The sequence below is a fragment of the Pararhizobium qamdonense genome (genome assembly GCF_029277445.1).
In the GTDB taxonomy this organism is placed as follows: Bacteria; Pseudomonadota; Alphaproteobacteria; order Rhizobiales; family Rhizobiaceae; genus Pararhizobium; species Pararhizobium qamdonense.
In genome coordinates this window covers 516672-574216 of sequence record NZ_CP119567.1, presented here as the reverse complement: position 1 = coordinate 574216, position 57545 = coordinate 516672, and the positions used below count along the sequence as shown (strand labels likewise).

Below are 57545 nucleotides of genomic sequence, written 5' to 3'. Positions count from 1 at the left end.
CTGCCTGCAGATCGATGCCGTCAGCTACAACGCCTTCATTCAGGAGCAGAGCCTCGGCATCCACTACAACAAGAGCAACGATATCCTCGATTACATCTCCAACAAGGACGTCTTCCAGTACGCCGACGGTTTCGTCAGTATCCCGCAGGGGCCAGGGCTTGGCATCGAGGTCGATGAGGCCTACGTGATCGAGCGCGCCAAGGAAGGCCATCGCTGGCGCAACCCGATCTGGCGTCATGAAGACGGCAGTTTTGCAGAGTGGTGAAACAGGAGACTTGACCATGACGGACCGTCTCAAGGGCAAGCGGATCATGATCACCGGTGCTGCGCAGGGCATCGGCCTTGCCATCGCCAAGGCGTGCGCGGCCGAAGGGGCGCGCCTGTTCCTGATTGATATGGATGAAGACCTCCTCGGGAAGGAAGCGTCCGCCCTGAAGTTCACTGGTGCCGTGCTCGGTTTTTTAGGCGCAAGCATTACCGATGCCGCCGCGATCGGCAATGCCGTCGAGCGTGCAGCCACAGACATCGGCCCGGTCAACGCGCTGATCAACAATGCGGGCGTCAATGTCTTTCATGAGCCGCTGGAAACCAGCGACGCGGAATGGCAGCGCTGTTTCGACATCAACCTTAAGGGCGCCTGGAATTGTACCAAGGCGGTGCTGCCCGGTATCATTGCGGCCGGCGGCGGGGTGGTGCTCAACATCGCGTCCACCCATGCCTTCACCATCATCCCGCACACGTTCCCCTATCCGCTTGCCAAGCACGCGCTGCTCGGCATGACCCGGTCGCTCGGTCTCGAATATGCCGATAAGGGCGTGCGCGTGAACGCGCTGGCACCGGGCTATGTTTCCACACAGAAGGTCATCGATTACTGGAACAGCTTTCCTGACCCGGTCGCGGCGAAGGCGCAGACGATGAAACTGCACCCCGGCGGCCGTATCGCGTCACCGGAGGAAATTGCGCTTGCCGCCGTTTTCATGATTTCCGACGAGTGCCCGTTCATGAATGCGACCTGCCTGACCATCGATGGCGGCCTGAGCGTCCAGCAGCACGGAGCCTGAGACCGGTGAAATTGGCGCGGGCCTATAATCGCTGATTGCGCCCGGCTGCACCGGACTAAGTGCCCGCTTACGCGGCATTACCGTCCGCCGTCATGCCGTCCTTCCGATTCCAGCAGAGTTCGCGCTATTTCCGCTGCCTCGGAAATATGCGCGCGGCAGGCGGCATCGGCGGCGTTGGGATCATTTCGTTCAATTGCATTAAAGATTTCCCGCATGCGCGCAGGACCCGATACGGTGCGGTTGGTTGTGGCCAGCGTCATCACGCGCAGACGGGAAATCCGGCTGTTGAGGCGCTTGACGATATCCCATGCGATTTCGTGGCCGCCCGACAGGAAGATCGTCTCATAGAATTGCGTGGTTGCAGCGAGGATCGTCAAAGGGTCGTTCTTGCGGGAGTTGCGGTCGAGATCTTTCAGCACCGCTTTCAGCTTTTCCTTGGTGGCGGATGTCGCGTTGCGGGCGCAGTCGGCAACGGCGGTCGTTTCCAGTGCAATGCGGACATCATAGATCTGCCGGGCCTGATGCCAATCGATGAGGGCGACAATGGGTCCCTGTTTCGGCGCCGTTTCGATAAGGCCCTCGGTTTCCAGATGGCGCAGCACTTCCCGGATGACCGAGCGCGATACGCCGAGCTGATCGCACAGGGTGCGCTCGACCAGGCGCTGCCCCGGGCTGAAAAGCCCGGCGATGATGGCGTTGCGCAACCGCTCAAGCGCCATTTCCCGCAGGGTGACCGGCGGCGTGTCGATCCGTAACGATTCCAGGTTTGGGGCAGGGGCGGCGGCTTGGGCAAACAGGTTCTGGCTCATGCTTTCCTTCATAGCCGCTGAAATGATTCAGAACAAGACTTGACACGTCGTCTTATGGTATACCATCATATGATATATCGACGCTTTGAAGGAAAATGGCCTTGACCATCGAAATTCGCAAGACCCTGTTACAGGTTGAAACCGTGCTGATCGAGGGAGGCAAGGTCGCCGCAACGCCACTTAAGCTATATACGGCCATCGCCGTGGTGAAGAACCCCTGGGCGGGCAAAGGCTTTGTGGAGGACCTGAAGCCGGAGATTCATAGAACGGCGCCGGTGCTCGGCGAACTCCTGACGCGGATGATCATCGATGCTGTCGGCTCGGGCGATGACGTCGAAGCCTATGGCAAGGCTGCGGTCGTCGGGCTCGATGGCGAGCTCGAACATGCCTCCGCCCTCATCCATACCCTGCGTTTCGGCAATCACTACCGCAGTGCCGTCGGCGCGAAATCCTATCTTGCCTTCTGCAACACGCGCGGCCCTGCCAATGCGCCGGTCATGATCCCGCTGATGGACAAGAACGACGAAGGGCGGCGCTCGCATTATCTCACCATCCAGACGTCGGTCGGCGATGCGCCGGCAGCCAATGAAATTCTCGTGGCCCTTGGCGCGTCGGTCGGTGGCCGCCCGCATCATCGTATCGGCGACCGCTACCAGGATCTGAAGGATCTCGGCAACGACGCCACCAATCCGGCAGCTGTCTGATATGGACACGGCCCGGCGATCCCATACGAAAAACGGCACGGCCTACGTGGAGCAGGGTTCCGGCGAGCCGCTGGTGCTGATCCATGGGGTCGGCATGCGGCTGGAAGCCTGGGCGCCGCAAATGGCTACGCTCAGGAGATCGCACCGGGTGATTTCAGTCGATATGCCGGGCCATGGCGAAAGCCGGGCCTTGCCGGAAGGGTCGGGCCTCCAAGCGTTTGTTGACTGGCTTGGCCTTTTCCTCGACGACCTCGCGCTTGATCGTGCCAATGTCGCAGGACATTCGATGGGCGCGCTGATTGCCGGCGGTGCTGCGGCGACATTCGGAAACAGGATCTCCCGTGTCGCTCTTTTGAACGCGGTCTATCGCCGGGATCCGCTAGCGCGCACCGCAGTCATGGAAAGAGCCGGCAAAATCCATGATGGAGAGGTTGATATCGATGGACCATTGCTGCGCTGGTTCGGTGCAGACGCTCAAGGGAGCGAGGTCTACCGGTTGACCCGCCGCTGGCTGTCCTCCGTCGATCGCGCCGCCTATGCCACGGCCTATGCAGCCTTTGCCGGTGGAGATGCCACCTATGCGGATGGCTGGCAAAAGGTGCGTTGCCCGGCGCTGTTTCTGACGGGCGCAGACGACCCCAACTCGACGCCGGCGATGGCGCAGGCAATGGCGGATGCAGCGCCTCATGGTTACGCTGTGCTGATTGCGGGCCACAGGCATATGGTCAATCTGACCGCACCCGATGAGGTCAACACGATCCTTGCGAACTGGCTGGCGAAACCGGAGGAAACACGATGAGCGAGACGAGTTTCGATGCACGCGCGTTGCGTGACGCGTTCGGCGCTTTTCCAACCGGCGTGACGGTGGTGACCACGCATGATGCGTCGGGCCTTCCGGTCGGCTTTACCGCCAATTCCTTTACCTCCGTTTCTCTCGATCCGCCGCTGCTGCTTGTCTGTCTGGCAAAAACGTCGCGGAATTTCGAGACGATGACGAAGGCGGGAAAATTTGCCGTGAACATCCTGTCGGAAACCCAGAAGGACGTTTCCAACACATTTGCACGTCCGGTCGAAGATCGCTTCGCTGCCGTCGAATGGAAACCCGGGCCAGAGGGATCGCCGATCTTTGCCGATGTCGCGGCCTGGTTCGATTGTTTAACGGAGCAGGTTCTGGACGCGGGCGATCACGTCATCATGACCGGCCGGGTTGGGGCCTTCGACAACAGCGGTAAAAACGGTCTTGGCTATGTTCGCGGCAGTTATTTCACCCCCGCATTGGCCGGCAAGGCCGTATCCGCAGCAGCGGAGGGGGAGGCACAGCTGAGCGCGGTGATCGAACGCGACGGTGATCTTCTTTTCCTTGGCAACGGCACGCTCAGCCTCCCGGCCTGCGCGATGGAAAGCGGCGAGCCTGTCCAGACCTTGCGCGCCCATCTTGAACGGCTGACGGGGCTGAACATTTCGATCGGATTTCTCTACTCCGTCTACGAGAGCCGCACCGACAACCGCCAGCACATTGTCTACCGTGCAACGGCAAGCGCCGGCGAACCTGCTACCGGCCAATTCATGGCGCCCGCCGCTGCGCTGCAGGGAAAATTCGACAGCGCCGCGACAGCGGATATCGTCCGGCGGTTTGATCTCGAAAACTCGATCGGGAACTTCGGCGTTTATTTCGGCAATGAGATAGCCGGCAAAGTTCACCCGGTTTCAAGGAAGGCCTGAGCGCGATGAAATTCTCCCTCTTCGTTCATATGGAACGGCTTGACGCTGAGCAGTATCACAAAACCCTCTATGAGGAATTCGTGGCGCTTTGCGAGATCGCCGACAAGGGCGGCATGCATGCGATCTGGACGGGCGAGCATCATGGGATGGATTTCACCATAGCGCCCAACCCTTTCATCACGATCGCCGATCTGGCGCGCCGCACCACCAATGTCAGGCTCGGCACGGGCACGGTGATCGCGCCGTTCTGGCACCCGATCAAGCTCGCCGGCGAAGCGGCGATGACCGATCTCATTTGCGATGGGCGGCTGGATATCGGCATCGCACGCGGCGCCTACTCTTTCGAATATGAGCGCCTGCTGCCGGGGCTCGACGCCTGGGGTGCCGGCCAGCGGATGCGCGAACTCATTCCCGCCGTCAAGAAACTGTGGGAGGGTGACTATGCCCATGATGGCGAGTTCTATCAGTTTCCATCCACCACATCGGCGCCGAAGCCGGTTCAGCAACACCCGCCGATCTGGGTCGCGGCGCGTGATCCGAATTCGCACGAATTCGCGGTTGCCAACGGCTGCAACGTGCAGGTGACGCCGCTCTGGCAGGGAGATGATGAAGTCGAAACGCTGATGGCGCGCTTCAACGAAGCGTGCGGCAAGAACGCTTCCGTCGAACGGCCGAAAATCATGCTGCTGCGGCACACCTATGTGGGGTCGGATGAGCCCGATATCGCGCAGGCCGCTCATGAAATGAGCGTTTATTACAATTATTTCTTTGCCTGGTTCAAGAATGAGAAGCCGATCCATCAGGGCCTGATCGAGCGTATTTCGGCCGAGGACATCGCCGCAAATGCCATGCTTTCGGGCGACGTCATGCGGCGCAACAATGTGGTCGGCAATGCCGATCATGTCATTGCGAGGCTGAAGGCCTATGAGGCACTGGGCTATGACGAATATTCCTTCTGGATTGACACGGGCATGAGCTTCGAGCGCAAGAAGGCGTCGCTCGAGCGTTTCATCGCCGATGTCATGCCGGCATTTGCGGAGTAGGATGATGCAGCAGTTCCAATGCTACATAGATGGCCGGTTCGGCAATGGCGAGGCGCGCTTTGAAAGCATCGATCCGGCAACGGGCGCTGCCTGGGCAGAAATGCCCGAAAGCAGGCAGGCAGATGTCGATCAGGCCGTCGAGGCGGCGCATCAGGCTCTTTATGGCGGCGGACGCTGGGCACGCATGACGGCGACACAGCGCGGCAAGCTCCTCTACCGGCTTGCCGATCTGATTGCCGCGAGCGTGCCGAGACTGGCGGAGCTTGAAACCCGCGACACCGGCAAGATCATCCGCGAAACCTCCTCGCAGATTGCCTATGTCGCAGACTATTACCGCTATTATGCCGGGCTTGCCGACAAGATCGAAGGTTCCTCGCTGCCGATCGACAAGGCCGACATGGATGTCTGGCTGCGGCGAGAGCCGGTTGGGGTCGTGGCTGCCATCGTCCCGTGGAACAGCCAGCTGTTTCTGGCTGCGGTCAAGATCGGTCCGGCCCTTGCAGCGGGATGCACGATCGTCGTCAAGGCATCCGAAGATGGCCCGGCGCCGCTGCTGGAATTTGCCCGCCTCGTGGACGAAGCAGGGTTCCCGCCCGGTGTCGTCAACGTGATCACCGGTTTTGGCGCCACCTGCGGCGCGGCGCTGACAGCGCATCCGAAAGTCGCCCATATTGCCTTTACCGGTGGCGCCGAGACCGCGCGCCATATTGTGCGCAGTTCTGCAGACAACCTTGCATCGACATCCCTGGAATTGGGCGGCAAGTCTCCGCTGCTGGTTTTCGCTGATGCCGATCTGGACAGTGCTGCGAATGCGCAGGTCGCGGGTATTTTCGCGGCAACCGGTCAAAGCTGCGTTGCGGCTTCCCGGCTGATTGTCGAGCGCAGTGTCAAGGACAGGTTTCTCGACATCTTGAAGACGAAAGCGGAAGCCATCCGCATCGGTTCGCCGCTGTCGATGGAGACCGAGGTCGGCCCACTTGCCACCGCGCGGCAGCGCCGCCACATCGAAACGCTGGTCGCAGCTTCGCTCGACAGCGGAGCAAGGCTCGTCACCGGCGGATCGGCGCCTGAAGGGGACGGCTATTTCTACCTGCCGACCATTCTCGATTGCGACGGAACGCGCTCGCCGTCCCTGGAACAGGAATTCTTTGGTCCGGTCCTCTCGGTCATGTCCTTTGAGACGGAGGCCGAGGCGGTCGCGTTGGCCAACAGCACGCCCTACGGATTGGCGTCCGGCATTTTTACGCAAAATCTGACGCGGGCGCATCGGCTGATGAAGTCGATCCGTGCCGGCATCGTCTGGGTCAACACCTATCGCGCGGTATCGCCGATCGCCCCGTTCGGCGGTTCCGGTCTTTCCGGCGACGGACGCGAAGGCGGAATGGCGGCGGCACTCGGTTACACCCGCACCAAGACCATATGGTTGCGCACGTCCGATGATCCGATCCCCGACCCCTTTGTGATGCGGTGATGGCCATGGTCTATGAGATGCGAACCTACCGGTTGAAGAATGGAGCCATCCCCGACTATCTCAAGGTGGTGGAGGACGAGGGTATCGCCATCCAGAAGCGGCACCTGGGCGACCTCGTCGGCTATTTCTTCTCGGAAATCGGCGTCATCAACGAGATCGTCCACATCTGGGGTTTCTCCAGCCTGGATGACCGGGAAACCCGACGCACTTCGCTGATGGCGGATCCGGCCTGGCAGGCATTCTTGCCGAAAATCCGTGACCTGATCGAAGTCGCTGAAAACAAGATTTTGAAACCTGCAGCCTTTTCACCGGTGGGAGGAACACGGCCGGTCTGACCTCCGGCGGAGAGCCACGGGCTCGATCTACACGAATTTCGGGATTTGCCACCTTCCAGGAGAACCCCGGACGGGCAGGTGCCGGCTGTCCAGAAGCCAAGAAAAACAGTCCAAACAAACGGAGCAAGGGAACATGAAAAACAGACTGACCATCGCGGCGATCGCTGCAACACTGAGCCTTTCCACGCAGGTGCGGGCCGAAGATATGGTCTTCACCAGCTGGGGCGGCACCACGCAGGACGTGCAGAAGGCCGCCTGGGCCGACAAGTTCACGGAAACATCCGGCGTCACCGTCCTGCAGGACGGCCCCACCGATTACGGCAAGATCAAAGCCATGGTCGAGGCGGCCGGCGTGACCTGGGACGTCGTCGATGTCGAAGGTGACTATGCCGTACAGGCCGGCAAGGCCGGGCTGTTGGAAAAGCTCGATTTTTCCGTCATCGATAAAAGCAAGCTCGATCCGCGCTTCGTTACCGATTACTCGGTCGGCAGCTTCTATTATTCCTTCGTGATCGGCTGCAACAAGGACGCTGTCTCGGCTTGCCCGAAAAGCTGGGCCGATGTGTTCGACACCGCGAAATTCCCCGGTAAGCGCGCCTTCTACAAATGGTCGGCACCGGGTGTCGTCGAGGCAGCCCTTCTGGCCGATGGCGTGGCACCGGATAAGCTCTATCCGCTCGACCTCGACCGCGCCTTCAAGAAGCTCGACACGATCAAGGCCGATATCATCTGGTGGACGGGTGGCGCGCAGTCGCAACAGCTTCTCGCATCTGCCGAGGCACCTTTCGGCTCGTTCTGGAACGGCCGTCTGACGGCGCTGGCTGCGACCGGTGTGACCGTTGAAACGTCCTGGGACCAGAACATCACGGCGGCCGACGCCCTCGTGGTTCCCAAAGGCGCCAAGAACAAGGATGCGGCGATGAAATTCATCGCGCTCGCGACCTCTGCGCAAGCACAGGCTGACATGGCAAAAGGCACCGGTTACGCGCCCGTCAATCTGGATTCGCCCAAGCTGATGGATCCGGAAGTCGCCAAGACCCTGCCCGACCAGCAGACGGCAGGACAGGTCAATGCCGACATGAACTACTGGGCCGAAAATCGCGATGCGATCGGCGAGCGCTGGTACGCCTGGCAGGCAAAATAACATCGTCGCGGGTACGGCATCGCCGTGCCCGCATGTCTCAACGGAACGGCGGAAGGGTTTTCGGCATGGCCTTGCTGACTGCGCAAGACAATCCACCATTGGCGGCAAAGCCACGGGGTCTGCGGCCTATGAACTTTGCCCTGACCCTGCCGGCGCTGTTGTTGCTGGTAGTCTTTTTCATTCTACCGGTGCTGTCGCTGTTGCTGCGCAGCGTGCTGGAACCGGAGCCGGGGCTTGGCAACTACGCGGCTCTGCTCGGTTCCACGACCTATCTGAAGATCTTCCTCAACACGTTCGTCGTGTCGGCGCTGGTCACGGCGGTGACGCTGGCGATCGGTTTTCCCGTCGCCTGGGCGCTGGCCATCATGCCGTCGCGCCTGTCGTCGATCGTCTTTGCGATCCTGCTTCTGTCGATGTGGACCAATCTGTTGACGCGGACCTATGCGTGGATGGTGCTGTTGCAGCGCACCGGCGTGATCAACAAGACCCTGATGGGAATGGGATTGATCAGCGAACCTTTGCCGCTGGTCAACAACCTGACCGGCGTGACGATCGGCATGACCTATATCATGCTGCCCTTCATCATCCTGCCGCTCTACGGCGTCATCCGTAAGATCGACCCCGCTATCCTCCAGGCCGCAGCCCTATGCGGCGCGACGCGCTGGCAGGCCCTGACCCGCGTTCTCATTCCGCTTGCCACGCCCGGCATGGTGTCGGGCGCCTTGATGGTGTTCGTGATGTCGCTCGGCTATTTCGTCACGCCGTCGCTGCTGGGCGGCACGGCCAACATGATGCTCGCCGAGTTGATCGCGCAGTTCGTGCAGTCGCTGGTAAACTGGGGCATGGGCGGCGCGGCGGCGCTGGTTCTCCTGGTCGTCACGCTGACGCTCTATGCCGTGCAGCTCCGGCTGTTCGGCACGGCCCGGATGGAGGGACGCTGAGATGCTGTTGAATTTCGATCGTCTTGGCGGCTGGAAATGGGTGCTTCTCGGCATCACGGCGCTGACGTCAGCCTTTCTCATCCTGCCGATCTTCTTCATCGCGGCCCTGTCGTTCGGCTCGTCGCAATGGCTGATCTTCCCGCCGCCGGGCTGGACGCTGAAATGGTATGCGATGTTCTTTGCCGATCCACGCTGGCTGGAGGCTGCCGGCACCAGCTTTTACATCGCGGTTATCGTCACCGTACTGTCGGTCCTGATCGGCCTTGTCGCCTCCTTCGGGCTGGTGCGCGGCCGCTTCATTGGCAAAGAGGGACTGCGCGCACTGTTTTTGACGCCGATGATCCTGCCGGTGGTGGTGCTGGCCGTGGCGCTCTACGCCTTCTTCCTGCGCGTCGGGCTGAACGGCACGGTGACCGGCTTCGTCGTCGCCCATCTGGTCGTGGCGCTGCCATTCTCGATCCTGTCGATCACCAATGCGCTGGAAGGGTTTGACAAATCGATCGAGGATGCGGCGGTGCTGTGTGGCGCCTCGCCGCTCGAAGCCAAGATCCGCGTCACCTTGCCGTCGATCAGCCACGGGCTTTTTTCGGCGGCGGTCTTTTCGTTCCTGACGTCCTGGGACGAGGTTGTCCTTGCCATTTTCATGGCCAGCCCGACGCTGCAGACGCTGCCGGTCAAGATCTGGGCGACGCTGCGCCAGGACCTGACACCTGTTATCGCCGCTGCCTCCACCCTTCTCATCGTCGTCACCATCGCCCTGATGCTGCTGGTTGCATTGCTGCGCAAAGGACTGAAATCATGAGCCAACCCTTCCTGCAGATCCAGGCCTTGCGAAAGGACTATGGCATCGTCACCGCCGTTCAGGAGGTCAATCTGACCGTCGAGCGCGGCGAGTTCATGACGTTCCTTGGACCGTCCGGGTCCGGCAAGAGCACGACGCTTTACATTCTTGCAGGCTTCGAAAACCCGACGGCCGGGGATATCCTGCTCGACGGCCAAAGCCTGATCTCGACCCCCTCGCACAAGCGCAATATCGGCATGGTCTTCCAGCGCTACACGCTGTTTCCGCATCTGTCGGTCGGTGAAAATATCGCGTTTCCGCTGAAGGTCCGCCGGCTTGGCAAGGCGGAAATCGATGCGAAGGTCGCAAGAATGCTGAAGCTCGTGCGGCTGGAAGGGTTCGAGGATCGCAAGCCCGCACAAATGTCGGGTGGTCAGCAGCAACGCGTGGCGCTTGCCAGGGCGCTGGCCTACGATCCGCCGGTGCTTTTGATGGACGAGCCTTTGTCGGCGCTGGACAAGAAGCTGCGCGAGGAGATCCAGCACGAGATCCGCCGCATCCACCAGGAAACCGAGGTCACCATCCTTTATGTCACGCACGACCAGGAGGAGGCGCTCAGGCTGTCCGACCGGATCGCGGTTTTCTCCAAGGGCGTCATCGATCAGATCGGAACGGGGCCGGAACTCTATGCAAATCCGGCCACACGTTTCGTTGCCGAATTTGTCGGCGACAGCGATTTCGTCAAATGCCGGATTCTTGAGGCAGCGGGTGGGCGCGCCGATATTGCCATCGGCTCCAGCGCCATCCAAGGCGTGCCGATGCATGGGCCGGGCAAGGCTGGGGGAGCTGCGGCGCTGATGCTGCGGCCGGAACGCCTTTCCCTGACGCGCGGACAAGGTGGTCTAGGCGGCGCCAATCTCGCCGCCACCGTCACCGATATCACCTTCCTTGGCAGCAACATCCATATAGCCGCTGCTGCAGAGACCGGCGAAGCGCTCTCTGTGCGCCTGCCGTTCGGCCACGAGGCCGCTTCCCGCATCAGCCGCGGCGATGCGGTCACGCTTGGCTTCGATCCCGCCAGCGCGCATGTTTTCGTTGCGGCGTAATCCCCGGCGCGGAAAAGGGCCTTGCCGAGGCGGGCAGATGCAGTTGAAGCTTCACAGACCCACGTAATTGACTATTTTATGCGGTGAACTGACCAAGGTTTGCTGGAGGCTGACGTGCGCAACGGCGTGACCGAATGGCTGCTGGATTCCGACCCCGCCATCCGCTGGCAGGTAATGCGGGATCTTTTAAACGCTCCTGACGCCGAGTGGCAAAAGGAACGGGCGAAGATAGAGGCTGAAGGGTGGGGCGCAAAGCTGTTTTCCGTCCAGGATGAGGACGGGCAATGGGCAGGCGGCGCATTCGTGCCTGCGGATTTTACCGAGCAGAAGTGGCGCGAGGAGGGGCAGGCCTGGACATCCACCTGCTGGACGCTTGCCCAATTGCGCCAGTTCGGCCTTCCCCCGGAATGCGCCTGCGCCCGGCGAACCGTCCGGCTGATCGGGGACAATTCGCGCTGGGATCATGCCGGCCAACGCTACTGGGACGGCGAGGTCGAAGAATGCATCAATGGCCGCACGGTCGCCGATGGTGCCTACTTCGGGGTCGATGTATCCCCCATCGTCGAGCGGCTCCTTGGCGAACGTCAGGAAGACGGCGGCTGGAACTGCGAGCGGGCCAATGGGTCCGAGGTTTCCTCCTTCCATACGACGATCAATGTTCTCGAAGGACTTTTGGAATATGAGCGGCATGGTGGCGCAACCCCGCAAACACAGGACGCACGCCGCAGCGGCGAGGATTATCTGCTGCGCCGCAATCTGTTTCGCCGCCTGAGCACGGGGGAGGTGGCGGACGAGGCGTTTCTGAAGCTGTCCTATCCCAACCGCTGGCGCTACGACGTCCTGCGTGCGCTCGATTATTTCCGGAATGCCTCGGCGTTTGACGGGACAAGCCCGGACCCACGTCTTGCCGAAGCCATCGGCTATGTGCGCAGCCGGCAATTGCCCGACGGCCGCTGGGTGCAGGATTGGTCCCCGCGCGGACGGATCTGGTTCGAGATCGGTGACGGCGATGGCCAGCCGTCGCGCTGGATTACCCTGCAGGCGCTTCGCGTGCTGGATTGGTGGGACAAGGCTCGCCCATAGCCCGCCTGTGCACCGCGCAGCGTTGAAAATTGCGCGAGTTTCCCAATAAATACCCTCACGAATCCGCCACCGCCCACTATATGCTACGGTTGCAGAGACTGCCGCGTTGGAGCAAAACTCCTGCGGCGGGCAGGCGAGGACATGATATGGTTTATGACGTCGCAGTCGTTGGGTCCGGGTTTTCGGCGATTGCCGAAACCGCCAATCTTTTGCGGCTCCTGCCGCCTTCGGCATCGATCGCTGTCGTTGGCGATGATCCGGGATTTGGACGGGGCACGGCCTACCGGACTGAACTCCACGTCCATCGTCTCAATGTTCCGGCCGGCCGCATGAGCATATTCGCCGATGAGCCCGATAATTTCGTCGACTGGCTGCGCGACCAGAAGCGCGGCGTGCCGCAGGACGGCTTTGCATCCCGCGATGATTTCGGCCGCTATCTCCGCGACCGGCTCGCATCGCTTCTGCGCAATCGCGACAACCGGCCGGCTTTGCATTTCATCAAGGCTAAGGCCACGGCCTGCGACCAGTGCAGTCCGGGCAGCGTTGTCTTCCAGCTGGACAATGGGTCGATCCTTCAGGCCAGCAACGTCGTGCTGTGCCTTGGCGTTGGCAATGCCAATGTGCCGGCCGATCTGTCCGGCGTGAAAGGGTCGATGCGGGAGCGTATCGTTGCCAATCCCTGGCGGCTCGGCTGGCTGTCGCATGTTGAGCCCTCCCAGACGGTGTGCATTTTAGGGTCGGGCCTCACCATGGTCGATCAGGTGCTGGCACTTCGGGCGCACGGGCATCGCGGCCCGATCCATGTTCTATCGCGCCGCGGGCGTGTTTCGCATGCCCATGCGACAGAGAAGGTTTCGCCGGTTGCGCCTGAGCTTCCTGCCGCGCGCGATATCAGCATTCTTCTGCGCTCGCTGCGCAAACAGGTGAGTGTCGGCGCGCCATGGCGTGGCGTCATGGATGGATTGCGCCCGATGACGCAGGGCCTCTGGCAGGACCTGTCGAAGGCGCAGCGAAGCCGCTTTCTGCGCCACGCTCTTGCCTGGTGGAACATCCATCGCCATCGCCTGGCGCCGGATGTCGCCAGCCAGCTTGGTACACTCATTGGTGATGGCACCGTGACCGTCCACAAAGGCTATTTGCAGACTGTCACGGAGACTGAAAACCGTCTGCATCTCTCCTTTCAGCCGCGCGATGGAAAAGGAATAAATCGGATTGAGGCCGATTGGGTGGTCAACTGCACCGGCATGGAACGGGCAGGGATCGCCCATTCGCCACTGCTTCGGCAGATGCGCAGGGACGGTCTCATCGCCGCAGACGAATTGGGACTGGGTATCAACGTTGACGGAAAATCACAGGTCGTCGATTGCAACGGCAATGTACAGGTTGGGCTTTATGCGGTGGGAGCGCTGACGGCCGGACGGTTCTGGGAGATCACGGCGGTCCCCGATATCCGTGTGCAGGCACGCGACGTGGCGTCATTGATCTCGGCGCATCTAAAGGGCTGATTACCCTTAAGCCGTGTCCGCATTTCGCGGCGTTCGTCCGCTCAGATGATATATTCCGGTTCCGGCAGGGCCTGATCCATTGTAACACCGGGGAGTACCGAGTGACGATGCCCGATCGGGCGGGCGGGTACGCCGACGACGGACGTATAGGGCAGGACCGGGGAGACGACGACGCTGCCGGCCCCGACCTTGGCGCCGATGCCGATCTCGATATTGCCAAGGATATTCGCCCCGGCCCCGATCAGCGCGCCGCGCCGGATCTTCGGGTGGCGGTCTCCGGTTTCCTTGCCGGTTCCGCCCAGCGTCACGTTCTGGAGGATGGAAACATCGTCTTCGACCACCGCCGTTTCACCAATCACCAGTCCGTTCCCGTGGTCGAGCATGATGCCCTTGCCCATCCTGGCGGCGGGATGAATATCGATGCCAAAAACTTCCGAGATGCGGCTTTGCATATGGCGGGCGAGATGCGGCCGGTCTCCCAGCCAAAGCCCGTGGGCGACGCGATGCGCCTGCAAAGCCAGAAATCCCTTGAAATAGAGAAACGGCGTCAGGATCTCGGTATTGCTGGGATCGCGATCCTTCACGGCCTCAAGATCAGCCGCAGCCGCGTTCAAAAGCTCCGGATCGGACAGGAAGGACTGATTGATCAACGCCAGCAGCTCTTCCTGGTCGAGATCGTGATTGGCAAGCTTGAGCGCCAGGCGGTGGGCCAATGCATAGGCAAAGCTCGAATGATAAAGAATGGCGGAGTTCATCGGCCGCACCAGCGCCGGATCCTTCTTTGCCGCCGCCGTTGCTTCCTCGCAGAGGGCCTCCCACAACCGGTGGACGGCCGGCCAGGGCGCAGTATCGGTTTTCAGCACCGTCAGATTGGTTGGCTGCTTGGCCATCTGTAAAAGGTCCTTCCCTGAGGGCGCGTGCGCCTATCCGATCGGTTGGTTGGCGGAAACTTAAGTCCTGCGCTGCGCGGCACTGCTCTCATCGAAAAAACGGTTTGCCGGCCGGGGCAGTCCGAGATGGTCGCGCAACGTCGTGCCCTCATAGTCGCGTCTGAACAGGCCACGCCGCTGCAGTTCCGGCACCAGCTTTTCGGCGACGTCGGTCAGTCCCTGTGGAAGGAACGGGAACGCGATGTTGAAGCCATCAGAACCATATTCAAAAAGCCAGGTCTCCATTTCGTCAGCGATCGTGGCGGGCGTGCCGACGAAGGACAGGCCCGAATAGCCGCCGTAGCGCTGCGCGAGTTGCCGCACCGTCAGGCCTTCCTGCTCCGCCAGCCGCAAAACCTGCGCGCGTCCGGTCTTACTGGCATTGGTATCGGGAATATCGCGCGGCAAAGGGGCGTCGGGATCGAACCCGGACGCATCGTGCCCGAGCGCTATGGACAGCGAAGCGATGGCGCTCTCGTAATAGACCAGACTGTCGAGATGGGCGCGTTTCGCCTTGGCCTCGTCAACGCTATCGCCGACGACAACGAAGGCGCCCGGCAGCACTTTCAGATGATCGCGGTTGCGCCCGATCTTTTCCATGCGGCTTTTGACATCGGCATAGAAACTCTTGCCGGATTCGAGATCCGGAGATGAGCCGAAGATCACCTCCGCCGTCTCGGCCGCCAGCTGGCGCCCCGGCTCGGATGCTCCGGCCTGGACGATGACGGGCCACCCCTGCGGCGGCCGCGCGATGTTGAGCGGACCCCGCACTGACAGATAATCGCCCTTGTGATCGAGGACATGCAGTTTTGCGGGGTCGAAATAAAGACCGGAAGCCGCATCGCGGATGAAGGCGTCATCGGCAAAACTGTCCCACAGGCCGGTGACGACATCGTAGAATTCGCGGGCGCGGCGGTAGCGTTCCGCATGATCGACATGGTCTTCCAGCCCGAAATTCAAGGCGGCATCCGGGTTTGACGTCGTGACGATGTTCCAGCCGGCACGGCCCTCGCTGATATGGTCGAGCGAAGCAAAGCGGCGCGCGATATGATAGGGCTCGTCGAATGTCGTGGAGGCCGTCGCCACGAGCCCGATGCGGCTGGTTGCGGTCGCCAAGGCCGATAACAGGGTGAAGGGCTCGAAAGACGTGACCGTATGGCTGCGCCGCAGCGCCTCGATCGGCATATTGAGCACGGCCAGGTGATCGGCCATGAAAAAGGCGTCGAACTTGGCCCGTTCAAGCGTTTCGGCAAAGGTCTTCAGATGTCGGAAATTGAAGTTTGCGTCCGGATAGGCGCCGTGATAGCGCCAGGCCGCTGTATGAAGACTGACCGGCCGCATGAAAGCACCGAGATGAAGCTGGCGGGTTGGCATGGACCTTATCTTTCGAATGAAAGTCTGTGCTTGGAGCACAAGGCTGAGGAGGCGAAGCTTTCATGGGAGTTCCGGCCCTGCTGGCGATCCAGCGGTGAGCTTGGGAACACAGACCGTTCGCGTCGCCGGGACAGGGGCAATACAAGCGCGGCGGGGGTGGCTGCCTTCACATCTTTGATCCGTCCAAGTATCGATTGCGTGCCGCCAGTTTGATGGTGTCCACAAACTTTGTAGAGTAATTTCGTTTCATAGATGCCGCATTCGGGAAACAATTATACCCGTGTGGAAGGGTGAGAGACGCAAAGTGCGGAATCGTGTACGTCACAATCGCCTGCAATCCGATTTAAAAAAGAAGGTTTTGATCGCGCCATCGGGCGGTATTGAATATTCTATAAAAATCATAGACATTCAAATCCGTTCCTCGAACTGATGAGACTGAGAGATGTCCTTATCCGCGCACCCGGCCCGCCTTCCCACTCTCGATTTTTCCCGTTTTCACGGCTCGCAATCCGAGCGGGATGCCTTCACCGGCGATCTGCGCCAGACATTGCATGACCATGGTTTCTTTTATCTCACGGGGCATGGGGTCGATCCCAAGCTGATCGCCGATGTCGTCGTGGTGGCAAAGCGCTTCTTTGCGCTTCCGCTAGAGCAGAAGATCGAGATCGAAATGGTGAAGTCGCCGCATTTTCGCGGTTACAACCGGGCAGGGCTTGAGCGGACCCGTGGAGAACAGGACTGGCGCGAGCAGCTCGACGTCAATACCGAGGGCAAGGCCGTGGTCATCGGCCCGGAAACACCGGCCTGGCATCGCCTTTTCGGCCCGAACCAGTGGCCCACGGCCCTTCCCGAATTAAAGCCGTTGCTGCTTGCCTATCAGGCGGAGGTCACGCGCATCGGCATCGACGTTCTAAAGGCCATCGCGATCGCACTTGGCCAACCGGCGGATGTCTTCGCGCCGATCTACGAGCCGCAGCCATCGCAGCTTTTGAAAATCATCCGCTATCCCGGCCGCGACGTGGCGGAGACCGATCAGGGGGTTGGCGCGCACAAGGATGGCGGCTTCGTCACGGTCCTGCTGCAGGATGTAACGCCAGGGCTACGGGTTCGAACCGAGGATGGCGTATGGATCGAGGCGCCGCCTGTCCCCGGCACGTTCATCATCAATACCGGCGAGCTGCTTGAGCTGGCCACAAACGGGTTCGTGCGGGCCGACGTCCATGATGTGGTTGCCCCTCCGGCCGGTACCGAGCGTTTCTCGGTCGCCTTCTTCCTCGGCGCCCGTTACGATGCCACCATCCCGGTCATTGATTTGCCGGAAGACCTGCGTGGATCGGAGCGTGGCATCACCGTCGATCCCCTCAACCCGATCTTCCGCGAAGTCGGTCAAAACCACCTGAAAAGCCGTCTGCGCTCCCATCCCGACGTTGCCCGCGCCCATCATACGGATCTGCTGCCGCCGGAGCAGCGCGAAGGCTAGACAGTTCGATGCAGTGGACTGAGGACGCGTTGCCGCTCGTCAGTCCGTGGCCCGGCGTTGCGAGATGATCATGCCAGCGATGATCAGCACGACGCCGAGGCTTGCCATCCAGAACGTCGATTCCGCCGATTTCAGCAGATTGATCGCCACGCTGCCGGTCATCTGCCCGCCGATGATCATGAGCGCGGTGTTCATGGCGCCAATCCGGGTGATCACCCAGCTGCCGGCGGCAACGAAGACAACGCCCACCGGGCCGCCAAGATAAGCGTACCAGGGGGCGTCCAATGCACCGGCGGGGATAAGCCCGCCGATGGCAAGCCCGACGGCCGTCAGCAGCCCGAAGCCGACCAAGTGGTTCCAGAAGGACGCAATCAGCGGCGATGTTGCAAAGCTCAAGCGGCCGTTGAGCTGACGGCTGAGGGACACCAGAATTCCGGCCAGACAGGCGGAAAGCACGAATATCGTCATTGTGAACCCGAAAGAATGATGAGGGTGCTGCCCGTGAGCACAAGCGCGAGCGCCACGAAATCCCGCGCGGTCAGGCTGCGTTTTTGCAAGCCGAACAACCCCCATTTATCCGCAGAGGCGCTGAAGGCCAGCTGTCCGGCAAGCCCGAGCGCCATGGTGCCGGGAAGACCGACCGGGGAGTTGACGGCAAACGAGGACAGAATAACCGTCGCAGCTCCCGATATGCCGCCCAGATAAGCCCAGAAGGGCGCCGGAGCCTTCCTCCCGGTTTTGCCTGCAAACCGGTAAAACAGGGCAAGAAGAACAAGCGCCGCAACGGTTCCGGTCCCATGCGCGGCCCAGGAGGCAAAAAGCGGCGTTCCGGCGCGGGCAAGCTCGCCGTTCAAATGCACCATCAGGCTCAAAAGGCCACCGGTCCCCAGCGCAATCGCAAAGATCAGCGGATTGGCCTGAACAGGCCGCGTCTCTTGGGTACTCATAGGCTTCCCGGGTTCTGGTCCGATATCTCTCTGTACTGCGATCTTTTCAGGCAGGCTTCAAGCCGCAGATCGATGCAGACCTGCGGGGAAAGTCCGTAAACCACAGATCCTGTGTAATGGATGGCCGGCTCAACGCTCGCCATCGGCCCGCCGTCCCTGCACGACGCGGTCGAGAACGATAGCGCAGAGAAGGATGGCGACGCAAAATAGGTCGATGACCTGGATCCGATACACGAAGCCGGCGTGGTCTACATGAAATTCCGCTACCGCATTTTAGGGGGTAAAATATGGGCAGTTGATGAATTATGGGCATCCGGCAAACAAGCGCTTGCATTCGGGAATCTATTTTCTATTCTTTTTGTAGAGTATGATGCGGTCGCCGATCCGATGGTGGCGGGCGGGCGCTCAGTGGCTGGATAAGGCCAGATGACATGCAGGAAGGAAGCGACCCATGACATTGCAGACTGCACCGTTCCCCAAGTCTTCGAATGCTACCGGCTCTCTTGCCCGTATCGCCATCATTGGCCGTGGATTTACCGGCATCATGAACGCCATTGCGTTGCTCAAGGGCTTTGACCGGCCGTTTCATCTGGTGATGTTTGATCCCAATCCCAGGATCAACGGCGGGGAGGGCGTCAGCCGTTCGGCCAAGACGGTGCTCAACAGCCGCGTCCGTGATCTTTCGGTCGATCCCACCATCCGCATGGATTTCAGGCATTGGCTTGAAGCGGATGAAGAATGGCGGCAGGAGGCGAGCCGCGAGGGCGTCGATCATTCCTTCGTGTCGGGCGAGACGTTCAGCGCCTATGTCTATCAGCGATTTTCCGAAGCGCTTCGGGACCGCACCGATGTCGTCGTCCGTATCCAGCCGGAGGCGGTCAGTGCCGTGCACCGCGCCTCGCATGGCGGGCTTCTGGTCGTTTCCGACGAGGGGCAGCAAACGCATTTCGATGCGGTATTTTTAGCCAGCGGTTATGGCGTCAGTGAAAGCGCCGAGGAGGCACCGGCCGTCGGGCAGCCACAAAACGTGATCGTCATCGGCGGCGGTGTCTATGCGGTCGATCGGGCGCTAAAACTGCTGGCCTCAAGCGCCGCATCGCATATCACCTTGATCTCCGCTTCGGGTTTCCTGCCGCAATCGCACACCAACGCCGCCGTCGGCCCTGTGACATCCAACCAGCCATTGCCCAGCACGCTGCGCGGCGCATTCCGCTCCTTGCGCGAGGCGGCAAACACGGCCGATCTGGAAGGCTCCGGCTGGCAGGGCATCATGAACGGGTTTCGCCTGCGCGCGGGCGAGCTTTGGAAGGGGCTGACCGCCGAGGAGCGCCGCCGGTTCAAGCGCCATGTGAAGCCGATCTATGACAGCCATCGCAACCGCCTGCCACCGGCGCATTACCAGCGCCTGCATCAGGCCATCGCCAGCGGCGCCATCACGATGACGAAGGGCAAGGTCGAGCGGATCGCCACCAATGGAATATTGCTCTCGACATCCGCGGGGCTGCAGGTGCTTGCGGCAGACCGGACGGTCGATTGCCGCATCCGGCCGATCGATATCGACGCGCCGCTGTTCCGGTCGGTGATTTCTGCGGGTCTTGCAAAACGCGATGAACTGGAACTCGGCATTCTCGTCGATCGGTGCGGCCGGGCTGTCACAGCGCCGGAGACGTTTGAGGGGCTGTTCGTGATGGGGCCGCTCGGGCTCGGCAGTCTTCCCGATATAGACCAGGTGCCCGAGATCGTGCTGCAGGCCTATGCCGCCACCGTTGCGGCGCGCCAATGGCTGCATGATGTGGGTGCAGCGGCCGATATCGAGCGTGTTGGCTAATCCGGGATGGCCGGAATGCATGTGGATGGCGGGCCGTAAACGGAGCTAGAGCTTAGGTACCACGTGTCTTGCGAATGAACCGTCAGGCGGCCAGCCATTTGCCGAGGAAATAGGACATTTGCTTGCGCCACCAGGGCCAGTCATGGCTGACATCACCGCCCCAATAATCGATGAGGGCGGGGATGGATTTGTGGCGGAGCACGCCTTCCAGCGCCCGGGTTTCCTCCAGCATTTCGTCTTCCCAGGCCCCTTGCCCGCAGCAGATGATCAGGCGCAGCCGGCGGATGTCGCGCAGCAGGTGTTCATCCTCGATGCCAGGGAGATAATCGATCGGTGAGTTGAAGTAGATGGCGCCGTCAAGCGCGGGGCCGAAGAAGTGCCTGGTCGAATAGACGCCACTGAGCGCGATCAGGCCGTCGCCCATCCAGGGAAAGCGGAACAGGAAATTGGCGGCGTGAAACGCGCCCATTGAACATCCCGTCAACAGCGGGCGGATTTCCGTTCCCACATTTGCCGCGCGGTTTGCCCGGAAAACCTCCGGCAGGAACTCCTCGCTTATATAGCGGAAATAGGCCTCGTGGCGTGAAATGCGGTGGTTGAAATCACCGTCCTTGCTGAAGAATGTCTCCCAGTCGATCCCGTCAACGGTGAAGATCTGCACCTGTCCGCTTTCGATGAAGCCCTGCAGTTCCTCGATCATGCCCGAATCTTCGTACTGGTAAAACCGGCCGTTCGATGTCGGGAAAACCACGACGGGTCGGCCACGATCGCCATAGACCTTGTATTCCATGGCGCGGCCAAGGTGCCGGCTCTCCCAGGCGTGATAGGAAACGTGCATGTATCAGACTCTCAATTCGTGAATGAAGGCCACGATTTCGCGTACCCGATCGAGGCTACCGGCGCGGAACTGATAGGCGAAGTCACCCATAGCACGCCGGAATACGGTTTCCACCTCCTGGTATTTGACGAGGTCGGCATGCCATGTCCCGACAATGTCCTGATGGCTGTACCGGTAGTCGAGACGGTGTTTGCGGCTGGCATAACCGGTGAAATATTTGCCCGGAAACGGCCCGCCGGTGCGATGATGGGCGACCATGTTCGCCCATTCCTCATAGATATCCATGTCATGCGTGTAATTGATCGCATCGGTCATCCAGGCGCCGGGCGGGCGCATATTGACCTCGAGCGCGATGATCTTGTTATCCCGGCGGCGTTGAAACAATTCGATGTGGAAGAAGCGCTCGCGGATATCCATTGCCTTGAGAATATTGCGCCCGGCCTCCTCGATCTCCGGATCAATCGCTGGCAGACAGAAATAGTAGAGATGGGAATCGGTATTCACGACCTCCATGATGCTTTGCTCGAAACGGTGGCTGGTGGCAAAGACCACATGGCCGTAACGATCAATCAGCCCATCATAGGTCAGGATGATGCCGTCGATATATTCTTCCAGGATGAACGGGATATCGGCCGGTTTGTTGCTGAAGAAACTGTCGAATTCGCGCGGTGTCGAGATCTTGTAGGTCATGCTGGCGCCGGAGCCGAGATCCGGCTTGACCACGATGGGGAATCCCACCTGGTCGATAAATTGAAGCGCGCTGGTCTTGTCGGAACTTTTCAGGTGGGCAACGGTGCTGACGCCGCTGCGGACGAAGTAATCCTTCATCTTCGATTTCTGCTTCAGATTGTCGATGAAATCCAGCTTGGTGCCATAGATATTGAAATCCGTCCGGATGCGGGCCTCAAGCTCCAGCCAGTGCTCATTGAGGGATTCGAAACGGTCGATCTTGCCGTAGCGGTGAATGAAATAGCCGACAGCCCGAATGACCTCGTCGTCATTCTCCATGTCGGCAATGCGATAATATTCGGTCAGAGACGCTTGGAGCTTGCCCGATAGCTCATCAAAGGGAGCATCGCCAATCCCAAGGACGCGCACGCCGTTCCGGTTCAGATGGTGGCAAAACTCTTGGCCATAGGCGGGAAAATGCGGCGAAAAGAAAATGAAATTCAAGGGTTCCACCTTCACTATATAGACTGGACGCATCATGCGTCACGCCTAGCGAAAGTCCAGCGCACCTTTTTCGCAATACCGGCCCAGACGTGTACCGCCTTCTAAAACCGCAGCCTTTTGCAGAAACAAACAGCCGTTACGCCGGGCAGAGCGGCCGTTTCAGCGCGCAGCCATGTTTGCGACGAGATCGCTGAACCGTTCGCCCTGGATGCCGACATGTCCGCGCAGGAGACGGCGGGCCTCGTCTCCGTCTCCGGCAAAGATCGCTTCGACGATGGCGCAATGTTCCAGGAAGGATGTCGAGAGGCGGTTGCGGACGCGCAGTTGCAGGCGGCGGTAGGGGCGCAGGCGGCGGTGCAGTTGGGCGCATTGCTCCTGAAGGAAGTCGCTTCGGCTTGCGGCGTAGATCGCCTTATGGAATTCCTCATTGTCGTAATAATAGGCATCGCTGTCCCCGGCGCCCGCCGATTGTTCGCAGCGGCCATGGGTGGCCGTGATCGCTGCACGCGATCCCTCGTCCAGCCGCCGTGCGGCAAGCGAACCGGCAAGGCCCTCCAACTCGGCCATGACCTCGAACATCTCATAGACGCGGTGCGGCCCCGGATCGATGACGACGGCGCCCCGGCGTGGCCGGATTTCGATGAGGCCGATAGCGTCGAGCTGCATCAGGGCTTCGCGCACCGGGGTGCGCGAAACACCGAAACGGGTGGCCAGCACCGTTTCGTCGAGCCTTTCCCCCGGCAGGAACTCGTTGGAAAGAATGGAATTTTCAATCTCGTCCCGCAGCCATCGGCCGGCATTTTCCGACATTTTTTGCTTTCCACATACACAAATTTAAATCTTGTATACACGATAGTTGACCTCGTGTACGAAGCGTGACATTCTTAATACTATCGGTGAAGGCCCGCGATGGAAAGTGGCGCGACCGCCCACACCGGGCGGAAGGGAGGAAATGGTATGTCCGAGACGTCATTCTTTACCGACATGCTGCAGAGCATCACGGATCGTGGCCGCCAACTTCTGTTTTCCGGCTCCCGCACCCAGCAGATCGCCACGGAGGCGGACCTCCAGACGCTCTGCGAAATGCTCCTGTCGAGCCGCGGCGAAGCCTCGGGCATGGCGCTTGCGGCGGAAATATTCGATCGCTGGGATGCGCTCAAGGGTGATGGCGCGCAGGACTTCCTGAATATGCTTCATGAGAAATTCGGTCCGGATACAGAAAGGCTCGATCAGGCGATTGAACATTATCGCAGCGACAAACGCTCCGCTGCCGTTATCGCTCTCCATCAGGCAGCCGAGCCGCGGCGCCAGGAGTTGCTGCGCCGGCTGAACCACGCGCCGAACGGCACCGCCAAGCTGGTCCAGATGCGTCAGCATCTGCTTGCGTCCAGCGACCGGTCGGAGGGATATCATGCGCTCGACGCCGATTTCACGCATCTGTTCGGCTCCTGGTTCAATCGCGGCTTCCTGACGTTGCGCCCCATCGACTGGTCGACACCGGCCTATATTCTGGAAAAGATCATCAAATATGAAGCCGTGCACGAGATCGCCGGCTGGGACGAGCTTCGCCGCCGCCTGGCGCCGGCCGACCGGCGGTGTTTTGCGTTTTTCCATCCGCGCCTTGCCGACGAGCCGCTTGTCTTTGTCGAAGTGGCATTGACGCGGTCGGTACCCAGCGCCATCGCCGATGTGCTTGACGAGGGCAGGGAGCAGATCAATCCCGATGAGGCGACCACCGCCGTCTTTTATTCGATCTCCAATTGTCAGGACGGGTTGCGGGGCATTTCGTTCGGCAATTTCCTGATCAAGCAGGTCGTGGACGATCTTCGCAAGGATCTGCCCGGACTGAAGAATTTCGTCACGCTGTCGCCCGTTCCAGGCTTTGCCCGCTGGCTTGCCAAAGCGCGCATGTCTGCCTCCGACGGGCTTATGACGGACACGGCCATTGAAACACTTGCCCTGCTCGACGACCCCAATTGGGCCGACGATGCGGGTACGGTCGCGGACGTGGAGCGCGTGCTTTTGCCTCTTGCGGCACGCTATTTCCTGACCGAGCGGACACCGGAGGGCCGCCCGATCGATCCGGTCGCCCGCTTCCATCTCGGCAATGGCGCGCGGCTGGAAAGATTGAATTTTCTGGGCGACCGTTCGGCCAAGGCGATGCAGCAGGCGCACGGATTGATGGTCAACTATCTCTACAAGCTCGACGACATCGTTGCCAATCACGAGGCGATGGCGCAGCGCGGCGAAGTGATCGCCTCGGCGGCTGTCAAAGCCAGTCTCAATCAGAACGATGAAAGCCGCCGCAGCGGTCATGGCCAGCAAGGCACGGGTCCGTTCGCGCAGATCATGAATTCGACGCTTGGAGGAGGGCGAAAGTGAGCAACTATCTATTCGACGCCATCAGGGCCGCCGCGCCCGCAGATGCGCCGTTCATCCTGACCGGTGGCGCGCGCGTATGGACCTATGATGAGGCGCTTGCTCTGTCCGGCCGCATGGCCAGTGCCATGGACACGCTCGGCATCCGTCCCGGCGACCGGGTTGCGGTGCAGGTGGAAAAAAGTGCCGAGGCATTGATCCTCTATCTCGCCTGTCTTCGAAGCGGCGCGGTCTACCTGCCGCTCAATACCGCCTATACGCTGGCAGAACTCGACTACTTTATCGGCGATGCCGAGCCGCGTCTGGTGGTCGTTGCATCATCCGCCAGGGCGGGCATCGAGACCATCGCCAGGCCGCACGGCGCCATTGTCGAAACGCTTGACGCCGATGGCAGCGGTTCGCTGCTGGATCTGGCCCGCGATGAACCGGCAGACTTCGTCGATGCCTCGCGCTCCGCCGATGATCTGGCTGCCATCCTCTATACATCGGGCACCACCGGACGCTCCAAGGGAGCGATGCTCACGCATGGAAATCTGCTTTCAAACGCCATGACCCTACGCGACTACTGGCGCGTCACCGCTGCCGACCGGCTGATCCATGCCTTGCCGATTTTCCACACGCATGGCCTCTTCGTTGCCACCAATGTCACATTGCTTGCCGGCGCCTCGATGTTCCTCCTGTCGAAATTCGACGCCGACGAGGTGATCTCATTGATGCCGCAGGCAACGATGCTGATGGGTGTTCCCACATTTTACGTTCGCCTCTTGCAAAGCGCGCGTCTCGATCGCGACGCTGTCTCCAATATCCGCCTGTTCATTTCGGGCTCGGCTCCGCTGCTTGCCGAAACCCATGCCGGATTTGAGGCGCGCACCGGTCACGCAATCCTTGAGCGCTACGGCATGACCGAAACCAACATGAACACCTCGAACCCCTATGACGGCAAACGGGTCGCCGGAACGGTGGGTTTTCCGCTGCCGGGCGTGACGGTGCGCGTGACCGATCCTGCGACCGGCGATCAACTCGGTCCGGACGAAACCGGGATGATCGAGATCAAGGGGCCGAACGTCTTCAAGGGCTATTGGCGCATGCCGGAAAAGACCGCAGCCGAATTCACCGCCGACGGGTTTTTCATCAGCGGCGATCTCGGCAAGATCGACGGCGACGGTTACGTGCACATTGTCGGCCGCGGAAAAGACCTGGTGATCTCCGGTGGTTACAACATCTATCCGAAGGAAGTCGAAGGCGAGATCGATCTGATCGAGGGTGTGTTCGAGAGTGCGGTGATTGGTGTTCCGCACCCTGATTTCGGCGAAGGCGTGACCGCCGTCGTCGTGCGCAAGCCGGGCGCTGATGTCGATGAAAAGGCCATTGTTGGCGCACTTCAGGATCGTCTCGCCCGCTACAAACAACCCAAATGCATCATCTTTGCCGAGGACCTGCCGCGCAACACGATGGGCAAGGTGCAAAAGAACATCCTGCGGCAGCAATACGCCGATCTTTACAGACGAACGTAAGACCACCGCACCTTCTGGGAGGAGGGTGCGCGCTATCCGCCCATTATCTTGACTGCAACAACTACGGCGCTGGAGGCGCCGGAGGGAGGGGAATCATGAGTATTGAACTTCTGTCCATAGGGCTGCTCGTTGCGATGTTCGTCGTCGCAACGATCCAGCCGATCAATATGGGGGCCTTGGCATTTGCCGGCGCCTTCGTGCTCGGCTCCCTGATCATAGGGATGAAAACCAGCGATATTTTCGTGGGCTTTCCAAGCGATCTGTTCCTGACGCTTGTTGCCGTCACCTATCTTTTTGCCATCGCGCAGATCAACGGCACGATCGACTGGCTCGTCGAATGCGCCGTCCGGATGGTGCGCGGACGCATCGGCTTGATACCCTGGGTGATGTTTCTCGTCGCCGCCATCATTACCGGTTTCGGTGCGCTTGGGCCGGCGGCGGTCGCCATCCTTGCGCCCGTCGCATTGAGCTTTGCCGTGCAGTACCGCATTCACCCCGTCATGATGGGTCTGATGGTAATCCATGGCGCGCAGGCGGGCGGCTTTTCGCCGATCAGCGTCTATGGCGGGATCACCAACCAGATCGTGGAAAAGGCAGGGCTGCCCTTCGCGCCGACCTCGCTCTTCCTCTCCAGCTTCTTCTTCAATCTGGCGATTGCCGTGCTGGTCTTTTTCGTGTTCGGCGGCGCGAAGGTGATGAAGCAGGGTGCCGCAGCCGCTGGCCCGCTGCCAGACTTGCATCCGAAGGGCGTGTCGGAGACGATCAGAGGCCATGGCGGCACGCCGGCAAAGCCGATCAGGGAGCATGCTTATGGCACGGCTGCCGATACCGCTTCGACATTGCGTCTGAACAACGAGCGGATCGTCACCCTGATCGGCCTGACGGCGCTCGGCATCGGCGCCCTGGTGTTCAAGTTCAATGTCGGTCTCGTCGCCATGACCGTGGCTGTGGTGCTCGCATTGCTGTCACCATCGACGCAGAAGGCCGCGATCGACAAGGTCAGCTGGTCCACCGTGTTGCTGATCGCCGGTATCATCACCTATGTCGGCGTCATGGAGAAAGCGGGCACTGTCGACTATGTGGCGAACGCCATTTCCAGCCTGGGCATGCCGCTTCTCGTAGCGCTTCTTCTTTGCTTCACCGGTGCGATCGTCTCCGCCTTTGCATCCTCGACAGCGCTGCTGGGTGCCATTATTCCGCTTGCCGTACCCTTCCTGCTGCAGGGACAGGTCAGCGCCATCGGCGTGGTGGCTGCAATCGCCATCTCGACGACGATCGTCGATACCAGCCCCTTCTCCACCAATGGCGCCCTTGTCGTTGCCAATGCGCCGGATGACCGGCGCGAGCAAGTGTTGCGGCAGTTGCTGATTTATAGCGCCCTGATCGCCATCATCGGACCGATCGTAGCCTGGCTGGTCTTCGTGGTGCCGGGTATCATCTGAGCGGAGAAAACAACCAATTTACAGCGTGCCGATCGATCTTCGGCACGCTTGCGATCGGTCCAAGTCAATCGATCCAACGGGTATGGTGCTCCTCTCGAATTCGGTCTCACTGCGTATTCACTTGCCAGCTTGCTAATAATATGACAAATCGTGTCAACTTAATGCGGCGCGCAAGCGATCGTCACGATGCGTTGAACTGCCGGCCTGATGAAGGACCGGCAGCTTCGAAGGGCGGGCAATCTACCAATGAGCTTCTGGCATTCAATGTCCTGGAAGACTGAAGGAATTCAGGTCGCGGCTCCGGTTCAGTGGCGCCAGTTGGATGGCCTGGTCAGCGTCCTGTGGGAAGCGGAAAGTCAGGCGGGTGCCAGCGGCTATTATCTGGCCGACGACCCGCGGATCATGTTTTTCTTCAATGACGTGTCGTCAAATGTCCGTATTTCCAACCGGAATGACGATTTCACCCGCAATTCACGCTCAATGGCGCGGGCCGTCTATGTGCCGGCCGGGGTTCCGATGTGGACCAGCAGCAAGAGCGCGCATCGCTTCAGCCACCTCAATCTGCATCTGCACAAGGACCGGGCGCTCCGTTACCTTATGCCCTCGGTCGGCAGTTCGGCAGCGCAGACAGCGATACGCCGCCCTGTGGAACTGCAGGATGTTTCGGCGATCGAAGCGCTGGCAAAACTGCTCGCCGACGAAATCAGAAACCCTTCGAAACATGCCGTCTATGCCGAAAGCCTTGTGGGCAGCATTGTTGCCGGCCTTCTGGATATTCCCGCAGAGACCAGCGAGAAAGCCGCCGGCAGGTTGACGCAGGCGCAGATGAACAAGCTGCAATCCCATATCGAGAAGCGTGGCGACTACCGGATGACCATTGCCGACATGGCTGCAACGGTTGATCTCTCCGAAAGCTGGTTTGCCAGTGTGTTCAAGCAAACGACCGGAAAATCGCCGCTGCAATGGCAGCTTTCCAAGCGCATCGATCAGGCAAAACAACTGCTCGCAGAAGGCGATCTTCCGGTGGCGACCATTGCAGCACAGCTAGGCTTTTCCGATCAGGCGCATCTGACACGGGTGTTCCGGCAGATTGCCGGCGAAACACCCGCCGCTTGGCGCAAGCTGCAACAGGGCTGAAAATCTCCCGCCAGCGCTGTTTGCGGGCGGGAGAGAGGTCTCACCAGGTCTGGCGAAGCGTGGCCAGAACCGAGCGGCCGGGATTGTAGTAAACCGCGCCGCTGTCTTTGCTTGCCACATGCTTTTCGTCGAACGCATTGTTGACGTTCAGCTGAAATGTGGTGTTTTCCTGGATCTTGTAGGTGAAGGCCGCATCGAAGACGACGGCGCTCTGCGACGATGTCGTGTTGCTGATATTCGTGAAGTAGGAGTCCGTATAGCGGGCCCCGACCCCGAATGTCATGTCGCCGCGTGCGCCCTGGCCTTCCAATGTGTAGGTGCCCCAGACCGATGCCAGATGCTTGGGCACGCGCATGAGGCGGTTGCCGTCATTGTCGCCGCCGGGCTCATCGATTTTGGAGTCGATATAGCTATAGGCTGCGATGACATTGATATTGTTGGTCACTTCCGCCTTGGCTTCGAGTTCGAAACCGCGATGCCTGACCTTATCGACCGTCTGCGGCAGGTATGTCACCTGATCGAAGACGGTAATATTGCCCTTGGTCAGATCGTAGATAGAAGCGGTGATCAGTGCTGGAAAACCCTCCGGCCGGTATTTGATCCCGGCTTCGTACTGCTTTCCGGTCGTCGGGTCGGCGCCTGAGGCGGGCGGCGCCGCAGATTCGGCGTAGCTGATATAGGGAACCAGTTCCTCGGTCAGCTTGTAGCTGACACCGAACCGCTTCGTGAACTCGCTGTGGGTACCGGCAACCGTCGAGCCCGCGATAAGATTTGTTTCGCTAAGATCGAGCCAATCGTTGCGCAGCCCGACGCTGACTGTAAGCTTGTCGAAGAAGGTCAAGTCCTGCTGCAGATAAAGCCCGTTGGTCTTCTGGTCGTTGTTCGTGCTGGCATAAGGCACCAGAGAACCGGGGCCACCGGAATAGATCGGGTTTTCCCAGTCGATCGGCGGTGCTGATGTATAGAAGTTGTCGCTGTCGGACTCGTATTTGTTGTAGTCGGCTCCGAAAAGGGTGCGGCTCTCCACATCGTTGAAATTCGTCTCGTAGACTAGATGCGCGTCAATGATGAACTGCTCGGTCGATTTATCATTGCCGAAGAAATAACGGCCAGCTTCGGTTGAGCCGTCTGTCGGCGTGCTGCCGATATAGGCACTGCCGAATCCGTCATTCAGATTGCTGTAGCGGGCATTGGAATGGAAGCTGAGACCATTGCCGAAATCGTGGTCGAGCAGGACGCTATACGTGTTGCGGTTCGTCTCGCTGAAATAATAATCCGGTTCGCCGAAGAATTTGTCCCGGTCGAAATCTGTGCCGAGCGGATGTCCACCGCTGCCGGGAACCCCGTCCTTGTCGAGATGATCGAAGACGAATGTCAGGCTTGTCGCGTCGGTCGGGCGCCAGGTCAGGCCGCCCATGATGAAGTTCTCATCATCCTGCGAATTATCGTACTCGGCGTCCGACCGCTGGAACTTGCCGGTCAAACGGTAGGACAAAGTATCGTCCTCGGTAAAATTGTCGCCGAAATCGAAGCCCAGCTCTTTGTGCGCAAACGAGCCGCCGGTGCCATAGACTTCACCGAAACGCTCCTTCTTCGGTGTTTTCGTCACATAGTTTACCGATCCGCCCGGTTCGGCTGCGCCGAAACCTGCGGAACTGGCGCCCTTCAGGACCTCGATACGTTCGAAAGCGTAGGGTTCTTCGCGGACACCCGCAAAGGTCCGGCCGATCGCCAGACCGTCGCGATAGGTGTAGGGCGTGAAGCCGCGAATGTCGAAATAGTCATAGCGGTCGTCCGAGCCGTAGAAATCGGTGGTCACGCCAGCCGTATATTGCACGACCTGCTCAACGGTATCGGCGGCGCGTTCCTGGATTTCCTTGGAGGTGATGACGGAGACCGAGGCGGGTGCCGTCAGGATATCCGTCGGCATCTTGCCGGCACCGGTCGTTTCCGTGGCAACGATCGAGCGCGAGTCGTCATCCGTGTTCAGGACGCCTGCGCCAGACCCCGCCTGCACAGTGAGCGTCTCCAGCGCCGTGGCGCTGCTAGTGGCGTCCTGGGCAATCGAATAGCATGGTATCAGCGTGACAAGTGCCGTGCAGGCGAAAAGCAGCGCGTTGCGATGGCGGATCGGGGCCTGCCGTAACCGGGCGCCTGTTCTGTCGATGTCCATTTTCTTAAATCCAAACTGACGTAACTGCTGGTGATCGGCGGGGCCGACACGGTTTTCGGGCGCCGATAACCATCGCATCCGGCTGTCGCGAGCGAATCAAGCCGCCGGCGTCGTGTCCGCTCAATGTCATCATCCCCGATGCATCTATTAACTGGAGTGACTTTATCCAGTATTGTACAATTCCCCGGTTTTGTAGGATCCCACGGAAATCTATGCGCGGTTTCCACATCGTTGCTGCTTTGTCGTTGACGCCGCGCATTGAAGCTGAGAGTTCAGGTCAACTTATAGTGTCGAATGGAGTATGGCGATGAGACTGTTCCGTCTCTGCGCACAGGTATTGGTCGCCTGTGTCTGGATTGTCACGCAGGGATCCGCGCTGGCCGCAGAAAGCGTGTCCTATCCGATCAGCATCAAGCATGCTTTCGGCACGACGGTCATTCAGAAGAAACCGGAGCGGGTCGCAACCGTTGCCTGGGCGAACCATGAGGTGCCCTTGGCGCTCGGTATCATTCCTGTCGGCATGGCGCGCGCCAATTTTGGCGACGATGGCGCAGATGGCATCCTGCCATGGGTGGCGGAGCGGCTGGAGGAACTCAAGGGTGAGAGGCCGGTGCTGTTCGACGAGGGCGATGGCATCGATTTCGAGGCTGTGGCGGCGACCCGTCCGGACGTGATCCTTGCGTCCTATTCCGGCCTCAGCCAGGCGGATTACGACACGCTGAGCCAGATCGCCCCGGTCATTGCCTATCCACAGGCACCATGGTCGACCGACTGGCGCGAGATGATCCGGTTCAACAGCGCCGGACTGGGCATGCAGGCGGAGGGCGATGCGCTGATCGCCGGTATCGAAGCCGACATCAAGAACACGCTGGACGGCCATCCCGAGCTGAAGGGCAAGTCGGCCATGTTCATCACCCATCTGAGCGCATCGGATCTCAGCATCATCAATTTCTACACCACCAACGACACGCGGGTGAAGTTCTTCGCCGATCTGGGGCTGACGTCTCCAAAGAGCGTCCTTGCGGCATCGCAAGCCGGAAAATTCGCGGGCTCGGTCAGTGCCGAACAGATCGATGCGTTCGACGATGTCGATATTCTGGTGACATACGGCGACCAGACGCTGTTTGAGTCCTTGAGAACCAACCCGTTGACCGCGCATATGCCGGCGGTCGCGCATCAGTCTCTCGTCATGCTCGGCAACAATCCGGTCGGAAACGCGGCAAATCCGACGCCACTTTCGATCAGATGGGTGCTGAAGGACTATGTGGCGCTTCTCAGCGAGGCGGCCAAGAAGGCGAAATGACCACCGGCATCCTCAAGACATCGGACCGCCGTTGGGTGTCCGCGACCCGGTCGAACCGGGTGAGAAGCCTTTGGCTGACGGGGCTCATCGCGGTGCTGGCGCTCCTGCTCGCCCTATCGGTCACGATCGGCACCCGCAACGTCGAATGGAGCGATATCGTTGCAGCACTTGGCGGTACGCAGGACAATATCGGGCAAGCGGCGGTTGCGCTGCGCATCCCGCGCACCATCCTCGCCTTACTCGCGGGTGCTGCGCTGGGGCTCGCAGGCGCGATCATGCAGGGTGTCACCCGCAATCCGCTTGCCGATCCCGGCATTCTCGGCGTCAATATGGGCGCTTCGCTCGCTGTCGTCATCGGCGTCGCCTGGTTCGGAATGTCCTCGGCTCATGCCTATATCTGGACGGCGATTGCAGGCGCCGGGTGCACTTCTGTCTTCGTCTATACGATCGGATCGCTCGGAAGAGGCGGCGCAACGCCGCTCAAGCTGGCCCTGGCAGGTGCCGCCACCTCGATTGCCTTTGCGTCCCTTACCATCGCCGTCGTGCTGCCACGGGGCGATATTGCTGGTGGTATCCAGTCCTGGCAGATCGGCGGCGTCGGCGGCGCGACATACGGGCGGATTGTTCCGGTGCTGCCGTTTCTTGCGGTTGGGTTCGCGATCAGCCTTTTGTCTGCACGAAAGTTGAATTCCCTGGCTCTGGGCGACGAACTGGCCGCCGGTCTCGGTGAGCGGGTTGCCGTAGCGCGCGCGGTCGCCGCGCTCGGCGCCATCCTTCTGTGCGGCGCAACGACCGCCGTGTGCGGGCCGATCGGCTTTCTGGGACTGGTGGTGCCGCATCTTTGCCGGACGCTGATCGGCGTCGATCATCGCTGGCTGCTGCCGTTTTCCACTTTGGGCGGTGCTTGCCTGCTGCTCGGCGCCGACGTCCTCGGGCGGATCGCCGCCCGGCCCGGCGAGATCGATGTCGGGATCGTCACAGCGCTGATCGGTGCTCCGTTCTTCATCTGGATCGTCCGGCGCCAGCGGGTGAGGGAACTGTGACCGTATTCTCACCGACAATCGACGTCCTTATCGCCAACCGCCGCCGCCGCGCGGGCAGGCACGCCGTCCAGCTCGCCGTGCTGTTTGCCCTCGTCCTCGCCGTGTTCGGGATCACCCTGTCGCTTGGGCAAACGTTCACGCCGCCCCTGGACGTCATCCGCGTGCTGCTCGGAGAGGACGTGCCCGGCACATCTTTTACCGTCGGCCAGTTGCGCTTGCCGCGCGCTATCCTGTCGATCCTTGCCGGCATGTGTTTCGGGTTGGGCGGTGTTGCATTCCAGATCATGCTGCGCAATCCGCTGGCCAGCCCCGACATTATCGGCATCACCTCGGGCGCCGGGGCCGCCGCCGTATTCGCCATCGTTGTCCTGTCGATGACCGGGCCGATGGTCTCCATCCTCGCCGTTGCCGCAGGCCTCTTCGTCGCCGTGCTTGTCTACGGGCTGTCGTTCCGCAACGGTATTGCCGGCACGCGCCTCATCCTCGTCGGGATCGGCGTGTCGGCCATGCTGCAGAGCGTAATCGCCTACATCCTGTCGTCTGCGCCCGCATGGAGCCTGCAGGAGGCGATGCGCTGGCTGACAGGCAGCGTCAACGGCGCGCAGCTTTCGCAGGCGCTGCCGCTTCTTCTCGCTCTCGCTGTGTTCGGCGGGCTTCTGCTCAGCCGCACCCGCGATCTCGAAACATTGCAACTGGGTGACGATACCGCCGCCGCTCTCGGGGTCCGGGTCGCCAGAACCCGCATGCTGGTCATCGTCTCGGCCGTCGGCATGATCGCGACTGCAACGGCAGTCACCGGACCGATCGCCTTCGTGGCTTTCCTCTCCGGGCCGATTGCGGCGCGCATCGTGCGCAACAATGGATCCCTGCTTCTGCCATCGGCGCTGGTCGGCGCCATTCTCGTGCTTGCCGGCGATTATGCCGGTCAGCTTCTCTTGCCGAGCCGCTATCCGGTCGGCGTGGTGACCGGCGCGCTGGGTGCGCCCTACCTGATTTTCCTGATCGTCCGCGTCAACCGGACAGGAGGCTCGTTGTGACTGTTCATTCCCTCGCCGCCAGCGGGCTTTCGGCTGGCTATGACGACCGGGAAATCCTGTGGGATCTCGACCTGACGATCCCTCCGGGAAAGATCACCGTGATCGTCGGCGCCAATGCCTGCGGCAAGTCCACGCTGCTGCGCACCATGTCGCGTCTCATTTCGCCCAAACAGGGACAGGTGCTGCTGGATGGCAAGTCCATCCACCACACGCCCTCGCGGGAACTTGCCCGGACATTGGGTCTTTTGCCGCAGTCACCGGTGGCGCCGGAAGGGATTGCCGTTGCCGATCTCGTCAGCCGCGGGCGGCACCCGCACCAGAGCCTGTTTTCCCGCTGGACGCGGCAGGACGATGAAGCCGTGGACAGCGCGCTTGCAGCCACCAAAACCTTCGATCTTGCCGAGCGGCCGGTCGATGAGCTTTCCGGAGGCCAGCGCCAGCGCGTCTGGATCGCCATGGCGCTCGCCCAGGACACCGACATCCTGCTGCTCGACGAGCCCACGACCTTCCTCGACATCAATCACCAGATCGAGGTGCTCGATCTCCTGACGGATTTGAACCAGGCGCGCGGCACGACGGTGGTCATGGTTCTGCATGATCTCAATCTGGCGGCACGCTATGCGGACTATCTCGTCGCCATGGCGGACGGGCGCGTTCACGCCTTCGGCACGCCGGAAGATGTGCTGACGCAGGAGATGGTCCGGCAGGTCTTCGGATTGGAAAGCCGCATCATGATCGATCCCATTTCCGCCCGGCCGATCATGTTGCCGATCGGCCGCCACCGGATGGCCAGCAATGCGCCCGCGATGGCGCAAAAGGAGACGCGCCTATGAATGCCATTCCATCATTCAAGCTTTCGGGCATCGCCATCCCCGCGAGTACCGATCATATGCTGGACGAGATCTGCGAGCATTTCATCGAGCATGCCGACGTCGAGCGGAACAGAGATCGGGCGATTTTGCGAAGCAAGACCAGCATCGTCAGAATTCGTGCAGACAAGGGGACATTGCTGATCGAGCTGGATTGTCCGACGCTGGAAGCGCTTCAGGCGGCCCGTACCGATATCGCGGAACATCTTTTCTACTTTGCCGGCGAAGAGCCGTTGGAGCTGACCTGGACGCCGCTATCATCCTTGCCGGCCCTGCCGAATCTCCACGAAATAACAGTGGTTTCCGCTGAAGATGTAACCCCGCACATGCGCCGGGTCATCTTTTCCTGCGCTGACATCACGCCTTTCGCCGGTGGCGATATGCATGTTCGCCTGCTGGTTCCGCCCAAGGGCAGGCCACCGGTCTGGCCGGGCTTTCGCGAGGATGGGCGTATCGCATGGCCGGAAGGAGACGACGAACTCCTCGTTCGGGTCTACACGATCCGCACCGTCGATATCGAGCGCGGGGAAATCTGGATCGACTTCCTGCAGCATCCGATGCCGGGCATATCCACGCCAGGTGCCGATTTCGCGCGCGACGCCCAAATTGGAGACAGGGCGGCCCTTCTGGGCCCAGGCGGCGGCGGTCTGCCATCCGCACAGTCCATCCTTCTGATCGGCGACGAAAGTGCGCTGCCGGCCATCGCCCGTATCGCCGCCGAAATCCCTGCGGGCACGCAGATGCGCGCGATCATCGAAGTCGAGAATGCGGCGGAAGAGCAGCCGCTTCCAACCGATGGAACGCTGGAGGTCAGCTGGCTGCACCGGTACGATTATCCGGATCGCCGCGATCGCGCTCTGTTGTCACAAGCCACAGATGCAATCGCGTTGAGCGATGCGGAAACGTTCATCTGGGCGGCCTGCGAAAAGACGGACATCCGTGCCATTCGCTCGATCCTCAAAGGGCGCAAGCACGATCACCGGAAAATGTACGTCGCCTGGTATTGGGAGCGCATTGAAAACTAGAGCCCCACATCGTCTGGCTTGCCAGATCTCCGGCAACGTATCGTGCCGGAGATGATGTTGCCGATAGGCCGGTCAGCCAGCGACGTGGCGCAGCCAGCCTGGCATCTTGCCGTGCGGCGGGCCGCCGGCCGGGCCGAGCGCCTCGATCTTTCCATCTGCGCGCGTCAGGTATGTCGCATGGATGAAGCCGTTTTCGAAACGGCCCTGAACGCTGACGGTCTCGTCCTTGGCGACCAGTTTCCCGCCTTCGCCGGATGGTCCGGTTTCGACCAGCGCCCGTCCGCTCTGATCCTCGACGACGAACTTGTTGCCAAAAATCTCGACAACCTTGCCTTTGACCGTGACCAGGCCCCAGTCCGGCATCGTTGAGATCGCCACCGGCGTCATCGGCGCCATTTCGGCGTTTGGGCGTACCATCGCAATGGCGCCAGCCCCGGCGACGGCGCCGAAACCAAGCAGGGCGATGCCGGCAATCGCGGTGGCTGCAAAGTGACGGCCACGCGGTGGTGCCTTGTGCGTCTTTGTGTGTGGAGCAGAGCCGTCCTGCGGCAGCGGCGTGGCGGCTGTTTCATTGGTATGTTCGATAGGCATGTTAAAACTCCTTCTGTTTGACCCTTGCAGTTTTAACATCGCGGCCGAAACTCAACCTGAACCACGCGGTTCAGGTTGAGTTAAGCTGAAACGGGATATTGAGCAGCGGTTCCAGCCGCCTGAAGGAAAATGTATCGATGCGGATATTGCTGGTCGAGGACGACAGGGATTTGGCCGAGCGGATTGGAAAAGCCCTTCGCGCCGAAAACTTTGCCGTCGATGTGGCTGTCAATGGCGAGGACGGCGCGCATCTCGGATCGACAGAGGCCTTTGACGCCGCGGTGCTTGACCTCGGCCTGCCCAAACTGGATGGCGTTTCGGTGCTCAAACTCTGGCGCGACGCGGGACGCAATATTCCGGTTCTGGTTTTAACCGCCCGCGACGGCTGGTCGGACAAGGTGGAAAGTTTCAAGGCGGGCGCCGACGATTACCTGACCAAGCCGTTCAAGGTCGAGGAACTGGTGATGCGGCTGCGCGCACTTGTGCGGCGCGCGGCCGGCCATGGCAGCGCAAGGATTTCCTGCAACGGTCTCGCATTCGACGCCCAGCTTGGCACGTTCGAGCTCGATGGCCTGCCGTTGAAACTGACCGCGTTGGAATGGCGGGTCCTGTCCTGCCTGATCCTGCGCAAAAACATCGTCGTCGATCGCCGCGAACTGATGGAGCGCATTTATGAAGGGGATGTCGAGGTCGAGTCCAATTCGATGGAGGTGATCATCACCCGGCTTCGCCGCAAGATCGGTGCAGCCATGATCGAGACGGTGAGGGGCCGGGGATACCTGTTGCGGGGCGACCCATGAGACTTGCACCGACCACCATTGCTGGCCGCCTGCTGTTGTCCGCCGTCCTGTTTGTGACGGCAGCACTTGTGGTCGCGGGCGTGGTCCTGACCTTTATCCTGCATCAGGTCGTTTCCGATCAGGTCGATCAGCGGCTGCAAGCGCAGGCGTCATCCCTGGTTGCGGCACTGTCCATCGACGCCGGTGGCCAGATGTCGATTGTGCCCGGCCTTGACGGGCCGCCCTTTGATCGCCGTGGGTCGGGATGGTACTGGCAGATCGACGGGGCAGACCAGACGCTGCAATCCCGCTCATTGGCAGGCGGCAGCCTCAAGGTTCCGCCGCCGCCGTTCGACTGGCGGCATCTTTTTTCCAACAGGCCCACCGCGACTGACACCAGTGATTCCAACGGGCGTTCCCTCCATGTCATCACCGTGACATCGCAACTGCAGGGAAGGCCGGTCACCGTTAATGTATCGGCGCCTGCCGCCGCGATCTCCGGACCCCTGACGCGGGCACTGGTCTGGCTTTTGCCATCGATCGGCATTCTCGGCCTGGGATTGATCTTTGCCACGCTTCTGCAGATCCGCGTCGGTCTTAGCCCACTTCGGAAACTGCGCCTGTCGCTTCAGGACGTCCGGTCCGGCGCCAGCGCGCGCGTGCCAACAGCGCAACCGGCGGAACTGATGCCCGTCGTTGCCGAATTGAATGCGCTGATTAGCGAAAACGAAGAGCGCCTGGCAAGCGCGCGCCTGTCGCTTGCAAATATGGCCCATAGCCTGAAGACGCCACTGGCCAGCCTTTCCTTGGCGCTGAGCGAAGCCGGGCGGGATCCGACGGGTGCGCTGCAAAATCTGACCGGCCAGATCGACACCCGCATTCGCCATCATCTCGGCCGCGCCCGCGCTGATGCCGGCGCGGGACACGGCCGGTCGCGCACCGATGTCGGGTCGCACCTCAGCGATCTCACCGGCATCATGGACAAGATCTACCGCGAACGCCGCATCAGCCTGTCATTTTCCGTGGAGCCGGATCTGGTGGCGGCATGTGAGGAGCAGGATTTCGACGAACTGGCGGGAAATCTGATCGACAACGCGTTCAAATGGGCGTCCACCAGTGTCGCCGTCACAGCAGTCAAAAACAATGGAAAAGCCGTGATCACCATTACCGACGATGGCGAAGGAATTCCGCAACACGCCATGAGCAGGGTCCTGCAGCCCGGTCAGCGCCTGGATGAAACCGTCCCCGGACATGGTTTCGGCCTTTCCGTCAGCCAGGACCTCGTCAGCCTCTATGGCGGCTCGTTGCGTCTTGAGGGCGCGCAAGGCCAGGGACTTAAAGTGACGATCGAACTCCAAGCCGCCTGACGGGCCTGTCGGGTTCGGAAGGGGGATCATCGCGATGGCGGCCGCCATTATCGCGTTGCTATGACCCCGCATAGCTGGCCCTTGGGCGAATGAGCTGGCCGCTCTCCACCTGTTCCATGGCATGGGCCAGCCAGCCGACCGTGCGCGACAGGGCAAAGATCACCAGCGGAGCTTCCTGCGGAAGATCGAAGGTTGCCGCCAGTGCGGCGAGAGCAAAATCGATATTGGGTGGTTCGCCGAGAAGGTCTTCGCCTGCCTTGGCGAGCAGGCCATAGAGTGCCGGGACCTCGAAACTTTCCAGGATGATTTTGGCGCGCGGATCGCCATGCGGATAGAGCTGGTGGCCAAAGGCCCTGACGGCCCCTTCCGAGGAGAGCATGGCCCGGATCGCCTCACGCACCCCGATCGAGCCGGCCTGCCCGGCAAGCCGCGTGACACTCAGCCAGGCGCCGCCATGCCGGGGGCCGGTAAGCGTTGCAAGCCCTGAAAGCGCCGCAGCTGAAAGCGCGGCTCCCGAAGACGCCGTGACGCGTGCGGCAAAGGCAGACACGTTCAACTCATGTTCTGCGGCAAGCACCAGGGATTTGCGGATGGGCTCTGCCGCGTCCGGCCGCTGCCATCCCAAGGCCAGGCGTTCATGCAGCGGTATGGGGTCCGGCCATGGCGCCAGTCCCGCTGCCACGGTTGACAGCACGTCCGCAGCCTCGGTCCGCAAAACCGCCGGATTGCGGCCCAGTGCTGGCAAATCGTCTGCAACGCGCGCGGCGAGATCTCCAAGAGCCGCAGCCAGCCTCGATTTTCCCGTCATCTCGCAACCGAAAGCCTTGACCACCACGCCAGGCGTTTCCCAGAGCAATATCGCGATATCCTCCAATGCCGCCGCGCTGGAGAGGTCGGCCGCGTCGCGGCCGCGATACAGCAGCCTGCCGCCGGCGATGCTCGATATCGTCGTCGGCAGAACCGGATCACCCCATCGGATCGCCTGCGCCGCCACCGCAGCCGTATGCCGCCGTCCCGAATGGCGCTCAGCCAAGCGCTGGACATCATCGGCATGATAAAGGCTGCGGCGGGGATCGGTAGGGTCGGGCTTGGCGCGGATGCGCCCGCGGCTGACATTGGCGTAGAGCGTCTGCGGCTTGGTGCCGAGCCTTGCGAGAGCGTCGTCTGTCGTGATCCAGAGTGTCTTCATATTGATCGATTTCATCAAGATTGACGTCAATGACGCTAGGCCGGATCATCGCTGGCGTAAAGGAGACATAGAGATGAAAAATGGACTTGAAGACGTCGTCGCCGCCGAAACGCAGCTGTCCGATGTCAATGGCGAGGCCGGGCAGCTGGTTATTCGCGGCGTTTCGCTTGACCGCCTTGTCGAATATGCACGCTACGAGGATGTTGCTCTTCTCCTGCTCGACGGTTTGCTGGAGGAGAGGCTGGACAGGGACAGCCTGTGCCTGCGGCTTGGGCAGATGCGCAAAGAGGTTTTTTCCCATATCGGCGCCATCGATGATGACCTGCTGCACCTGCCGCCGGTTGATATCATGCGCGCGCTGATTGCCCGGCTTGCGGACGGAGATGATCTCGACACGGCGCTTCGCCTGCTTGCCGCACCCGCCGTTTTCCTCCCTGCAATCCTGCGCTTGAAGAGAGGCGAAACGCCGATCGCGCCAACACCATCGCTCTCCCAGTCCGCCGATATCCTCACCATGCTTAGCGCGGCTGTGCCGGGCGCAGTTCAGGTGGCCGCGCTCGATACCTATCTGGTGACGATTTCCGATCACGGCCTCAACGCTTCGACCTTCGCCTCACGGGTGATTGCCTCCACGAAGGCCGGCCTGACTTCCTCCGTTGTGGCCGCACTCAGCGCCTTGAAGGGACCGCTGCACGGAGGTGCGCCTGGCCCTGTGCTCGATATGCTGGATGCTGTTGGGACAAAGGACAACGCCGCAAGATGGCTCGGGCGGGCTTTGGATCGCGGCGAGCGGCTGATGGGCTTCGGGCACCGGATCTACCGCGTCCGCGATCCGCGCGCCGATGCTCTGAAAGGCGCTTTGACGCAGATGATTGCCGCCGGTCAGGTCGATCGTGACCGTATCGGTCTGGCGGAAGCCGTCGAACAGAGCGCGCTCGCCATCCTGAAAGAACGCAAGCCCGGCCGTCCTCTCGACGTCAACGTGGAGTTCTACACCGCACTCCTCCTCGACGCGCTGACATTCCCGCGTGACGCCTTCACCGGCGTGTTTGCCATCGGCCGCACGATCGGCTGGATCGCCCATGCCCGCGAGCAGTCGCTCGAAGGCCGCCTCATCCGTCCGCGCTCCGTTTACGTCGGGCCGCTGCCAAAGGCAGCGTGAAGCGATGGGATGTCCGTTGCAGCAAGGCCTTTAAGGTGCTTGCTGCAACGGCGGGCGAGCTGGCGTCACATAAGCCCGCACCGGCGAAAGGCTTCACAACACAATCTGCTCGCTGTCGGGCGGATAGGTATTGGCTGAGAGGCCCCAACTCAGTCTTCCGGACATTCAACACACAGCCTCAACAAAATTGCCCTCGCAACGCCGTTGCCTCTTCTGTTGGCAATTTTAGGTACTGCCCAAAAAGTGGCTTGACGGCCGCATAGGAACTTGTTTCACTGAACCAATCATAAATTGGTGTGAACCATTGGACCAGAATTCTGATCATAAAATGCCGGAAAATTCGCATTACGCGTTGGAGCGGCTGCGGGAGCTTTTGCGTGTCACGACGCTGTTCACGGATGGAAAACTGCCGACAGAACGGGCTCTTTCCGAACGTTTTGGCGTCGGAAGGCGGGAAATCAGGCGTGCCCTTGAGGTTTTGGAGGCCGAAGGGCTGATTTGGCGAAAGCAGGGGGCGGGCACGTTCCTGGGTCAGAAGCCGGATAACTGGAGCGATCAGGTGGCCAGCCTGGTGCCCGGAACCAATTTCATGGAAATCATGGAAGTGCGCCTGCGGATAGAGCCGCAACTGGCGCAACTGGCGGCCATGCGGGCCAAGGACTCCGATCTCGAGCGCATGCGGGGGCTGCGCGACAAGATCTACGAGCGCACCGATGCCGATTGGCGGGAGCTTTGGGATGGCGCGCTGCATCGTCTGATCGCGCAGACCGCAGGCAATCAGCTTTTTCTGTCGCTCTTCGATATCATCAACCGGATCCGGCAGGATCCGGCTTGGCAGTCGGTGCGCGACAAGGCCCGAAAGCTCGACAAGAAGCTGAGTGAATCGCGCGATCAGCACACGGAAATCATCGAGGCCATCGCATCGCGGGACCCCGCGCGCGCCGGCGAAGCCATGCGCGATCACCTGCTGACATTGCAGGAGCGGTTGATCCGCCAGACATCGATGGACATTCCAGACCGGCAGGACCCCACCAAGGAGACGAAGACCATTTGAGCCAGGGCGCAGCCCAGAACAAAGACCGGAAAACCGGCGTGTTCAGATAACCACCAGAGGAACAGATATAATGAAGCGACTGACAGCAATTTCAGCACTTTTTCTCGCCGGCACTGTATTGGCCACGCCAGCTCTCTCTGCCGATTTGCGCATCGGCATCATGGATGATCCCGACATTCTCGATCCTGCGCAATCCGTGACATTCGCTGGCCGTATCGTCTATACCAGCCTTTGCGACAAGCTGCTCGATCTCGACAATAAACTCGCCATCGTTCCGCAGCTCGCCACCCAATGGGCGTGGGGCGACAATGGCAGCACGCTGACCATGGATCTGCGCGAAGGCGTGGTTTTCCATGATGGCACACCGTTCAACGCCGAGGCCGTGGTCTACAATATCGATCGCAACATGACGTTGCCGGAATCGCGCCGCAAGAGCGAGCTTGCCTCAGTGGCAAAGGTCGAGGCGACCGGCGACTACCAGATCAAATTCACGCTGAAGAGGCCCGATGCCAGCCTGCTTGCGCAGCTTTCCGACCGCGCTGGAATGATGATCTCGCCGGCGGCTGGAAAAGAACTCGGCGCCAATTTCAGCACCAAGCCGGCTTGCTCCGGCGCCTTCAAATTCGTGGAGCGCATCCAGCAGGATCGTATCGTTCTGGAGAAATTTGACGATTACTGGAACAAGGACAACATCTTCATCGACAAGGTGACGTTCCTGCCGATCCCGGACACCACGGTGCGTCTCGCCAACCTCAGCGCCGGTGATCTCGATCTTGCCGAGCGCATCTCGGCCTCCGATGCTGCATCGGTCAAGGCAGACCCGAACCTCAATTACGGCGAAACCATTGGTCCGGGCTACATGGCCCTCTATGCCAATATCGCCAACAGTCCGGCGGCCGACACTCCGTTCGGCAAGGACAAGCGCCTGCGCCAGGCATTTTCGCTCTCCATCGACCGTGAAGCGATCAATCAGGTCGTTTTCGAAGGCACGGCGATGGCTGGCAACCAGCCCTGGTCTCCGTCCAGCCCCTGGTACAACAAGGATATTCCTGTTCCCGCCCGCGACATCGTCAAGGCCAAGCAGTTGATGAAGGAAGCCGGTTACGAGACATTCGAGATCGAGCTGCAGCACGCCAACAATACCACGCAGACACAGATGATGCAGGTCATCCAGTCCATGGCTGCCGAGGCCGGTTTCGACGTCAAGCTCAAGGCAACCGAATTCGCGACGCTGATATCCGAGCAGACGGCCGGCAACTATGTCCTGTCCCGTTCCGATTGGTCCGGCCGCTCCGATCCGGATGGGAATGTCCACCAGTTCGTCACCTGCAAGGGCGGCATCAACGACACCAAATATTGCAATCCGCAGGTCGATACGCTCTTGAACGAGGCCCGCGGCTCGACGGACAGTGCGGTGCGCAAGGCGAAGTACGATGCGGCGGTGACGATTCTCAATGATGAATTGCCGCTCATCTATCTCGGCCATCAGGCCTATCTCTACGGCTATTCCAAGAAGATCACGGGCTTCACACCCTCCGGCGACGGCATGATCCGCCTGACAGGCGTCAAGAACGGCGGCTGATTGAGGCGCATGCGTTGGCAGGATGCATCCTTGGATGCGTCCTGCCGTCCGGAACCTATGCCCGTATAAGGACCCGCGTTCATGTATTTGTATATCGCCAAGCGGCTTCTGGTAGCGATACCGACGCTGTTGATCATATCTGTTTTCGTTTTTTCCCTGCAGAAACTTCTTCCGGGAGACCCCATCCTTGCCATGGCGGGTGAAGAACGCGATCCCGCGGTCATCGAACTCCTGCGCGAAAAATACCGGATGAACGAACCGGTCGTGTACCAGTATGCCTATTGGCTGGGCGCGGTGCTCCAGGGTGATTTCGGCATGTCGCTCCGCGCCAACCAGCCGGTTCTGGAACTGGTGGCCGAGAAACTGCCCGTGACCATTCAGCTCGCAGCCATGTCCATGGTCTTTGCCTTCATCATCGGCGTGCCCATGGGCATTCTGGCGGCGGTAAAGCAGAACACATGGGTTGATTATCTGGCCAATATCGTCGCCCTTTCGGGGCTATCCATTCCGAATTTCTGGCTTGGCATCATGCTCATCCTGCTGGTTTCGGTTCAACTCGGCTGGCTTCCGGCGTCCGGCTACGAATCGTTCCTCGTCGATCCCGTGCAATCCTTGAAGACGATGATCATGCCATCCTTCGTTCTTGGCACGGGACTGGCGGCAACGCTGATGCGGCATACACGCTCATCGATGCTGTCGGTGATGAAATCCGATTATATCCGCACGGCACGGGCAAAGGGGCTTTCAACCCGTGAAGTGGTGCTCAGCCACGCCTTCCGCAATGCGCTTTTGCCGATCATCACGCTGACGGCACTGTTGTTTGGCGAACTGCTCGCGGGCGCCGTACTTACCGAACAGATCTTTACCATTCCCGGCTTCGGCAAGCTGATTGTCGATGCGGTGTTCAACCGGGATTACGCGGTGGTGCAGGGCGTCGTGCTGTGCACGGCAGTCGGGTTTATCCTCATGAACCTGATGGCGGATGTCGTCACTGTTCTTCTCAATCCCCGCATGAGGGCTGCCATATGAGCGCGTCCGCAACGGCCTTTGCAGCCGAAAAACCGAAGGCGCGCGAAAACCGCGCCTGGAAAAAGATGAAGCGCAATCGCAGCGCGATTGCCGGTCTGGTCATCATCGCCTTTTTCACGCTTCTGGCGATGGCAGCGCCACTTCTGCCCTTGGCCGATCCACTCGCCACCAGCTGGGGCGCCATTCGCAAGGCTCCCTCGGCTGCACACTGGCTGGGTACCGACGATATCGGCCGCGACGTCCTCTCCCGCATGATCTGGGGCTCGCAGGCGTCGCTGATGGCCGGCGTCATCTCGGTTGCCATCGCGGTCGCCGCCGGCGTGCCCTTCGGACTGATTTCCGGCTATTTCGGAGGCTGGGTTGATCAGGTGATCTCCCGCGTAACCGAGGCGTTTCTCGCCATGCCGTTCCTGATCATGGCAATTGCGCTGGCTGCGTTTCTGGGGCCGAGCCTGACGAACGCGATGATCGCCATCGGCCTGTCCGCCATGCCGATCTTCGTGCGGCTGACGCGGTCGCAGGTTCTGTCCGTCAAGACCGAGGACTATATCGAAGGCGCACGCTCGATCGGGCTAGGGCATGGCGATATCATGCTGCGCTACATCCTGCCGAACATCGTGCCGCCGATCATCGTGCAGGCAACGCTGACGGTCGCAACTGCCATCATCGCCGAGGCGAGCCTTTCCTTCCTTGGCCTTGGCCAGCAGGCACCGGCGCCCAGCTGGGGCTCAATGCTGAACGTCGCCAAGAATTTCCTCACCCAGGCGCCCTGGATGGCGATGTGGCCGGGCGCTGCCATCTTCCTCGTCGTCATCGGCTTCAATCTCTTGGGCGACGGCCTGCGCGATGCGCTCGATCCCCGCGAAAACTGAGAATTCCCAAAGGATACAACAATGACCACATTCACCACCCGCCCTGAAATTCTGGGTACGTTCGGCGTCGTGACATCGACACATTGGATCGGCTCGGCCGTGGGTATGAGCATTCTCGAAAAAGGCGGCAATGCCTTCGATGCGGCGGTTGCCACCGGCTTTGTGCTTCAGGTTCTGGAGCCGCACCTGAATGGACCGGGCGGCGATATGCCGACCGTGATCTATTCGAAAAAGAAGGACAAGATCGAGGTCATCTGTGCGCAGGGGACGGCCCCTGCTGGCGCCACGATCGAACATTACACCGCCGAGGGCATCGATCTCATTCCGGGAGACGGCCTGCTTTCCACCGTCATTCCCGGTTCCTTCGATGGCTGGATGCTGATGCTGCGTGACTATGGCACCATGACCGTGCGCGACGTGCTTGAGCCCGCTATCTACTATCTCGAACAGGGACATCCCATTCTGGCGCGTGTATCGGCGACCATTGCGGGACTGGCCGAGTTTTTTGAGAAGGAATGGCCGACCTCCTTTGAGACCTGGCTGCCGGGCGGCGTCGCACCTGCGCCGCTTTCCAATTTCAAGAACCCGGTCCTGGCGCAGACCTGGAAACGCATCATCGCGGAAGCGGAAGCCAAACCCGGCCGTGAGGCCGGCATCGATGCGGCGCGAGACGCGTTTTATCGCGGCTTTGTTGCCGAGGCGATCAGCGATTATCTCAAGACTGCAGAGGTCATGGATGCCAGCGGCAGCCGCCACAAGGGCGTGCTGACGGGCGAAGACATGGCCAATTGGACGGCAACGATCGAAGAACCCACCACCTATGACTATCATGGCTGGACGGTTGCGAAGACAGGACCATGGGGGCAGGGACCGGTTCTTCTGCAATCCCTGGCGTTGTTGAAGGGCATCGATGTCGGCTCGATGGACCCCGTTGGCGTGGATTTCGTGCATACGGTCGTGGAAGCGATGAAACTGTCCTATGCCGACCGCGAAGTCTATTATGGCGATCCGGAGTTTTCGCAGATACCGGTCCAGACCCTGCTCTCGGACGCGTACAATGACGAGCGGCGCAAACTGATCACCGGCAAGGCATCGATGGACCTGCGCCCCGGTCGCATTCCCGGTTTTGAAGCGCAGCATGACCTGACGATGGACATGCTCAATTCCATGGCAGGCGTCGGTCCGGTCTACGAGCCGACCATGTCGCACCTTACCGAAAAGCGCGGCGATACCGTGCATATCGACGTCATCGACCGCGAAGGCAACATGGTGTCGGTCACGCCTTCGGGCGGCTGGCTGCAGTCGTCTCCGATCGTGCCGGGCCTGGGGTTCTGCCTCAATTCGCGGGCGCAGATGTTCTGGATGAAGCCGGGCCTGCCGACATCGCTTGCCCCGGGAAAACGGCCGCGCACGACGCTGACGCCCGCTCTTGCTCTGTTCGAGGGCAGGCCGACGCTTGCTTTCGGAACGCCGGGCGGTGACCAGCAGGACCAGTGGCAGCTGGCCTTTTTCCTGCGCTACGCGCATTTCGGCATGAATTTGCAGCAGGCGATCGACCTGCCGCTGTTCCACACCACCCATTTCCCCGGCTCGTTCTATCCACGAACGCGTCAGCCGGGCAATGTAATGATCGAGCGCAGCATTGGCGAGACCGCACTTTCCGATCTCAGGGCACGCGGACATGACATTTCGGATGCCGACCCCTGGACAGTCGGCCGCCTGACTGCCGCCCGGCGCGACGCCGGCGGTCTTCTGAGGGCCGCCGCCACGCCACGCCTGATGCAGGCCTACGCCGTTGGAAGGTAGCACGTAAGAATGATCTGGAAGCCGGGCGAGCGGCGAGGGGACATTTCCCCTTGGCCTACGGCCAAAATCAGTCAGATGCCGGGGAACATAATATGAGCAATACTGTGAAGACACCGCCGCATGAAGCCGTCCTTTCCGTTGACGATCTGACCACCTCGTTTCTGGTGGACGGCGAATGGAAAACTGTCGTGCGGAAACTCTCGTTCGACGTCAAGGCAGGCGAAACGGTTGCCATTGTCGGCGAAAGCGGATCGGGCAAGAGCGTCACATCGCTCTCCCTCATGCGTCTTCTGGATCCGCGTTCCAGCCGGATCGACGGCAAGGTGCTGCTCGGCGGCCGCGATATTCTCAGCCTCAGCGAAAAGGAGATGCGCGGCGTGCGCGGCAATGACGTCGCGATGATCTTCCAGGAGCCAATGACGTCGCTCAACCCTGTCTTCACCATCGGCCGGCAGATTTCCGAAGTGCTGACGCGCCACAAGGGCATGGACAAGGCCGAGGCGCGGGCAGAAACCATCAGGCTTCTGGAAAAGGTCCGCATTCCCAATGCACTGGGCCGGTTTGATGAATATCCGCATCAGTTTTCGGGCGGCATGCGTCAGCGCGTCATGATCGCCATGGCGCTGGCATCCAAGCCAAAACTGTTGATTGCCGATGAGCCGACAACCGCGCTCGATGTGACCATCCAGGGGCAGATCCTCGACCTGATAAAGCAGTTGCAGGAGGAGGATGGCATGGCCGTACTCTTCATCACCCATGACATGGGTGTGGTGGCCGAAATCGCCGACCGCACGATCGTGATGTTCCGTGGTGACCAGGTGGAAACCGGGGAGACCGCCGATATCTTCTATCGCGGACACCATCCCTATACCCGCGCCTTGCTTGCAGCCGTCCCTAAGCTCGGCTCGATGGAGGGGCGTGACTGGCCCTTGCGTTTTCCGCGTGTCGACATGGCCAGCGGCGTAATTTCCGCGTCAAAGGAAGTGTCCGACACCGTGGAAAAAGGCATGACGCCCGTTCTGTCGGTGAAAAACCTCGTCACCCGCTTCGATATCCGTTCCGGCCTGTTTGGCCGCACGAGCGGGGCGGTGCATGCGGTCGAAAATATCTCGTTTGATCTGTTTCAGGGCGAGACGCTGTCTCTCGTTGGAGAATCCGGCTGCGGAAAATCGACGACCGGCCGCTCCATCGCGCGTCTGGTGGAACCGCGCAGCGGCCAGGTGACGCTGGATGGCTATGATGTCCTCAAGCTTGATCCGGTGGCGCTGCGCACCATGCGCCGCAGCGTCCAGATGATTTTTCAGGACCCGTTCTCAAGCCTCAATCCGCGCATGACGGTGGGTTCGGCCGTGGCCGAGCCGATGATCAAGCACGGCATCGCATCATCGGCGGACGCAAAACAGAAGACCGCCGATCTCATGGAGCGTGTTGGTCTGTCTGCCGCGATGATGGACCGTTATCCGCATGAATTCTCCGGCGGTCAACGCCAGCGCGTCGCCATCGCCCGCGCCTTGGCGCTCAATCCCAAGGTGATCATCGCCGATGAAAGCGTGTCGGCGCTGGATGTGTCGATCAAGGCGCAGGTGTGCAATCTGCTGCTCGATCTGCAGGAACAGTTCAAGATCGCGTTCCTGTTCATCTCGCACGACATGGCGGTCGTGGAACGCGTCAGCCACCGCGTGGCGGTGATGTATCTTGGCGAGATCGTCGAGATCGGTCCACGCGCCTCGATCTTTTCCAACCCGCAACATCCCTACACCAAGAGGCTGATGGCGGCAGTTCCCGTGCCCGATCCCGCACGCCGGGGCCTGTTGCGCAATGCAGCCACAGACGAACTGAAAAGCCCGGTCCGTCCAAAGGGCTACCTGTCGCCAGAGCGATCCTACCGCAACGTGTCGCCTGGCCATCTGGTCTTGATGTGACGGCCACATTGGTCGTGCCAAAACCTATTACGGCATCGTCTCGCCAGCGGTATCCCGCTTTCGCCGCTTGACGAAATCGCGTGGGGATTCGCCGGTCCAGCCTCTGAAGGCGCGCGACAGGACGGCGGCGTCGGAATAGCCGGCGCTGAGCGCGATGCCGGTGATGGCGCCACGCCTTGCGCGCGTCAAAAGGCTTTCGGCAATCAGGCGGCGCTGGCCGGTGATCAATTCACGGAAACCGACGCCTTCCTCCGCCAGTCTGCGCTGGAGACTGCGGGCGGAAAGGCCCAGTTCTTTCGACACCCGTTCAAGGCTGACTTTTTGCGAGCCGAGTTTCTGCATGATCACCCGGCGGACCTTGTCGGACGTGCGGTCATCGGCCGGCATTTCATTTTCCAGATGCCGCATCTGGCTGTCGATAAAACTGCGCATGGCGGGATTGGCGCCACCGACCTGGCGCTTCAGATCGTCATGTGCCACGACGATGCAATTGCTTTTCTGCTCGAAATAAACCGGGCAGCCAAGCACGGCTTCATATTGCCGGCGCATCTGCCCCGCATGGCGGAAATGCACTTCCAGCGGTGCCCATCCGGGCCCCATGCGGCGGCGGATCTGCCCGCAGATATTGGCCACGGAATAGTCCACATCCTGCACGGAAGCGGACCAGTCGCCGCCTTCATATTCGTAGGTGAACTCGGCGCCGCGCTCCCCGGCGATGAGCGTCAGGCTCCAGCCTTCGTTCATGGCGCGCGCATAGCTGGAAAACGCCACCAGCGCATCGCCAAGGCTGCTGGCGGCGTTGATGATGAGGCTGAACGAACCGGGCGTGTAGTCGATGGCTTCTGCCCCAAGCCGCAGGCCAAGGGTCGCATCGCCCAGAATGTCGGCCATTTCCTCCTGAAACAGGATGTATTGCGGCAAAGGCATGCGCCTATAGGCGTCATAGGTATCGGCAAGCCGGAGACCGTGGCGCTTCAAAAAGCTCTCATGATCGATCTGCCGCTTCATCAGCGTTTCAACGAAAAGCCTCAGAAGATGCACGCGGATGGTGGGGACGGTTTTCATGGGCGGTCCAGGGCAGGTGTATTTCAGCCTATGAAAAAGCAAGCCGCATGCCAAGGGTCCGATCACGCGTCACGTATTGCAATGAATCTGTCGTGATTTGCAAGGAATTGAACGCCGCCTCTGTCGCTAGATGGCTGTCATCAGATCCCGCCAAATCGTGGGAATGTGAAAAGCAGGAGTATCCGATCGTGGACGCCATCAACTCTCCTTTTGCCAGGGACATCAAGTTTCAACTACATCCTCAAACGGATGCGCGCCTGCACGAGCAGACGGGTCCTGCCATCGCCCGCAAGGGCGACGGTGTTTATGTGACCGATACGGCGGGAAACCGGTTTTTGGAGGGCATGGCCGGGCTTTGGTGCACATCGCTCGGTTTCAGCGAGAAACGCCTGGCCGACGCCGCCTACAAACAGATGCTGGAACTGCCCTATATCCAGAATTTCGCCCATCGCACCAGCGAGCCGGTGATCGATCTCGCCGAAGCGCTGCTTAAAAATGCGCCAGAGCCGCTTTCCAAGGCGATATTTTTTGCATCCGGCTCCGAGGCGACGGATTCGGCCATCAAGTTTGCCTGGTACTACAACGCCGCACGCGGCAAGCCGGAAAAGCGCAAGATCATCAGCCGCATGCGCGCCTATCATGGCACGACCATCGGTTCCGCCAGCCTGACCGGCCTCACAAACATGCATGTCCAGTGGGGACTGCCGCTTCCGGGCTTTCTTCACGTATCCTGCCCGCATTTTTACCGCGACGGACTGCCCGGCGAAACCGAAGAGACCTTCGCCACGCGCCTGGCGCAGGAGCTGGACGACATGATCACGCGCGAAGGCGCCGATACGGTCGCCGCATTCTTCGCCGAGCCTGTAATGGGCACGGGCGGTGTCGTCGTGCCGCCGGCAACCTATTTCGACAAGATCCAGGCCGTCTTGAAACAGCATGACGTGCTTTTGGCGGTCGACGAGGTGATCTGTGGTTTCGGCCGCACCGGCCATTATTGGGGCTCTGATGCCTTCGGCATCAAGCCGGACATGCTGACCTGCGCAAAAGGCCTGTCCTCCGCCTACCTGCCGATTTCGGCTCTCCTGATCAGCGATGATGTCTATCAGGTGATTGCCGATGAGACACACCGGCTGAACGGTTTCGGGCACGGCTATACCTATGGCGGCCACCCGGTATCTGCCGCGGTCGCGCTCGAGACGCTGCGCATCTATCAGGAAGACGATATTCTCGGTCACGTCCGCACGCTCGCGCCGGGCTTCCAACGGAAAATCAAGGCATTCGAGAACCACCCGCTGGTGGGCGAGGCGCGCGGCATGGGCCTGATGGCAGCTATCGAGCTCGTCTGCGACAAAGAGAGCAAGGAACCCTTTGCCAAATCCGTGAAAGCAGCATTGCGCCTGTCCGATCTGGTCCGCGCACAAGGCGTCATCCTGCGGTCCCTCGGCGATTCCCTCTGCATCGCCCCGCCGCTGATCATCGAGGAACAGGATATCGACGTGATCATCGCAGCCATTGCCAAGGCGCTCGATCTGCTGGAGGCGGAGTTGACCGCAGAGGGTGTCTTTAACGGATAGGGATGCGCCGGAGGCGCGTTACGCGCCCGGCGGATGCATGGATTGGGGAAGGCAACGTTGCCGTCATCCGGGCATTTTCAGCCCGAAGACAGGCAACGCAGAGATGAGTTAAAAAGGGGAAAAATCATGCGCCGAACGATATTTCTACCGCTTATAGTGTCGCTGTTGACAGGTACCGCGCTTGCAGAGCCCGCTCCCGGCGGCGTCGCCAATCTCATTGTCCAACCAGAACCACCCAGCATCATGATCGGCATCACGACCAATGCGCCGGCGCTCGACATAGGCGGGAATATCTACGAAGGCCTGCTGCGCTACGACGAGAAGCTCAATCCCATGCCTTCCCTGGCAAAGTCTTGGGACATCTCGCCGGACGGCACCACATATACGTTCCACCTGCAAGACAACATAATCTGGCACGACGGCCAGCCGATGACGGCTGCAGACGTCCTGTTCACGGTCAATGACTTCCTGACGAAAACGCAGCCGCGTCATCGCAACATCATGACGCGCGTCAAGAGCGTCACTGCACCCGGCGATAAAACCGTTGTCTTTTCGTTGACGGGACCTTTCGAGCCTTTCATCCGGGCTTTGTCCTTCGCCACCATGCCGATTGTTCCCAAACACATTTACGAAGGCACCGATTATGCGGCAAATCCGGCCAATCAATCGCCTGTCGGGACCGGGCCGTTCAAACTGACGGAGTGGAAGAAGGGGTCCTACATCAAGCTTGATCGGAACACGGATTATTACATCAAGGGAAAGCCTTATCTCGACGAGCTAATCTATCAGATCATCCCGGATGCCGCCTCGCGGGCCATTGCCTATGAAACCGGCAATGTCGATATTTTACCGGGGGGATCGGTCGAGAACTTTGACATTCCGCGCCTGTCGCAGCTCCCCAACACATGCATTACCGACAAGGGACAAGAATATAACGCGCCGCTCGCCATGATCTGGATGAACAACCGCGTCGCGCCCATGGACAACCTGAAGTTCCGCCAGGCCGTCGAGTTTGCGCTCGATCGCGACTTCGCCAAGGACGTTCTCTGGAACGGATATGGAAAGATAGCCACAAGTCCTTTCTCCTCGCTGCTGCCGTTCTACAGCAAGCAGGAGCCGCAATATTCCTACGATCCTGCAAAGGCCAAAGCCCTGCTGGCGGAAAGCGGCTATGATGGCAGACCGTTGCGGCTGCTGCCCACGCCCTATGGCGAGACTTGGCAGCGCTGGGCCGAGGCCGTGAAACAAAACCTCGAAGAGATCGGTATCCCCGTCGAAATTCAAACGGGCGATACCGCGAGCTACAATCAGCGCGTCTCGAACTGGGATTTCGATCTGGCCTTCACATTTGTCTATCAATATGGCGATCCCGCCATCGGCGGCGACCGTCACTACAAGACATCGCAGATCATGAAGGGCAATCCGTTCAACAATGTCGCGGGCTATTCCAATCCTGAGGCCGATGCATTGTTCGATGCGGCAGCCATTGCCTATCCGGCATCCGAGCGGCAGAAACTCTATGACCAGGTCCAGGCGAAGATCCTCGAAGATGCGCCTGTCGCGTGGTTGCTCGAACTGGGCTTTCCCATCCTCTCCAATTGTAAATTCAAGAATGTCGTGACCACGGCAAATGGCATCTCCGATGCCATGCGCGATGTCTATATCGAGAAATGATCCGGCCGGTCCTATCGGCCGCCCTTTCAGCTGCCGGTTTTCCAGCCGCAACATCAACGGGATCACGCCATGGCACGGTTCATTACCGAACGGCTTTTCAAAGCCGCTCTTATCCTCCTCTGTATCGCCATCCTCAACTTCTTCCTGATCCGGGCAGCACCCGGCGATCCGGCAACGATTATGGCTGGAGAGTCTGGAGCGGCGGATGAAGTTTTCCTGCAGCAATTGCGCGAGCGCTTCGGTCTCGACAAACCGCTCTACATGCAGCTTTTTGCCTATCTTTCTTCGGTGGTGAAATTCGACTTCGGTTATTCCTACCGGCAGCAGGTTCCCGTCCTCGACCTGATCATCGACCGGCTGCCGGCGACTTTGATGCTGTCGGTTGCAGCCTTCGTGATTTCGCTCGTACTCGGCATTGCGGCGGGTGCATTTGCCTCCGCGCGGCAGGGCCGCTGGTCGGATACGCTGATTTCGACAGTCGCCCTGCTGTTCTATGCAACGCCGCTCTTCTGGCTGGCATTGATGGCTGTCCTGCTGTTTTCGGTCCAGCTCGGATGGCTTCCTGGGTTCGGCTACGAGACGGTCGGCGCCGGCTATACCGGTGTCAGGCGCATGCTGGACATTTTGCAGCATCTCATCTTGCCGGCCTCGACGCTCGGGCTCTTTTTCATGGCGATCTATGCACGCATGACCCGGGCCTCGATGCTGGAGGTCAATACGATGGATTTTGTCAAGACTGCCAAAGCCAAGGGCCTTCGCCCGGCGGTGGTTCAGCGCCGCCATGTCCTTCGCAATGCGATCCTGCCGGTCGTGACGCTCGCTGGTCTCCAGGCCGGTCAGCTCGTCGGCGGCGCGGTCCTGATCGAAACCGTTTTTGCCTGGCCGGGCATCGGCCGCCTGATGTTCGATGCCCTATCGCAGCGCGATTACAATCTCCTGCTCGGCGTCTTCATCATGTCCGCCGCGATGGTGCTTCTCTTCAATCTGATCACAGACGTGCTCTATCGCATCGTCGATCCGAGAATCCGGGTGACATCATGAAGGAATTCTGGAAACGTTTCTCGTGCAACAAGGGCGCAGTGCTCGGCGTCGTCATTCTCGGCCTTGTGATCGTCCTGTCCGCCGCCGCTCCCTTTGTGTTTCCCAAATCGCCCTGGGCCATGGTGCAGCGTCCGTTCATCCCGCCGTTCACGATGGATGGATTTTGGCTTGGAACCGATCCGATGGGCCGTGATCTGGCCGCCGGCATTGCCCACGGCGCACGCGTCTCGCTGCTTGTCGGTCTCGTCTCGACGGCCGTCTCTCTCCTGATCGGCATTCCGATCGGTGCTGCCGCCGGTTATTTCGGCGGTTGGGTCGATGATATTCTCATGCGCTTCACCGAGTTTTTCCAGTCTGCTCCGAGTTTCACCCTCGCCGTGGTCCTGGTTGCGATATTCCAGCCGTCCATCGCATCGATCGTCATAGCCATCGCCCTTGTGTCCTGGCCGCCTGTGGCCCGCCTGTTGCGGGGGGAGGTCATGTCCTTGAAGTCCCGTGAGTTTGTCGAGGCTGCCGTTCTGTCCGGTCAGGGGCACTGGACGATCATCTGGCGCCAGATCCTGCCCAATACGCTCTCGCCGATCATCGTGCTCGCCTCGATGATGGTTGCGGCAGCGATCCTCATCGAGAGTTCCCTGTCCTTCCTTGGCCTCGGCGACCGCAATGTCATGTCCTGGGGCTACATCATCGGTGCGGGACGAACCGTCATCCGGCAAGCCTGGTGGGTGAGCTTCTTTCCCGGTGCTGCAATCCTGTTCACGGCTCTGGCACTCAACCTGATCGGGGAGGGGCTGAATGACGCCCTCAATCCGCGTCTGCACCGGCGTGGCAAATAGGAGGGATCGATGACCGGCTTTAACCACGAACCTATCATCCATCCCGAACACACCAAAAGCCGCCCCAACCCGGTGGTCTGCATCGAGCATCTCTCCATCGCGCTGCCGGCTGGAGCAGACCGTGCCTTTGCTGTCGAGCGGGTCAATTTCAAACTCTACCCGGGGGAAATACTCTGCGTCGTCGGCGAATCCGGTTCGGGCAAGTCGATGTCCGCCAACGCACTGATGGGGCTTTTGCCGGATACGGTGCGCGTCGCGCAAGGCCGGATCCTGCTGGAAGACGTGGATCTTTTGAAAGAGCCACCGGAAAAACTCTATGATCTACGCGGCAACCGCATCGCCATGATTTTCCAGGAGCCGATGTCGGCGCTAAACCCGCTCATGAAGGTTTCGGCTCAGATAGAAGAGGTCTTTGAAGCCCATAACAGGCTGACGCGCAGAGAGCGCCGGACAAAGGCATTGGAGCTTTTGACCGAGGTGGGCCTGCCTGATCCGGAGCGGGCGGCGCAATCCTATCCGTTCCAGCTCTCCGGCGGTCAGCGCCAACGCGTGATGATCGCGATGGCCCTGGCGCTCGAACCCCAGGTCCTGATCGCCGATGAACCCACAACTGCACTGGATGTGACGACGCAGGCGCAAATCCTGAAACTCATCGCCAGATTGCAGAAGGACCGCAATATGGCGGTCATGTTCATCACCCATGATTTTGGCGTGGTCGCCGAGATCGCCGATTATGTCACTGTCATGCAGCTTGGCCGCATCGTGGAAAGCGGCCCGGCCGAAAAGGTGCTGTATTCTCCCCGGCATCCCTATACGAAAAAGCTGATTGCCGCCATTCCGGCGCTGCAGTCAGGTGCCGAGACCACGGTGGCAATGCCGGCCGTTCTGACCGTCGAAGGCTTGAGCAAGACATATCACACGGGCGGCGGCTTGTTTAACAGGCAGCGCGATATTCACGCGGTGAAAGATGTGTCCTTCTCGCTCGGACGGGGCGAAACGCTTGGGATCGTCGGTGAATCCGGCTCCGGCAAATCCTCCGTTGGCCGTTGCCTCGTGCGCCTCCAGATGCCGTCGTCCGGGCGCGTCCTCTTGGGCGGCAAGGACATGGCACGGTTGGATGGCGCCGAATTGCGCGCCGTGCGCCGCCGCATCCAGATGATTTTTCAGGACCCGTATTCCTCGCTCAACCCACGCCAGAAAGTCGGCCGCATCATTGCCGACGGCCCCATTGCCTATGGCGAGAATGAGACGGAGGCGCTCAGGCGTGCGGCAGAGCTGATGGAGATGGTCGGCCTGGAGGCGAAAAGCATGAACCGTTTCCCGCACGAGTTTTCCGGTGGCCAGCGTCAGCGCATCGGTATCGCCAGGGCGCTGGCGCTCAAGCCTGAAATCATTGTTGCCGACGAAGCCGTCTCAGCGCTCGATGTGTCCATTCAGGCGCAGGTGCTTGATCTTTTGACGGCGCTGAAAAAGGAACTCGATCTTTCGCTTGTTTTCATCACCCATGACCTGCGCGTTGCCGCTCAGATCTGCGATCGCGTCATGGTCATGCGGCGAGGCGAGGTCGTCGAGACCGGTTCGGGTGCGGCCATTTTCGGAGCGCCGGAACATCCCTATACGCAGAGCCTGATTGCAGCGATCCCAGGGCGCGTGAGGGAAGGTGAGATCCTCATGATGCGGCAGTGAAAAGCACGTTGCGACCGCTGCCGGGGCTGCGATCCGCGCCTCGAACGAAGCTTTGAACTCAGTGCAAAAAAGGGAATGTGCATGTCGTCAAACCTCGCTACGGCCGAGCTCGTCATCCGG

General features: G+C 60.5%; 53 protein-coding genes (2 of these 53 cut by a window edge). 41 read left to right on the top strand and 12 right to left on the bottom strand.

Going from position 1 to position 57545, the window contains the following annotated elements:
- Positions 1-265: the final stretch of a galactonate dehydratase gene (dgoD, locus tag PYR65_RS23895; RefSeq protein ID WP_060637317.1), read on the top strand. Its footprint begins 884 nt before the window's first position; 265 of the gene's 1149 nt are visible here — the last part of the coding sequence; the start codon falls outside the window, past its left edge; its stop codon occupies positions 263-265.
- A gap of 16 nt (positions 266-281) precedes the next feature.
- Positions 282-1061: an SDR family oxidoreductase gene (locus PYR65_RS23890; RefSeq protein WP_276121245.1), complete on the top strand. Its 780-nt coding sequence runs from the start codon at positions 282-284 to the stop codon at positions 1059-1061.
- Between the two features lie 77 nt (positions 1062-1138).
- Here the strand turns inward: PYR65_RS23890 and PYR65_RS23885 are convergent, their stop codons facing one another.
- Positions 1139-1870, bottom strand: coding sequence for a GntR family transcriptional regulator (locus tag PYR65_RS23885; RefSeq protein WP_276121244.1), 732 nt, complete (start codon positions 1868-1870; stop codon positions 1139-1141).
- A gap of 101 nt (positions 1871-1971) precedes the next feature.
- Between PYR65_RS23885 and PYR65_RS23880 the strand changes: the two genes are divergently transcribed.
- The 12 genes from PYR65_RS23880 (at position 1972) to PYR65_RS23825 (ending at position 13705) form a co-directional block, all read left to right on the top strand.
- Positions 1972-2574: an amino acid synthesis family protein gene (locus PYR65_RS23880; protein WP_276121243.1), complete on the top strand. Its 603-nt coding sequence runs from the start codon at positions 1972-1974 to the stop codon at positions 2572-2574.
- Position 2575: 1 nt separating this feature from the next.
- Entirely contained in the window at positions 2576-3373 is a 798-nt protein-coding gene (locus PYR65_RS23875) for an alpha/beta fold hydrolase (RefSeq protein WP_276121242.1), read from the top strand.
- Positions 3370-4296: a flavin reductase gene (locus PYR65_RS23870; protein WP_276121241.1), complete on the top strand. Its 927-nt coding sequence runs from the start codon at positions 3370-3372 to the stop codon at positions 4294-4296. Before PYR65_RS23875 ends, PYR65_RS23870 begins: the two co-directional genes overlap by 4 nt.
- 5 nt (positions 4297-4301) lie before the next feature.
- Complete coding sequence (locus PYR65_RS23865; protein WP_276121240.1) at positions 4302-5339, top strand: LLM class flavin-dependent oxidoreductase; 1038 nt, start codon at positions 4302-4304, stop codon at positions 5337-5339.
- A gap of 4 nt (positions 5340-5343) precedes the next feature.
- Positions 5344-6810 carry an aldehyde dehydrogenase gene (locus tag PYR65_RS23860; RefSeq protein WP_276121239.1) on the top strand — a complete coding sequence of 489 codons (1467 nt, stop codon included), beginning with the start codon at positions 5344-5346 and terminating at the stop codon, positions 6808-6810.
- Between the two features lie 5 nt (positions 6811-6815).
- The gene (locus PYR65_RS23855) at positions 6816-7145 is read left to right on the top strand and encodes an NIPSNAP family protein (protein ID WP_276121804.1); all 330 of its coding nucleotides are present in this window, start codon (positions 6816-6818) and stop codon (positions 7143-7145) included.
- Between the two features lie 133 nt (positions 7146-7278).
- Positions 7279-8289: an ABC transporter substrate-binding protein gene (locus PYR65_RS23850; protein WP_276121238.1), complete on the top strand. Its 1011-nt coding sequence runs from the start codon at positions 7279-7281 to the stop codon at positions 8287-8289.
- 128 nt (positions 8290-8417) lie between these two features.
- Positions 8418-9230, top strand: a complete 813-nt coding sequence (locus PYR65_RS23845) for an ABC transporter permease (protein WP_276121802.1) — start codon at positions 8418-8420, stop codon at positions 9228-9230.
- A 1-nt stretch (position 9231) separates the two neighbouring features.
- Positions 9232-10032 (top strand): ABC transporter permease, encoded by an 801-nt coding sequence (locus tag PYR65_RS23840; RefSeq protein WP_276121237.1) that lies wholly within the window; start codon positions 9232-9234, stop codon positions 10030-10032.
- A complete protein-coding gene (locus tag PYR65_RS23835) occupies positions 10029-11117 on the top strand; it encodes an ABC transporter ATP-binding protein (RefSeq protein WP_060637308.1) in 1089 nt (362 codons plus the stop codon). The genes PYR65_RS23840 and PYR65_RS23835 overlap by 4 nt, the downstream gene beginning before the upstream one ends.
- A gap of 174 nt (positions 11118-11291) precedes the next feature.
- Complete coding sequence (locus PYR65_RS23830; protein ID WP_407951355.1) at positions 11292-12200, top strand: squalene cyclase; 909 nt, start codon at positions 11292-11294, stop codon at positions 12198-12200.
- Between the two features lie 146 nt (positions 12201-12346).
- On the top strand, positions 12347-13705 hold the full coding sequence (locus PYR65_RS23825) for an FAD/NAD(P)-binding protein (protein WP_276121235.1): 1359 nt from the start codon (positions 12347-12349) through the stop codon (positions 13703-13705).
- Between the two features lie 41 nt (positions 13706-13746).
- Here PYR65_RS23825 and cysE read toward each other — a convergent pair whose 3' ends face one another.
- Together cysE and PYR65_RS23815 are read right to left on the bottom strand one after the other, a co-directional pair.
- A complete protein-coding gene (cysE, locus tag PYR65_RS23820; RefSeq protein WP_060637305.1) occupies positions 13747-14595 on the bottom strand; it encodes a serine O-acetyltransferase in 849 nt (282 codons plus the stop codon).
- 60 nt (positions 14596-14655) lie between these two features.
- Complete coding sequence (locus PYR65_RS23815; protein ID WP_276121234.1) at positions 14656-16008, bottom strand: LLM class flavin-dependent oxidoreductase; 1353 nt, start codon at positions 16006-16008, stop codon at positions 14656-14658.
- Positions 16009-16450: 442 nt separating this feature from the next.
- Between PYR65_RS23815 and PYR65_RS23810 the strand changes: the two genes are divergently transcribed.
- Complete coding sequence (locus tag PYR65_RS23810; protein ID WP_276121233.1) at positions 16451-17488, top strand: isopenicillin N synthase family dioxygenase; 1038 nt, start codon at positions 16451-16453, stop codon at positions 17486-17488.
- A 39-nt stretch (positions 17489-17527) separates the two neighbouring features.
- Here PYR65_RS23810 and PYR65_RS23805 read toward each other — a convergent pair whose 3' ends face one another.
- Both PYR65_RS23805 and PYR65_RS23800 read right to left on the bottom strand, forming a co-directional pair.
- A complete protein-coding gene (locus PYR65_RS23805) occupies positions 17528-17956 on the bottom strand; it encodes a DMT family transporter (protein ID WP_276121231.1) in 429 nt (142 codons plus the stop codon).
- Positions 17953-18435, bottom strand: a complete 483-nt coding sequence (locus PYR65_RS23800; RefSeq protein ID WP_276121230.1) for a DMT family transporter — start codon at positions 18433-18435, stop codon at positions 17953-17955. Before PYR65_RS23800 ends, PYR65_RS23805 begins: the two co-directional genes overlap by 4 nt.
- A 252-nt stretch (positions 18436-18687) precedes the next feature.
- On the opposite strand from PYR65_RS23800, the gene PYR65_RS23795 reads away from it, so the two are divergent.
- Positions 18688-18855: a hypothetical protein gene (locus PYR65_RS23795; RefSeq protein WP_276121229.1), complete on the top strand. Its 168-nt coding sequence runs from the start codon at positions 18688-18690 to the stop codon at positions 18853-18855.
- Positions 18856-18886: 31 nt separating this feature from the next.
- Positions 18887-20263 (top strand): FAD/NAD(P)-binding protein, encoded by a 1377-nt coding sequence (locus tag PYR65_RS23790; protein WP_276121228.1) that lies wholly within the window; start codon positions 18887-18889, stop codon positions 20261-20263.
- A gap of 82 nt (positions 20264-20345) precedes the next feature.
- On the opposite strand, the gene PYR65_RS23785 is transcribed toward PYR65_RS23790, so the two are convergent.
- From PYR65_RS23785 to PYR65_RS23775, 3 genes are all read right to left on the bottom strand, one after another.
- Positions 20346-21101: an esterase family protein gene (locus PYR65_RS23785; RefSeq protein ID WP_276121226.1), complete on the bottom strand. Its 756-nt coding sequence runs from the start codon at positions 21099-21101 to the stop codon at positions 20346-20348.
- 3 nt (positions 21102-21104) lie between these two features.
- A complete protein-coding gene (locus PYR65_RS23780; protein WP_276121224.1) occupies positions 21105-22274 on the bottom strand; it encodes an ATP-grasp domain-containing protein in 1170 nt (389 codons plus the stop codon).
- A 159-nt stretch (positions 22275-22433) separates the two neighbouring features.
- Positions 22434-23084, bottom strand: a complete 651-nt coding sequence (locus tag PYR65_RS23775) for a GntR family transcriptional regulator (protein ID WP_276121223.1) — start codon at positions 23082-23084, stop codon at positions 22434-22436.
- Positions 23085-23231: 147 nt separating this feature from the next.
- Between PYR65_RS23775 and PYR65_RS23770 the strand changes: the two genes are divergently transcribed.
- The 4 genes from PYR65_RS23770 (at position 23232) to PYR65_RS23755 (ending at position 28746) form a co-directional block, all read left to right on the top strand.
- Positions 23232-24656 (top strand): malonyl-CoA decarboxylase, encoded by a 1425-nt coding sequence (locus PYR65_RS23770; protein ID WP_276121222.1) that lies wholly within the window; start codon positions 23232-23234, stop codon positions 24654-24656.
- On the top strand, positions 24653-26167 hold the full coding sequence (locus PYR65_RS23765) for a malonate--CoA ligase (protein WP_276121220.1): 1515 nt from the start codon (positions 24653-24655) through the stop codon (positions 26165-26167). The genes PYR65_RS23770 and PYR65_RS23765 overlap by 4 nt, the downstream gene beginning before the upstream one ends.
- A gap of 95 nt (positions 26168-26262) precedes the next feature.
- Positions 26263-27609 carry an SLC13 family permease gene (locus PYR65_RS23760; protein ID WP_276121219.1) on the top strand — a complete coding sequence of 449 codons (1347 nt, stop codon included), beginning with the start codon at positions 26263-26265 and terminating at the stop codon, positions 27607-27609.
- Positions 27610-27855: 246 nt separating this feature from the next.
- Positions 27856-28746: a helix-turn-helix domain-containing protein gene (locus PYR65_RS23755; RefSeq protein ID WP_276121218.1), complete on the top strand. Its 891-nt coding sequence runs from the start codon at positions 27856-27858 to the stop codon at positions 28744-28746.
- Between the two features lie 40 nt (positions 28747-28786).
- Here the strand turns inward: PYR65_RS23755 and PYR65_RS23750 are convergent, their stop codons facing one another.
- Positions 28787-30919 (bottom strand): TonB-dependent siderophore receptor, encoded by a 2133-nt coding sequence (locus PYR65_RS23750; RefSeq protein ID WP_276121217.1) that lies wholly within the window; start codon positions 30917-30919, stop codon positions 28787-28789.
- Between the two features lie 307 nt (positions 30920-31226).
- Between PYR65_RS23750 and PYR65_RS23745 the strand changes: the two genes are divergently transcribed.
- From PYR65_RS23745 to PYR65_RS23725, 5 genes are read left to right on the top strand one after another with little or no spacing between them, the layout of a single operon-like run.
- Positions 31227-32222, top strand: coding sequence for an iron-siderophore ABC transporter substrate-binding protein (locus tag PYR65_RS23745; RefSeq protein ID WP_276121216.1), 996 nt, complete (start codon positions 31227-31229; stop codon positions 32220-32222).
- Complete coding sequence (locus tag PYR65_RS23740; protein WP_276121215.1) at positions 32219-33265, top strand: FecCD family ABC transporter permease; 1047 nt, start codon at positions 32219-32221, stop codon at positions 33263-33265. Before PYR65_RS23745 ends, PYR65_RS23740 begins: the two co-directional genes overlap by 4 nt.
- Positions 33262-34302, top strand: coding sequence for a FecCD family ABC transporter permease (locus tag PYR65_RS23735; protein ID WP_276121213.1), 1041 nt, complete (start codon positions 33262-33264; stop codon positions 34300-34302). The genes PYR65_RS23740 and PYR65_RS23735 overlap by 4 nt, the downstream gene beginning before the upstream one ends.
- Complete coding sequence (locus tag PYR65_RS23730; RefSeq protein WP_276121212.1) at positions 34299-35135, top strand: ABC transporter ATP-binding protein; 837 nt, start codon at positions 34299-34301, stop codon at positions 35133-35135. Before PYR65_RS23735 ends, PYR65_RS23730 begins: the two co-directional genes overlap by 4 nt.
- Positions 35132-36196, top strand: coding sequence for a DUF2218 domain-containing protein (locus PYR65_RS23725; protein WP_276121210.1), 1065 nt, complete (start codon positions 35132-35134; stop codon positions 36194-36196). Before PYR65_RS23730 ends, PYR65_RS23725 begins: the two co-directional genes overlap by 4 nt.
- A gap of 72 nt (positions 36197-36268) precedes the next feature.
- On the opposite strand, the gene PYR65_RS23720 is transcribed toward PYR65_RS23725, so the two are convergent.
- Positions 36269-36787 (bottom strand): hypothetical protein, encoded by a 519-nt coding sequence (locus PYR65_RS23720; protein WP_276121209.1) that lies wholly within the window; start codon positions 36785-36787, stop codon positions 36269-36271.
- A gap of 137 nt (positions 36788-36924) precedes the next feature.
- Between PYR65_RS23720 and PYR65_RS23715 the strand changes: the two genes are divergently transcribed.
- Together PYR65_RS23715 and PYR65_RS23710 are read left to right on the top strand one after the other, a co-directional pair.
- Positions 36925-37587, top strand: a complete 663-nt coding sequence (locus PYR65_RS23715; RefSeq protein WP_276121208.1) for a response regulator transcription factor — start codon at positions 36925-36927, stop codon at positions 37585-37587.
- On the top strand, positions 37584-38933 hold the full coding sequence (locus PYR65_RS23710) for a sensor histidine kinase (protein ID WP_276121207.1): 1350 nt from the start codon (positions 37584-37586) through the stop codon (positions 38931-38933). The genes PYR65_RS23715 and PYR65_RS23710 overlap by 4 nt, the downstream gene beginning before the upstream one ends.
- Positions 38934-38991: 58 nt before the next feature.
- On the opposite strand, the gene PYR65_RS23705 is transcribed toward PYR65_RS23710, so the two are convergent.
- A complete protein-coding gene (locus PYR65_RS23705) occupies positions 38992-40122 on the bottom strand; it encodes a citrate/2-methylcitrate synthase (RefSeq protein ID WP_276121206.1) in 1131 nt (376 codons plus the stop codon).
- 73 nt (positions 40123-40195) lie between these two features.
- On the opposite strand from PYR65_RS23705, the gene PYR65_RS23700 reads away from it, so the two are divergent.
- From PYR65_RS23700 to PYR65_RS23670, 7 genes are all read left to right on the top strand, one after another.
- Positions 40196-41284: a citrate synthase/methylcitrate synthase gene (locus PYR65_RS23700; RefSeq protein WP_276121205.1), complete on the top strand. Its 1089-nt coding sequence runs from the start codon at positions 40196-40198 to the stop codon at positions 41282-41284.
- A 328-nt stretch (positions 41285-41612) separates the two neighbouring features.
- Positions 41613-42338 (top strand): FadR/GntR family transcriptional regulator, encoded by a 726-nt coding sequence (locus tag PYR65_RS23695; protein WP_276121203.1) that lies wholly within the window; start codon positions 41613-41615, stop codon positions 42336-42338.
- A gap of 70 nt (positions 42339-42408) precedes the next feature.
- Complete coding sequence (locus tag PYR65_RS23690; protein ID WP_276121201.1) at positions 42409-43920, top strand: ABC transporter substrate-binding protein; 1512 nt, start codon at positions 42409-42411, stop codon at positions 43918-43920.
- Positions 43921-44001: 81 nt separating this feature from the next.
- Positions 44002-44949 (top strand): ABC transporter permease, encoded by a 948-nt coding sequence (locus PYR65_RS23685; protein WP_276121199.1) that lies wholly within the window; start codon positions 44002-44004, stop codon positions 44947-44949.
- The gene (locus PYR65_RS23680; protein ID WP_276121198.1) at positions 44946-45821 is read left to right on the top strand and encodes an ABC transporter permease; all 876 of its coding nucleotides are present in this window, start codon (positions 44946-44948) and stop codon (positions 45819-45821) included. The genes PYR65_RS23685 and PYR65_RS23680 overlap by 4 nt, the downstream gene beginning before the upstream one ends.
- A gap of 21 nt (positions 45822-45842) precedes the next feature.
- On the top strand, positions 45843-47627 hold the full coding sequence (locus tag PYR65_RS23675; RefSeq protein WP_276121196.1) for a gamma-glutamyltransferase family protein: 1785 nt from the start codon (positions 45843-45845) through the stop codon (positions 47625-47627).
- Between the two features lie 92 nt (positions 47628-47719).
- Positions 47720-49549 (top strand): ABC transporter ATP-binding protein, encoded by a 1830-nt coding sequence (locus PYR65_RS23670; RefSeq protein ID WP_276121194.1) that lies wholly within the window; start codon positions 47720-47722, stop codon positions 49547-49549.
- Positions 49550-49576: 27 nt separating this feature from the next.
- Here the strand turns inward: PYR65_RS23670 and PYR65_RS23665 are convergent, their stop codons facing one another.
- Positions 49577-50614: an AraC family transcriptional regulator gene (locus PYR65_RS23665; RefSeq protein ID WP_276121192.1), complete on the bottom strand. Its 1038-nt coding sequence runs from the start codon at positions 50612-50614 to the stop codon at positions 49577-49579.
- 188 nt (positions 50615-50802) lie between these two features.
- On the opposite strand from PYR65_RS23665, the gene PYR65_RS23660 reads away from it, so the two are divergent.
- The 6 genes from PYR65_RS23660 to PYR65_RS23635 all read left to right on the top strand — a co-directional run.
- Positions 50803-52188 (top strand): aminotransferase, encoded by a 1386-nt coding sequence (locus tag PYR65_RS23660; protein ID WP_276121801.1) that lies wholly within the window; start codon positions 50803-50805, stop codon positions 52186-52188.
- Positions 52189-52314: 126 nt separating this feature from the next.
- Positions 52315-53862 (top strand): ABC transporter substrate-binding protein, encoded by a 1548-nt coding sequence (locus PYR65_RS23655; RefSeq protein ID WP_276121191.1) that lies wholly within the window; start codon positions 52315-52317, stop codon positions 53860-53862.
- Between the two features lie 69 nt (positions 53863-53931).
- The gene (locus tag PYR65_RS23650) at positions 53932-54903 is read left to right on the top strand and encodes an ABC transporter permease (RefSeq protein WP_060637274.1); all 972 of its coding nucleotides are present in this window, start codon (positions 53932-53934) and stop codon (positions 54901-54903) included.
- Positions 54900-55739, top strand: a complete 840-nt coding sequence (locus PYR65_RS23645; RefSeq protein WP_276121189.1) for an ABC transporter permease — start codon at positions 54900-54902, stop codon at positions 55737-55739. Before PYR65_RS23650 ends, PYR65_RS23645 begins: the two co-directional genes overlap by 4 nt.
- A 9-nt stretch (positions 55740-55748) precedes the next feature.
- Positions 55749-57425: an ABC transporter ATP-binding protein gene (locus PYR65_RS23640; protein WP_276121188.1), complete on the top strand. Its 1677-nt coding sequence runs from the start codon at positions 55749-55751 to the stop codon at positions 57423-57425.
- An 81-nt stretch (positions 57426-57506) separates the two neighbouring features.
- Positions 57507-57545, top strand: the beginning of a protein-coding gene (locus tag PYR65_RS23635; protein WP_276121186.1) for an amidohydrolase. The gene runs 1620 nt beyond the window's last position; 39 of the gene's 1659 nt are visible here — the first part of the coding sequence; its start codon is at positions 57507-57509; its stop codon lies off the right edge, out of view.

Bases quoted from the DNA above. Each gene is read 5' to 3' on its own strand.
- PYR65_RS23890 (WP_276121245.1), top strand. From the start codon at position 282: ATGACGGACCGTCTCAAGGGCAAGCGGATCATGATCACCGGTGCTGCG.
- PYR65_RS23885 (WP_276121244.1), bottom strand. From the start codon at position 1,870: ATGAGCCAGAACCTGTTTGCCCAAGCCGCCGCCCCTGCCCCAAACCTG.
- PYR65_RS23875 (WP_276121242.1), top strand. From the start codon at position 2,576: ATGGACACGGCCCGGCGATCCCATACGAAAAACGGCACGGCCTACGTG.
- PYR65_RS23870 (WP_276121241.1), top strand. From the start codon at position 3,370: ATGAGCGAGACGAGTTTCGATGCACGCGCGTTGCGTGACGCGTTCGGC.
- PYR65_RS23865 (WP_276121240.1), top strand. From the start codon at position 4,302: ATGAAATTCTCCCTCTTCGTTCATATGGAACGGCTTGACGCTGAGCAG.
- PYR65_RS23860 (WP_276121239.1), top strand. From the start codon at position 5,344: ATGCAGCAGTTCCAATGCTACATAGATGGCCGGTTCGGCAATGGCGAG.
- PYR65_RS23855 (WP_276121804.1), top strand. From the start codon at position 6,816: ATGGTCTATGAGATGCGAACCTACCGGTTGAAGAATGGAGCCATCCCC.
- PYR65_RS23850 (WP_276121238.1), top strand. From the start codon at position 7,279: ATGAAAAACAGACTGACCATCGCGGCGATCGCTGCAACACTGAGCCTT.
- PYR65_RS23845 (WP_276121802.1), top strand. From the start codon at position 8,418: ATGAACTTTGCCCTGACCCTGCCGGCGCTGTTGTTGCTGGTAGTCTTT.
- PYR65_RS23840 (WP_276121237.1), top strand. From the start codon at position 9,232: ATGCTGTTGAATTTCGATCGTCTTGGCGGCTGGAAATGGGTGCTTCTC.
- PYR65_RS23835 (WP_060637308.1), top strand. From the start codon at position 10,029: ATGAGCCAACCCTTCCTGCAGATCCAGGCCTTGCGAAAGGACTATGGC.
- PYR65_RS23830 (WP_407951355.1), top strand. From the start codon at position 11,292: ATGCGGGATCTTTTAAACGCTCCTGACGCCGAGTGGCAAAAGGAACGG.
- PYR65_RS23825 (WP_276121235.1), top strand. From the start codon at position 12,347: ATGGTTTATGACGTCGCAGTCGTTGGGTCCGGGTTTTCGGCGATTGCC.
- cysE (WP_060637305.1), bottom strand. From the start codon at position 14,595: ATGGCCAAGCAGCCAACCAATCTGACGGTGCTGAAAACCGATACTGCG.
- PYR65_RS23815 (WP_276121234.1), bottom strand. From the start codon at position 16,008: ATGCCAACCCGCCAGCTTCATCTCGGTGCTTTCATGCGGCCGGTCAGT.
- PYR65_RS23810 (WP_276121233.1), top strand. From the start codon at position 16,451: ATGTCCTTATCCGCGCACCCGGCCCGCCTTCCCACTCTCGATTTTTCC.
- PYR65_RS23805 (WP_276121231.1), bottom strand. From the start codon at position 17,956: ATGACGATATTCGTGCTTTCCGCCTGTCTGGCCGGAATTCTGGTGTCC.
- PYR65_RS23800 (WP_276121230.1), bottom strand. From the start codon at position 18,435: ATGAGTACCCAAGAGACGCGGCCTGTTCAGGCCAATCCGCTGATCTTT.
- PYR65_RS23795 (WP_276121229.1), top strand. From the start codon at position 18,688: ATGAAATTCCGCTACCGCATTTTAGGGGGTAAAATATGGGCAGTTGAT.
- PYR65_RS23790 (WP_276121228.1), top strand. From the start codon at position 18,887: ATGACATTGCAGACTGCACCGTTCCCCAAGTCTTCGAATGCTACCGGC.
- PYR65_RS23785 (WP_276121226.1), bottom strand. From the start codon at position 21,101: ATGCACGTTTCCTATCACGCCTGGGAGAGCCGGCACCTTGGCCGCGCC.
- PYR65_RS23775 (WP_276121223.1), bottom strand. From the start codon at position 23,084: ATGTCGGAAAATGCCGGCCGATGGCTGCGGGACGAGATTGAAAATTCC.
- PYR65_RS23770 (WP_276121222.1), top strand. From the start codon at position 23,232: ATGTCCGAGACGTCATTCTTTACCGACATGCTGCAGAGCATCACGGAT.
- PYR65_RS23760 (WP_276121219.1), top strand. From the start codon at position 26,263: ATGAGTATTGAACTTCTGTCCATAGGGCTGCTCGTTGCGATGTTCGTC.
- PYR65_RS23755 (WP_276121218.1), top strand. From the start codon at position 27,856: ATGAGCTTCTGGCATTCAATGTCCTGGAAGACTGAAGGAATTCAGGTC.
- PYR65_RS23750 (WP_276121217.1), bottom strand. From the start codon at position 30,919: ATGGACATCGACAGAACAGGCGCCCGGTTACGGCAGGCCCCGATCCGC.
- PYR65_RS23745 (WP_276121216.1), top strand. From the start codon at position 31,227: ATGAGACTGTTCCGTCTCTGCGCACAGGTATTGGTCGCCTGTGTCTGG.
- PYR65_RS23740 (WP_276121215.1), top strand. From the start codon at position 32,219: ATGACCACCGGCATCCTCAAGACATCGGACCGCCGTTGGGTGTCCGCG.
- PYR65_RS23725 (WP_276121210.1), top strand. From the start codon at position 35,132: ATGAATGCCATTCCATCATTCAAGCTTTCGGGCATCGCCATCCCCGCG.
- PYR65_RS23720 (WP_276121209.1), bottom strand. From the start codon at position 36,787: ATGCCTATCGAACATACCAATGAAACAGCCGCCACGCCGCTGCCGCAG.
- PYR65_RS23715 (WP_276121208.1), top strand. From the start codon at position 36,925: ATGCGGATATTGCTGGTCGAGGACGACAGGGATTTGGCCGAGCGGATT.
- PYR65_RS23710 (WP_276121207.1), top strand. From the start codon at position 37,584: ATGAGACTTGCACCGACCACCATTGCTGGCCGCCTGCTGTTGTCCGCC.
- PYR65_RS23705 (WP_276121206.1), bottom strand. From the start codon at position 40,122: ATGAAGACACTCTGGATCACGACAGACGACGCTCTCGCAAGGCTCGGC.
- PYR65_RS23700 (WP_276121205.1), top strand. From the start codon at position 40,196: ATGAAAAATGGACTTGAAGACGTCGTCGCCGCCGAAACGCAGCTGTCC.
- PYR65_RS23695 (WP_276121203.1), top strand. From the start codon at position 41,613: ATGCCGGAAAATTCGCATTACGCGTTGGAGCGGCTGCGGGAGCTTTTG.
- PYR65_RS23690 (WP_276121201.1), top strand. From the start codon at position 42,409: ATGAAGCGACTGACAGCAATTTCAGCACTTTTTCTCGCCGGCACTGTA.
- PYR65_RS23685 (WP_276121199.1), top strand. From the start codon at position 44,002: ATGTATTTGTATATCGCCAAGCGGCTTCTGGTAGCGATACCGACGCTG.
- PYR65_RS23680 (WP_276121198.1), top strand. From the start codon at position 44,946: ATGAGCGCGTCCGCAACGGCCTTTGCAGCCGAAAAACCGAAGGCGCGC.
- PYR65_RS23675 (WP_276121196.1), top strand. From the start codon at position 45,843: ATGACCACATTCACCACCCGCCCTGAAATTCTGGGTACGTTCGGCGTC.
- PYR65_RS23670 (WP_276121194.1), top strand. From the start codon at position 47,720: ATGAGCAATACTGTGAAGACACCGCCGCATGAAGCCGTCCTTTCCGTT.
- PYR65_RS23665 (WP_276121192.1), bottom strand. From the start codon at position 50,614: ATGAAAACCGTCCCCACCATCCGCGTGCATCTTCTGAGGCTTTTCGTT.
- PYR65_RS23655 (WP_276121191.1), top strand. From the start codon at position 52,315: ATGCGCCGAACGATATTTCTACCGCTTATAGTGTCGCTGTTGACAGGT.
- PYR65_RS23650 (WP_060637274.1), top strand. From the start codon at position 53,932: ATGGCACGGTTCATTACCGAACGGCTTTTCAAAGCCGCTCTTATCCTC.
- PYR65_RS23645 (WP_276121189.1), top strand. From the start codon at position 54,900: ATGAAGGAATTCTGGAAACGTTTCTCGTGCAACAAGGGCGCAGTGCTC.
- PYR65_RS23640 (WP_276121188.1), top strand. From the start codon at position 55,749: ATGACCGGCTTTAACCACGAACCTATCATCCATCCCGAACACACCAAA.